The following is a 57671-nucleotide window of genomic DNA, read 5'->3' on the forward strand; positions in this document are numbered from 1 at the left end:
GCGAGGACGACGTGTTCTCGCCCGTCGCGCACTGCCGCTGGCTCGGCGAGCGGATCCCCGGCTCCGTCATGGCCGTGGAGCCCGGCGCGGCGCACTTCGGCGCGCTGTCGGTGCTTCCCGACGTGCTGCGCTGGCTCGTCACGTCGGCTGCGGTTCGAGATCCCTGTTGATGCGCCGCCATTCGCGCAGCGACTCGATGTTGGGGTGGTCGCCGCCCAGCACGTCCCTCATCAGGCCGATGACCTCGCGCTGCTGACCCGTCGAGTGCAGGGTGATGGCGAGGTTGGCCCGGCAGGCGAGCGTGTCGGGGTGCAGCGGGCCGAGGACGCTCTTGAGCAGAGCGGCGGTGTCGCGTTCGAGCGTCTCCGCGGCGGCGAGGTCGCCGAGGTCGCCCAGGCAGTTGGCGTGGTTGACGGCGCACGACAGGGCGAAGGGGTGATCGGCGGCCAGCCGTACCCTGAAGGCCTCCATGGTCTCCTCGCCCAGCTCGTAGGCCTCCCGCACGTCGCCCGTGCCGCGCAGGTAGGTGATGAGGTTGTTGGCCACGACGAGCGTGTAGGGGTGGGTGGCGCCCAGGCTTGCACGGAAGTCGGCGAGGATCCCCGTGGCGATCCGCCGCGCCTGCGGCTTGTCGTCCAGCGCCGAGAGGCAGCAGGCGTACTCCAGCTCGGCCGCCCTCGTCTCCGGCGAAGCCGGATAGTGCAGGACGTAACGGTCGTAGGTCTCCTTGGCCAGCTCCAGCGCCTCGGTCTGCTCCCCCGCCTTGCGCAGCGAGACGGCCAGGCTCTTGGCGGTGCGCAACGTGTCGAGGAAGTCGTCGCCCAGTACGTCCTTGTACTTCTCCAGCGTGTCGCGCAGCAGTTCGACCGACAGCTGGAACTGGCCGGCCTCCCTGTGGTCGCGCGCCAGGTTGGCCTGGGAGAAGAGCGTGTACGGATGCGCGGCGCCGAGCACCGCCTTTCGCCGCTCCAGCGTCTCCTGGTCGATCCGCCTGGCCGAGAAGCAGTCGCCGACCAGCCGGTAGGAGACGGCCAGGTTGTTGGCGGCGGCGAGCGTGCGCGGGTGCTCCTCGCCGAACAGCTCCTTGAACTGGGCGTAGGTGTTCTGGTCGAGCGTGAGCGCCTGCCTGAACTCGCCCAGGCCGCGCAGGTCGGCGGCGAGGCTGCCCGAGGTCATGAGCGTGTGCGGGTGCCGCTCGCCGAGCGTGGTCCGCTGCATGGCCACGACCTGCTCGTCCTCTTCCTTCGCCGCCTTGTAGCGGCCCTGCGACCTGAGCACGTTGGCCAGGTGGAAGCGCAGGTACAGCGTCTGCCAGTGGTCCCGCCCGTGCGCGTCGAGCCAGGCCCGCTCCAACTGGCGGCCGCGCTCCAGCGCGCGGTCGAAGTTGCCGCGCTTCCAGGAGTATCGGACGGAGTCGATGAGGAGCTGGCGGGTGTCCTCGTCGCCGCACTCGGCCGCCCGCGAGGCGGTCAGATGCGGCCAGATCAGGCTGTAGCGGGGCCAGTTCTCCGGGTCGTCCACGTCGCCCTGGCGCGGGCGCGCGCCGACGAGCACGGTGTGCACGTCGTGACAGGCGCGGGTCTGTGCCTCGTCGTCCATCTGGCTGCGGATGACGGCCTGCACCAGACGGTGCACCTGGATGGTGTTGTCGCTCTGGTCCACCCTCGCGAGCGCGAACCTGCTGATCTCCCTGATCACGCTGCCGAGCATGAGCTTCTCGCGCAGGCTGTCGTCGTGCTCGCGTAGCAGCCGCACCATCTCGTCGCTGTAGATCATGGTCATCGAGATCGGGTCGGCCGAGAAGAACGCGCACAGCTGCAGCAGCCGCACCGCGGCAGGCGAGCGGCGCATGAGCTGCTCGAGCGAGACGTTCCAGGTGGCGGCGACCGGCTTGGGCCCTCTGAAGGTGGGCAGCGCCCTGGTCAGCTCGCTTTCGAGCAGCTCGACGTAGTCGCCCGCGGGCATGCCGGTCTCGCGCAGCCACGCGCCCGCCTGGTCGACGGCCAGCGGCAGGAAGCCCAGCGCCGTGGCCACCTTCTCCGCGTCACTCTCCGGCAGGCCCTGTACCTGGCCGCGCAGGTGCTCCACGCTCTCGTCCCTGCTGAACACATCCACCTCCAGGGGCGCGGCCACGCTCGACCACGCGGGGTTGCGCGAGGTGATCAGCACGTGCCCCGCGGCCCCGACGGGCAGATGATCGGCCAGCTCGGCCAGCTCGGTGGCGTTGTCGAAGATCAACAGCCACCTCTGGTACGGCTCGCCGCGCCGCAGGCTCTCCAGCACCGCCTTGACCGTGGCCTCCTCCGGCTTGATCCCGAGCCTGGGGGCGAGCTCGTCGAGGAAGTTGTCGGAGATGCCCGCGGGTTCCTCCGCCGACACCCACCACACGAGGTCGTAGTCGGCCATGAAGCGGTAGGCGTACTCCAGCGCGACCTGGGTCTTGCCGACGCCGCCGAGGCCGTACAGGGCCATGGGCAGGACGACCGCCTGTCCCGTGCCGACGAGCTGGTTGCGCAGCTCCTCCAGCACGGCCGCGCGCCCGGTGAAGGCGGCGTTGCGCGGCGGCAGGTTCCACACCCTCGGCGGCGTGCCGGGGTAGCGGGGGCCGATCGGGGCGGGCTCGGCGGGGTGCTCGGGCGCCTGCCCCGTCCTGCCGAAGACCTGCAGCAGCACCTGCGCCGCCTCGCTCTCGACGAGCCGGTCGATGCGGACGCCCTCCTCGGTGGGCAGGTCGCCGACCCTGATCGCCACATAGGACGGCTGCTCGTCGAGGAAGTGCCTGGTCCTGGGCGAGCGCTGGTAGGCGGGCGAGACGAGGGCGGCGACCCTGGCCGCGCCGGACAGCGTCTGCTCCCATTCGGGCAGGTCGGCGCTGACGACCACGACCTTCATGCCGCTCCTGCGCAGCAGCGCGGCCACCCAGTCGGCCCACATCCTGTCCTCGGGGACATAGCTGAGCGCCAGCGTCCCCTCCTCCTCGAGGTCGGGCGGCCTGCGCTCGAACAGCGACAGGACGTGGGCGCGCACCTCGTCGGTGACCGGCGGCAGCCCGCTGACGTCGCCGTCGGTGAGCGCGGAGGTCAGCCGCTCGTACGCCGCCAGGATCGAGGAGGGCGAGGTGGCCACCTCGCCGAAGGTGGCCAGCGTCTCCTCGTAGGCGTAGAAGGGCACGTAAGGGATCTCGATGGTGGCCCAGTACTCCTCGGCGTTCGCGCCCTTGGGGAACCCGGCGAAGCGTCTGCGCGCCAGCGCCCGCCCCGCGTCGAGCTTCTTCTTCTCGCCCGACTCGATGCGCATCGGGACCGGCAGGATCCTGATGCCCCTGTCGCGGTAGCGCTGGTCGATGTGTCTGGCCACGGCCGCCGCGCCGTCGATGCTCTGGTCGCTGAGCGTGAAGCAGTCGACGAGCGTGTCGGGAAAGTGCACGGTGCAGATGTCGGCGATGTCGCTGAGCCCGGTGCGGCTGTCGATCAGCACGTAGTCGTAGTGGCGGCGCATGTCGGCCCGCAGCGCGTCGAGGAAGACGCCGCCGCCGAGCCGTTCGTAGAAGTTGTCCCAGTCGAAGGTGGACAGCAGCGAGGAGTAGTCGCGGTTCTGACGTCCCGCCGAGATGAAGTCGATGGTGCCGCTGCCGGGGAAGTGGTCGTACTCCAGCGAGACCGCCCTCGGCAGCACCTGGGTGTACTCCAGGTGCCAGTCGGGCGCGCGCTCGACCGGCTGAAGGGCGGCGAAGGCGTAGTCGGTGATCAGCTCGATGACGCCGGGCGTCGCGCTGATCACCCCGGCGTCGAGAAAGGGGTGGAAGAACCTGTGCAGGCCAGGCGATTCGAGGTCCCAGTCGAGCGCCAGCACCTTCCTGCCGTTGGCGGCCAGGATCCAGGCCACGTTGGCCAGCGCCATCGTGCGTCCCGTGCCGCCCTTGTAGGAGTAGAACGTGATGATCCTGCCCTCGCTCATGACCACTCCTCGGGGCCGCTCAACCTCGGCTTCTCGCTCGAAGGGCCAGGCGGTGGATATCCGGGGGCCTCGCGCAGCCGCCGCCACTCCGCCTGCCTGATCAGCTCGGCCAGCGCGTCCAGATCGGAGATCGGCCTGGCCTCGACCGTCTCGCGCAGCGTGCCCTCCAGCCGCCCGCGCTCCGACGCGCTCTGGACGTCGCCGTCGTGCCACGGCACGAGCACAGGAACCGTCAGTTCCGCCACCGCCTCGCGTACCCCCTTGTCGGCCAGCGCCCACGGGTCGAGCAGCACGACGCCCTGCTCGCCGTCGTGGCCCGCGTGCTCGTCCAGCGTGCCGACGACGGGCCGCAGGCCCTGCCGCCTGACGACCTCGGCCGCCGCCTCGGCGAGCGTGCCGGGTCCCGCGAAGGGGTTCCAGTCGAGCGGCGACCTGCCGTAGAAGCCGGGGTCCCGGTCACCGGGCAGCGCGCCGAGGCTCGGCGCGACCACCGTCACGTGGTACGGCCTGCCGGTCTCGACAGTCGCGAACGCGTTCGGCTGGTCGCGGTAGTCGGGGATGGACTGGTAGGGGACCTCCACGGTCCTGCCGACCTCGATGATCCTGCGCGCCAGCCACCAGACGCCCTCCTTGTACGCCTCGCGGAAGCGGCGCAGTTTCATGACGCCGTAGATGCCGCTTCTGGCGTACTCCTTGCCGAAGGCCACATGCTCGTAGTTGAGAATGCCCGCGCATTCGGGCACCACCGTGTCGTACAGGGGCGCCCACAACACCGGCAGGATCGCCTCGGATCCCGGACCGCAGCGCCGGCTGAACGCGCCCCACTCCTTGCCGCAGTGCTCGCTGTCGAAGTAGGTCATCGAGTAGACGGGCACGAACACCCTGCAGGTGGACAGCGCCTGGGAGACGTGAGCGGGCCAGATGCCGCCGACGGGCACCTGCCTGTCCATGAAGCCGGGTTGCTCGACGTTGGCCACCGCGCGCACGTCGTCGGACACGTGCTTGAAGAATCGAGCGACCCAGAGGTCGCTCACGTCGTTGCGCCGGTAGCTCAGAAAGAAGTACGGGGATTCGGGCAACCCGCCTCCTTTCTATTTCACGGCAAGCCAATTCACTGCGAAATCCACCGCCGACGCAAGAGGCAGCAGACGACATTCTGCCCGTCCAATGCCGCCTTTCCGAGAGAATTCCGTTTTGTCGAGTTCGGCGCCGAGCTCCGCCAGGTGAGCGTCCCGGAGGTCGACGTCCTGGTACTCCCACCAGCCTTCCTCCACCACGCATCGGTAGGTCCTGATCGGCGGGTCGGGGAGGCGGTACTCGGCCAGGTGCAGCGCCGTGCAGGAGGTGTAGCCGACGCCCATGAGCAGGATCCACGCGTTGGCCTCGTAGAGCCTGGCCAGCGGGGAGTGCTCCCCGAGATGGCAGTCGCGGGCGTGGTCGTCCATGAGCTTGGCCGCCATAGGGCCCAGCGCGGCGAACGAGGTCTGCGGGTGCGCGCTGCGCACGGCGCCCTCGGTGGTCCTGATGTGCTCGGCGAGCCGTCCCATGCCGGTGGAAGGGGTGGTGAGGGGGTCGAAGGCGGGCATCGCCGCGCGGAAGGCGGCGACCTGCCCTGGGGACATGCCCGCGATCCGCTCCAGGTGCTCGCGGGAGGTGTCGGAGTTGTCGGCCGTCTGCGTGGGCACCACGAGCGTGCCCTCCTGGCCGACCACCTCGCGCAGCGCACCAGCCGCCGTCGCCGCCGTGACGTCGCCGATCCTGCTCAGCGCGCTGTGGACGAGCAAGACCTGGCCCGAGGCCACACCCAGCCGCCTGAGCTGCGCGGACAGCTCCCGCCTCGTCATCCGAACCTGCCGCGGTGCGCCGCCCGTTCCGCCTGCGCGCCGCGCTCGGCCTCCTCGGGCACCGGTTCGTCCAGCCACGGCGCGACGGCAGCCCGCATGCCCGCCACGAACGCCGCGCCCAGCGGGGTGAGCGTGCCCGCGCCGAGCAGCGTCTCCACGGCCATGGCGGTGTCCGCGCGCCGGCGGGCGAAGGCGAAGGGATCGCGCCCCCGCCAGAAGTCGGTGACGGCCAGGTGCGCGTAGGCGCCCTGCAGCAGGCCCTCCAGCGGCCGCGGGTCCTCGCGCCACGGCGCGTAGAAGAGCCTGGCTTCGCGCTCGTCGAACAGGTCGAACAGGTCGAGCACCCCGCCCAGCTTCACGTGCTGGAACTCGTGCATGAGCAGCAACGCGAGCGTCTCCGCGTCGGGCGGCGGCGTCGTGGCGACCGCGCCGAACGCCTGCCTCGCCGCCGAGCTGGCGGTGCCCGCGGCGGGGTCGAGCGGGGTCAGCGTCGTCAGGCCCGCCCTGATCGCGGGCAGGTAGGCGGGATGATCGCGCTCGATCACCTGGACGGCCCCGGCGAACCGCTCCTGCCACACCGCCGCCCGCTCGCCGGTCAGCCGCGGGGCGGGCCTCCACTGATGGCAGTCCCTGTAGGGGTCGAGGTCCTCCAACGCCACGTCGATGCCCTCAGCCGTGAGCCGCCGCAGCGGCGCCCACGTCGCTCCTTCGGCCTCGGCCCTGCCGCCGTCGACGCGCACCAGGGTGCCGCTCATGCCGGTGAGCGCGCCGAGGCCGGGAAGGTACGCGGCGCCCGCGCGCACCTCGACCTCGATCTCGGCCGTGACGCCCGCGGTGACAGCGGCCGCCGCGGCGATGTTGCCGAGGTAGGCGGGGCCCGCCGTACCGGCGAGCCTTCTCACCGCCCACGCCCGCACGTACGGGTGGTCGAGCACGGCGGCCAGCGCGGCAGGGTGCTCCTCGTCGATCCCGGTCAACAGCCGCCACGCGGGCCCCGGCACGGCGGCCTTCGTCAGCGCCAGCCTGCGTAGGCTCGCCTGGCCCGCGGCCAGCGCCGCCACCGCCTCCGCGCTCCCGTGGCCCGCGGCCAGCTCGCCGAGCTGCGCCGACGTCAGCTCGTGCGTACGGCGCAGCCGCCCCCGCACATGCGTGATCAGCTTGAGCAGGTCGGCGCAGTAGACGCTCGGGTTGGCGAAGCTCCCCTCCTTGTAGCGGTGCGGGTAGAGCCCGCCGCCGCAGCTTTCGACGACGGGGCACCTCTGACAGGTCTGCGCGAGCCCGTCGATCCCGCGCTGCCGCGCCACGATCCCCGGATGCAGCGCCACCTCGTCGAGGGTGTGGCCGAACACGTCGAGCCCCGTCTCAGGCGCGCCGTCGTAGGCCGCCTTCAGCGAGTCGACCTGCTCGTACGCGCCGTCGGTCTCGATGACCACCAGATCGCTCGGTTCGAGGCCGAGCGCCTCGGTCATGCTGGGCCCTCCCCGCGACGTCGACTCGATCGAGTCGAACAGCCGCACGGCCATCGGCCTGCCGTCCGCCACCCACCTGTCGAAGACGGCGATGAGCCAGTCGCCCGCCCCGCTCCCGGGCGGGTCGTCCCATGTGGCGTGCCTGAGCAGGAAGTCGACCCGGGGCGGCGCCTGCTCGGCCAGCGCCTCGTAGACGGCGATCGGGTCGTTGGCCACGTCGACCGTGCACAGCAGCCCCGCGTAGAGGTGCGGGCGCCGCCGCAGCATGGCCAGCCTGCCGAGCACCCTGTCGTGGCTGCCCCTGCCGTCGGCGTAGCGCCTGTGGCGGTCGTGGGCGGCTCGATCGCCGTCGAGCGAGACCCCCACCTTGACGCCCTTCTCCTCGAACAGGTCGAGGTAGTCGTCGTCGAGCAGCAGCCCATTGGTGTGGACCCGGAGGTCGAGACGGCATGTTCCGGCCAGCGCCGCCTCGATCGCCTCGGCGACGGCCTGCAGCCTGTCATGTCCCGCCAGGAGGGGCTCGCCGCCGTGGAGCACGACCGTGACCTGGTCAAGGGCGTGGCTCTTGACGTGCTCGGCGATGCGCAGCGCGCTCCACGCGACCGTCTCCCGCGACATCACCTTGGGCCGCCGTCGCCAGCTCTGGTCGGCGTGCTCGTATACGTAGCAGTGGTCGCAGGCCAGGTCGCACCTGCTGTGGACCTTCAGGACGAACTGGCGGAACGGCACCATCGCCGCCCTCCCGTCAGATGGAGGAGTTGAACGCCGCCACGGAGACTCTGGGGGTATCGGGGACGACGCGGCGCAGCATGCCCGCCAGCTCGGAGTCGCACAGGTCTTTCTCACACAGACTGCTCAGCGGGACGTCACGCACATCCACGACGCCCGAGATCACCGCTGTGGCCTCTTTGTCCATGTCTGATCCATTTCGAAAAACCCTGCAGGGATTCAAGGGGAGTCTAATCCTGGCGGCGCCTGTCGCTTCTGACCGCCAGGAGCAAAACTCCGCTCGAAGTTTTCTCTCAGTTGTGGATACGTCGGGAACGCGTCCACCGCCTCACCCGTCTTTCGCCGACGCGGTGCGCAGCTCGGTGAGACAGCGCTTGACGACGTGCCCGCCGTACCTGCTGGAGCCCTGAGGGGGAGAGCACCGACATGCCGGTAGCATGTCATGCCATGATCGCGCGTTTCTGGTGGCCCGTCTCCTAGGCGGTCCGCGCGCGATGCCCGATGACCGCCCTCGCGAGGCGGTCGTCGATGGTCGGCCTCCTCGTCCGTACGACCGGAGGCCCATATGACGACCTGGCCCGCTCTTCTCGGCACGCTGCTCGACGGTGGTTCACTGCGCGCCGAGGCCTCGTCGTCCGCGGGCGCCGACGTGCTGACGCGGCGCACAACGCCGGGGTGGCGCGGAAGGTGCTCGAAGGGGCTCGGGGTCCGGTTCGCGACATCGTCTGCCTGAACGCCGCCGCGGCGCTCGTGGCGGCGGGGCGCGAGGGGGTGCGGGGCCTGGGTGCGGCGTACGAGCGGGCGTGCGCGGCGATCGACTCGGGCGGTGCCGCGAGCCTCCTGGACTGCTGGGCCGCGGCCACCCGGAGCTGATTCCATGCATATTCCCAGCAGAAAGTCAAGGAACAGCAAGTGGATCATTACCTATGGGGTCCTGGAACGAGCGAAAAAGATGATGTCGCAGGTCACCGGGAGCCCCAGAAATATGGATTTAAGGCCGAAATGCGGTAGATCATCACCAGCTGCAAGAGGATGTCAAGCGAGTTGCAGGCGAGATCGTGGACCTTGGTTACATGAACAGCGCCCCCTTCGCCCCCAGCGTCAGTGTCGTGGTCCCCGCACTGAACGAAGCCGACAATCTGCCACACGTCTTCGCGACCCTGCCCACCTGGATCGACGAAGTGATCCTGGTTGACGGCAACTCCACCGACGAAACGGTGGCCGTAGCCCAGCGACTGCGCCCGGACCTGCGTGTGGTCACGCAGACCAGGCGCGGCAAGGGCAACGCGCTCACCGAGGGGTTCGCCGCCGCCAAGGGCGACATCATCGTCATGATCGACGCTGACGGCTCGACCGACGGCCGCGAGATAGGCCTGTTCGTCAAGGCGCTGATCGACGGCGCCGACTTCGCCAAGGGCTCCCGCTACATCGAGGGCGGCGGCTCGGACGACATCAGCCCGATCCGCTCGCTCGGCAACCGGGTGCTGACCTTCATCACCAACAGCATGTACGGCACCAGCTACACCGACCTGTGCTACGGCTACAACGCCTTCTGGGCCCGGCACCTGGACGCCATGGCGCTCGACTGCGACGGCTTCGAGATCGAGACGCAGATGAACGTCAGGGCCGCCAAGGCGGGGCTGGACATCCGCGAGGTGCCCAGCCACGAGCGGTCCAGGATTCACGGGGCGAGCAACCTGCACGCCGTCCGCGACGGATGGCGGGTGCTCAAGACCATCTGGCGCGAGCGGGGAAAAGGCGCCGCGGTTCTGAACGGTGACATGCTTGACCCATGCATTACGCAGTGATCGGAGCAGGGGCGGTCGGCGGGACCATCGGCGGTCGCCTCTTCCAGAGCGGGCACGACGTCACCTTGATCGCCCGGGGACGGCACTACGAGGCACTACGAGAGCAGGGCCTGCGCCTGGTCACCCCCGACTGCGACGAGCGGCTGAGCGTTCCCGTCGCCGAAGGGCCCGTGGACGCCGACGTCCTGGTGGTGGCCACCAAGTCACAGGACACGATCGCCGCACTGGAGTCGTGGCCCGGCGAGGCGCCCGTGGTGTGCGCCCAGAACGGCGTGGCGAACGAGCGGATGGTGCTGCGACGGTTCGAGCAGGTCTACGGCATGTGCGTCTACCTGCCCGCGCTGCACATGGAGCCCGGAGTGGTCGCCGCCTTCGGGTCGCCGCTCTCCGGTCAGCTCCACATCGGACGTTATCCACAGGGTGTGGACGAACTGTCCAGAACGATGGCCGACGATCTGTCCAAGAGCGCGTTCGGCGCGCTGGCCGTATCCGATGTCATGCGGTGGAAGTACGGCAAGCTGCTCGGCAACCTCGGCAACGCGGTGGAGGCGCTGTGCGGGCGCGACCCCGGCATCACCGAGCTCTTCGAGCAGGCCAGAGCGGAAGGCGTCGCGGTCCTCGCGGCCGCCGGCATCGAACACCAGCAGGGTGAGCCCATCGCGCTCATGCCCATCGAGGGAGTGGAGCGCGGGGGCGGCTCCTCCTGGCAGAGCCTCGCGAGGGGCACCGGCTCGATCGAGGCCGACTACCTCAACGGCGAGATCGTCCTGCTCGGTCGCCTGCACGGCGTGGCGACACCGGTCAACGAGGTGCTCCAGCGCGAGGCGGGAAGGGCCGCCCGCGAGCGGCGCGCACCCGGCTCCATGACGGTGGGCGAGCTCAGCTCGTTGATCGCCGAGCGTTCCTCAGCCGTATCCCGCTGAACTCCATCGTGCTGGCCGTGACCTGGTTCCAGAACGGCCAGAGGTTGTCCAGCACGCGCAGCTGGATGCCCGCCTCCTCATGCAGCTCGATCAGGTCGGGGACCGGCTCGGGCGGGCCGAGCGGCTCCACCGGCGCATCGGCGACCACCGCGTGCGGCGGCTCCCCGATCGGCACGAAGGCGGCGGCCGGCAGCCGGTAGGCGTACAACCGCACCTCCATCATCGCCTTGAGCCAGCCGTACTCGATGGCGTGCACGCGCTCGCCGCACGCCGCGCCCACGATGCGCTCGACGTCCCGCGCCAGCGTCCTCGGCCCCTTCCAGGCCATGGCGCGAGGACAGTGGCGCGGGAACCAGTAGTCAGGGCAGCGGTCCGCGCGCACCGCCCACACGTACGGCGTGCTCTGGCGCGACGTCTTCGCGACGTGGGGGACGAACCTCTTGATGGTCGGATCTTCGGAGAAGTGAAGCACCTGGCCCGTGTCTGGTCGCATGACTCCATCATTCAGGGGCAGAGGGGGGCCGTCCCTGAAGAGAGGTGAGCTCAATTGATCGTGTTGGGTCTGATCCTGGTCCTGATCGCAGCCGCGGCCATCTACCTGGTCGCGATGGAACCCGATACCACCTACACCATTTTCGGCTACACCTTCGAGCCGTCCCACCTGGAGATCTTCCTCGTGGGCGCGGCGACCGCCGGAGTCCTGCTCCTCGGCCTCTCGATGATCGGCTCGGGTTCGCGCCGATCGGTCCTGCACCGCCGCAAGCTGCGGGAGGCGCGGGTCCAGGCGAACGACCGGGTCGCCAGGCTGGAGGACGAGAAGCGGGCGCTGGAAAGGAAGCTGCACGACAACGACGGCAGGCCGCACGACGACGGCGTCGCCGCCACCCACGACACCCGTACGGTCCCCCGCCAGGCGCCGCACCCCGATGATCACCTGGTCGCGGGCCGCCGTGCGGACGAGCTCTGAACCAGCCTGCCCTCGCGCCACAACGCGAGGCCGGTGACCAGGGCGCCGAGCCCCTCCCACAACCCCACACCGAAGAACTCGGCGGGCGCGGCGCCCGTCACCACCAGGGTGGTGAACACCACGAACGTCACCAGCCTGAACGGGACGGTCCACCGGAAGAACGGCGTCCAGTCGGAGGCCGCGGCCAGCATGTAGTAGACGCCCATGTTGACCGCGGCCATCGACGAGGCGGCCATGTAGACCTTCGTGTAGTCACCGGGACCACGCGCCTCGACCACCTGGAACCCCAAGAGTCCGAGCAGGTCGTCCGGCCTGATCAACCCGAAAAGTCCCAGGGTGAAGGCCAGGAGACCGAAGACGGCGATCGTCCATCCAGCCACTGATCGGGGCAAGCGCACGGGAAACCTCCCAAAAGGGGTGTGATCTGCGAGACGATCTCACCATGAAAAGGCGCTTCACCCGCCCCGGTCGTCCCATCGCGCTCAAGCTGCTCGTCCTGCTGTCGGTCCCGCTGATCTCGCTGGTCGGGCTATGGGCGTTCGCGGCCGCGCTGACCGGTGGCGACGGGCTGCGCCTCCTGGAGATCAACAGCCTGGTCAAGAACCTGGCGGACCCGTCGGAGCAGATGAACATCCAGCTCCAGCGCGAACGGCTGGCCTCGGCCGGGTTCCTCTCCTCCGCCGCGCCGTACAGGGAGCTCATCAACCAGCGCAGCAGGACCGACACCGCCGTGGCCGCCTTCCGCCGGCGCGCGAGCCTGCAGGAGAACGTGTCACCGGAGATGGCCACCCAGCTCAAGGCGCTGAACGGCGTGCTGGAACGGATGCCCGAGCTCCGGAGAGGCGTCGACGCGCGCTCGATCGACACGATCCAGGTGATCACCACCTACAGCGACATCGTGGACGCCTCCTTCCGCATGTACGACCAGATGATCCTGGTGCCCGACATGGTCCTCTACCGGCTGGCCAGGTCCGTCACCATGCTCGGCGAGGCCAAGGAGCTCCTGTCCAGGGAGCGGGCGATGATCGTGCACGTGCTCGACGTCCGCAAGGTGGGCCCGGCGGACCGGGCGCTGTTCACCGAGATGTCGGCCACGCGCCGCCTCCTCTACTCCCAGGCCCTCACCCACCTCGACCCGGACGTCGCCGGCGCCTACCGGCAGCTGACCGGCTCCGCCGTCTACCGTGACTTCGTCGCGATCGAGGACGCCATCCGCGGCCAGGCCACCGCCAACGGACTGCCCGCCACGGCCAGCACCTGGCTGTCCCGCGGCGACGACCTGGCAGCGGCCGTCGAGCGCAACCAGTACGAGGCCGTGCAGGGACTGGTCGACCGGGTCAACCCGACCGCCACGAACATCCTGATCAAGATCGGCATCGCCGGCGGCGTCGGCCTGCTCGCCGTCGTCGCCTCCATCGTGCTCTCCCTGCGCTTCCGCGGCAGGCTGGTGCGCGAGCTCGCGGGCCTGCGCGACGCCGCGACCGACTTCGCCGAGGTACGCCTGGCGGGCGTCGTCGAGCACCTGCGCAAGGGCGGAGCCAAGCCCGAGGTCGAGCCGCTCGACACCGGAGCGCAGACCACCGAGGTGCGCGACATCGTCCACGCGTTCAACTCCGTCCAGTCCACGGCCGTCGAGGCGGCCGTCGACCAGGCGAAGCTGCGCGACGGCGTGCGCAAGGTCTTCGTCAGCCTGGCCAGGCGCAACCAGTCGCTGCTGCACCGCCAACTGCTCCAGCTGGACGGCATGGAACGGCGGGCCGAGGACCCCGCCATCCTCGACGACCTGTTCAAGCTCGACCACCTCACCACCCGCATGCGCAGGCACGCCGAGAGCCTGATCATCCTGTCGGACCAGACGCCGGGGCGCGGCTGGCGCAACCCGGTGCCCGTCATGGACGTGCTCAGAGCGGCCGTGGCCGAGGTCGAGGAGTACGCCAGGGTCGAGGTGGCGCAGCCGCCCCGCGTGGCGGTGACGGGCTCGGTCGTGACCGACGTCGTGCACCTGCTGGCCGAACTGGTCGAGAACGCCACCCTGTTCTCGCCGCCGCAGACCAGGGTGGACGTGCGGGCGCACAGCGTGCCGGAGGGGCTGCAGATCGACGTCGAGGACCGGGGGCTCGGGCTGCCGGAGGCCGAGCTGAGCCAGCTCAACGCCAGGCTCGCCGAGCCGCCCGAGTTCGACCTGGCCGAGAGCGACAGGCTCGGACTGTTCGTGGTGGCCAGGCTCGCGGCCAGGCGCGGGATCAAGGCGCGGCTGCAGCCCTCGCCGTACGGAGGGACCACGGCGGCGGTGACGCTGCCCGCGGCCCTCCTGACCGATCAGCCGGCGCTGACGGGAGGAAGGTAGCGGCTCCAGCCGCTGGCCCTGGCGGCGGCCGCGGCGGGCACCCGATCGCCCGCCCACGGCGGGAGCAGTTCCCTGGCCTCCTCCTCGGTGAAGAAGCCGTAGTCGTCGAGCTCCTCCGCCTGCAGGGAGATGGGGGTGTCGGCGGGGATCGTGCCGCAGTCGAAGAGGAAGTTGACCAGCGGGTGGGGGCGGGTGTCGAGCGGCCCCACCCACTGGACGACCAGCAGGTCGCCGACGGGCAACGTGATGCCGAGCTCCTCGACGATCTCGCGGGCGCAGGCCTGCGCCGGATGCTCGCCCTCGTCGACGTGGCCGCCCGCGAAACCCCAGTGGTCGCGGTAGTTGGGTTTGACCAGCAGCGCCCTGCCCTGCGGGTCGGTGATGTAGGCGCCCGCGCCCGCGAGCACCTTGTTCAACGACGCCCAGAACTCCGTGTCCACGCTCACGCGCTCAACCTACAGCGCCACCGCGCAGGGAACGCCCAACCCGGGCCCCGCCACGTGCGCCTTGGAGACCCTCACCCGGCACCCGATCCCGGCAGGACGGCGACCCGGTGATGGGAAGATCCTACAAAAAGATAGGATTTGTCCCCATGACAAGACGCGCGTTGATCTTTTGGCTCACGGGCGTCCTGGCCTACTTCGTCGCGGTCTTCCACCGCCAGTCCCTCGGTGTCGCCAGCCTGGAGGCCGCCGCCCGCCTCGACCTCGGCGCGTCGGGCCTCGCGACCCTCGCGATGCTCCAGCTCCTCGTCTACGCCGTCATGCAGATCCCCGTCGGCGTGCTGGTCGACAGGCTCGGCTCCAAGCGCATGCTGCTCATCGGGGCGCTCGTCATGTCGTGCGGCCAGGTCGTCTTCGCCTTCGCCGACGACCTGCTGCTCGGCCTGGCCGCGAGGACGCTGGTGGGCGCGGGCGACGCGATGACGTTCATCAGCGTGATCAGGCTGGTCAACCTCTCCTTCCCGGCCCGCCGCAACCCGGTGATGGTCCAGCTCACCGGACTCATCGGCCAGTTCGGCGCGATCGCGTCCACCGTGCCGATCATCGGCTCCCTCCACACGTACGGCTGGACGCCGACCTTCCTCGGCGCCGCGGGACTCGGCGTGCTGGCCACGATCCTCGTCGCCGCCGTCCTGCGCGACGGGCGCCCCTCGACCGGCCGGCCGGAGCCGGGGCTGAAGGCCGCGTGGATGCAGCCGGGCACGAGGCTCGGCATGTGGACCCATGCCGCCACCCAGTGCTCGGCGGCGGCGTTCCTGCTGCTGTGGGGCTACCCGTACCTGGTGCAAGGCCAGGGCCTCGCCCCCGCGACCGCGGGCGTGCTGCTGTCGACGCTGACCGCCGTCGGCATGCTGTGCGGCCCTGTCCTCGGCTACCTGGCGGGCCGCTTCCCGCTGCGCAGATCGTGGATGGTGCTGACCGTCACGGGCTCCACCGCGACCGCGTGGACGGCGGTGCTGCTGTGGCCGGGCGGGAGGGCGCCGCTGTGGCTGCTGGTGGTGCTGGTCGTCGTGCTCGCCACGAACGGCCCCGGATCGATGATCGGCTTCGACTACGCCAGGACGTTCAACCCCGCGGCCCGCATCGGCGCGGCCACCGGCATCGTGAACGGCGGCGGCTTCCTCGCCTCGATGTCGGTGATCGCGCTGATCGGCGTCACGATGGACCTGACCGGCGACTACCACTGGGCGATGGCCGTGCAGTACCCGGTCTGGCTGCTCGGCGTGGTGCAGGTGCTGAGGTACCGGGCCAAGGCCCGCAGGCTGCTAGCCCAGCTCGACGAAGGGCTCGGGGAAGTGGGAGGTGCCGAGCAGGCGGCCCTCCGCGCGCAGCCTGCCGACTAGGTCGAGCCGCGTCTTGGCCGCCAGGTCGGCGTCGCCGTCGTAGACGTAGCGGATCGTCGGGTCGGCCAGCTGCACGGGATGGTGCAGGACGTCGCCGATCATGGTGAAGCCACCGACCTCGACGGCCTGGTGTCCCGGCGTGTGGCCCGGCGTCAGCCGTACGACGACGCCGGGGGCGACCTCCGCGTCGCCGTCGACCACGTCCAGCAGCTCCCTGACGGGGTCGAGGACGGGCGTCGCCTCGATCTCGGCCCGCTGGACGACGTGGCGCGCGTTGGCGAACACCGGCAGGCCGTCGGCGATCGTGCCGCCGAAGTGGTCGCTGTGCAGGTGGGTGATGACGAGCGTGTCGACGTCGGCGGGCGCGAGCCCCGTGGCGGCCAGCTCGCTCAGAAGCGCGCCGGGGGCGGGGGCCCAGGTGGAGGTGGGCCCGATGCCGGTGTCGACCAGGGTCACGTGACCCCGGCGGTCCCGCAGGAGAAAGCAGTGGAAGTGGAGGATCCACTCGCCCTCGTCCACCTCCGCGCCGAGGAAGGTCTCGAGGAACGGCAGGCGGAGCGAGGGGCCCATCGGGCCGATGGCATCACACAACGGGGTGATCTCGACATCGGACACGATCCTTGACTTATGCGGCATCCGTCAAAGCTAGCTGGGGAACGTACTCGTTCTCCAGGTCGGCGGCGAACACGGCCCGGCGGCAGCGCGCGCAGCGGTACATGATGGGACCCTCGTCGAGGGTGGTGTGGCACGTCGGGCACTGGGTTTTCTGCATGACATCCCCCTTGGAGTACGCAACTCCATGAGAGCCTCCGCCGATTGCAGACGCCCTGCAGGCCGCTTGACAGATTGTGCTCCCGGAGATGGAAGCCGCGTGGGGGAAGCGGAATACAAATCTTGCGTAACGCGTTCTCCGTGATATCTTGCGATTCAGCGTTGAGCGTCTCAAGCTCCGCTGACTCCCACGAAGGGCCCGTGCTGAGGGCCCGTACCTCGTTTTCTTACTCACCGCCTGTTCCCCAGGCGTGCCCTCGAGAAGGGTTCATCATGTCTGTCCAGACCATCCCCCACCCCCGCACGAACGCACCCACCCGGCAGGTCACCGGCCTGCTGGAGGTGCGCGACAAGAACGCGTTCCTTCGCCCCTCCGGCTACCAGCACAGCCCCGATGACGTACGGCTGCCGCTGGACCGGATCAAACAGCTCGGCCTGCGCAGCGGCGACCATGTGACCGCCACCGTCGCGGGCTCCAAGCTGCTCTCCGTCGAGCAGGTGAACGGCCGCGCCCAATGGCGTGACCGGCCCCACTTCGCCGACCTGACCCCCATCCACCCACGCGAGCGCCTGTCCATCGAGACCGAGTCGCTGACCACCAGGGTCGTCGACCTGTTCGCGCCCATCGGCAAGGGACAGCGCGGCCTGATCGTCGCCCCGCCCAAGGCGGGCAAGACCATGGTCCTGCAGGCGCTGGCCGCGGCCATCTCACGCAACCACCCCGACGTGCACCTCATGGTCGTCCTGGTCGGCGAACGCCCCGAAGAGGTCACCGAGATGCGCCACACCATCGCGGGCGAGGTGGCCTACTCCACCTTCGACCGGCCCGACAAGGAGCACGCCGCGGTCGCCGAGCTGGCACTCGAACGCGCCAAGCGCCTCGTCGAGCAGGGACACGACGTCGTCCTGCTGCTCGACTCGCTCACCAGGCTCGGCCGCGCCTACAACAACCTCGCGCCCGCCGGCGGGCGCATCCTGTCGGGCGGCATCGACGCGGGGGCCATCTACCCGCCCAAGCGCTTCTTCGGCGCCGCCCGCAACGTCCAGGACGGCGGTTCGCTCACCATCCTCGCCACCGCGCTCGTCGAGACGGGCTCGCGCATGGACGACTCGTTCTTCGAGGAGTTCAAGGGGACGGGCAACATGGAGCTGCGCCTCAGCCGCTCCCTTGCCGAGCGCCGCCTGTTCCCCGCCGTCGATCTCGAGGCGTCCAGCACCCGTCGCGAGGAGATCCTCCTCCACCCGGACGAGCGGCAGGTGGTGTGGCGGCTGCGCCGCATGCTCGGCGGGCTGGACAAGCAGCAGGGCATGGAACTGCTGGTCGGCAGGCTCCGCGAGACCCCGTCGAACGCGGCCTTCCTCACCCTCGCCGAAAGCGCGTGACCGTTCACCGCGCCTTCACGTAGGTCACGGCGTCCTTCGAGCCTCCGGGAAAGACCATGATCAGCCACTCCTCCGAAGCCTGCGCCTCCTCCCGCTCGTAGTCCACGGGCAACTCCCGCTGATGGACCCGCACGCGATAGTCACCCGCCCCGCCCACGGCGAGATCCGGGAGCTTGTGTTCCCCGTCCGAGATCTCCAGCGATCCCGTCGTGCTCCGGTAGCCGATCTCGGCCACCGCCTTCCACCCCTCGGTCTCGACGGGTGGCCGCCTCCGGTACGACTCCCCTGTCACGCAGAGCAGGCCCATTTCGGTGAGCGTGGAGATGGCGAGATTGCCAGGCTTCGCGACCACCACGTCATCGAGGCTCAGCGACTCGCTCGCCAGTTCCTCGCCCTCGTCTTCGAAGGTCTCCAGCACGAACTCGGCCGACATGGGCACCCTGGCCTGCCGTACCGGCTTGGCCCTCGGCTGGTGGCGGGGCAGAGCGGCGCACTCGGCTTTGCGGCGTGCCTGCCAGGCCTCGATGTCGCGCTTCTGCCTTTCGGCCCGTTGGTCGTCGGCGCGCAACATCTCGGGACAGATGTGGCGAGTGGCGAACAGGACCACCGATCCGTCGTCCCCCACCATCTCTTCCTGGACCTCGGACGCCTCGGCGTCGCCGCCATGGCGTCTCGCCACCGCGCACAGGTGCCGTCCGTAGGCGAGCGCCTGAGCGTCGGGCATCGTCGTCCCGTCCAGACCCGCGATGTCGGGAGCGCGCGCCTCGCACAGGAACGCCCATTCCCGCGCCGAGTAACCGCTGGGCCCCGCTTTCTCGCACGCCCCCTCGTCCGGCACCGTCACTTTGCCCACCACCGCCGCGTCCGCCAGCGGCGTCAGCGCGACGACCAGCAGCAGGGGCACCGCGAGGAGGGCGCGTGGCAGGCGGGGCCTGCGCGGGTGTACGGCGAGCAGCATGCATACGGCGGCGGGAATCTGGAGCGCCTGCTGGCCCATCGTCCACCAGGCGCTCTGCCCGCCGCCCCACCGATCGAGGTAGCTCGGCGTGAGCTCCGGGTCCAGGGTGAACAGGGCGGGCCGCCACGCGGTGAGCACCAGCACGAACCCCGCGAGCACTCTGACCGTCCACCTGCCCAGTCGTTCTCTGTGCCACCGCACGCCCGCCGCCCACGCCAGCCGGCCCAAGAGCACGCAAGGGAGCAGGCCACACCCGAAGACGGGCACGTAGTCGACGGCATGCAGGAACCCGCCCGAAGGGTCTGCGTCCGTGCACATCACGAAACCGACGCCGCCCCAGCCGAAGGAGCCGGGGATGATCAGGAGGTGGACGGCGAGCGCGGCGGAAGCGGTGATTACAGCGCAGGTCCACAGCCTGATCGGTGATCGTCGGGGCACCGGGAGAGTGTAGGGGTCCGTTGGTCGCCCCGGCCACGCGCGCTCGGGGAGGCGTATCCCTGGACAGGCGCCGGCCACGTGCGGAGGGTGGCGCGGCCCCGATGCTTGCCGTACCGGATGAGGGGCGCGCGCTCGGGCAGCGCCATGATGGGGGGATGCTGGCTGACATCCTCGACCACCTCCGCTGCCCGGTCTGCCACGACGGGCTGCGGCTCGACGCGCAGGGCGTGCGGTGCGGGCGGGGGCACGCGTTCGACGTGGCCAGGCAGGGTTACGTGAGCCTGCTGACCGGGTCGCAGGCGCCGGGGACGGCCGACAGCCCCGCGATGGTGGCCGCCAGGGCGGACTTCCTGGCCGCGGGACACTACGCGCCGCTGGCCCGCGCGCTCGCCGAGACGATCGGCGCCGCGATCCCCCCGGCCGTGGAAAGCCCCGTGGTGGCGGACGCGGGGGCGGGCACGGGCTACTACGTCGGGGCGGTGCTCGACGCCGCGCCTGGCGCGACCGGCATCGCGTTCGACATCTCCAAGCACGCGGTGAAGCGGGCGGCGAGGGCGCACGAGCGCGTGGGAGCGTTCGTGGCGGACGTGTGGAAACCGCTGCCGGTCAAGGACGCCGTCGCCGACGTGGTGATGAACGTGTTCGCGCCGCGCAACGGAGTCGAGTTCGCCAGAATCATGCGACCGGGCGGCCACCTCATCGTGGTTACCCCGGCGGGCGACCATCTCAGCCCGCTGGTGCGAGAGTTGGGCCTGCTTTCGGTGGATGAGGCGAAGGAGCACCGGGTCGCCGAGAGTCTGAGAGGCTTCACGGAGACGGACAGGCGGGAGGTGAGGTTCGAGATGGCGCTGACGCGTGAAGATGTGGCCTTGGTGGTAGGCATGGGTCCGAGCGCGTGGCACAAGGACCAGGACCACCTCACCCACCAAATCCGGAAATTTCCGGAATGGACCCCAGCAATTGCCAGTTTTCGCCTGTCTATCTTCCAAGCAGCCGCTCAATCAAGGGCCATTCCTTGACGGGCCTCCGGGGCCCATGTTACTGATGGGGCATTTAGTCCGAAATTCCCTCACATTCCTCAGGTATTTCATCGACCCAGACGCAATACTGGACGGCAACTGAGGAGGGGGAGGCGGCGGATGAAGGCGGAGGAACGCTGGCAGGCCAGGTTCCGGGCGCCCAGCATGACGCTGCCCGTGTGGGCGCGCCAGGCCCCGAACCGCGCTCTCTACCGCTCGAACGCCTCGGGCGTATGGGAGATCTACGCCTGGGACCGCACGACCGGCCTCACCCGCCAGGTCACCAACCAGCCCCAGGGCACCGGCCACGCCGCCCTCGACCCCGCCGGCAACTGGATCTACTGGTTCGCCGGCACCGAGGCCGACGCCGTCGGCGTCTGGATGCGCCAGCGCTTCGTCGGCGGGGCCGACGAGGAGGTCGCCCCCGATCTGCCGCCCAGCGAGCCGGGCGGCATCGCGCTGTCCGCCACCGGCCTCGCGGCCGTCAGCCTGGCCCGCGCGGGCACGTTCACCACCCATCTCGTACGGCCCGGCGAATCCACCCACGTGCTCTACGAGCACTCCGAGGCCGCATGGGTCACCGACATGTCGCTCGACGGCGAGTTCATCGCCCTCAACCACAGCGAACACGGCGATTTCCGGCACCCCGCGCTCCGCGTGCTCACGCAGTGCGGCGACGTGGTCGGCGAGCTGCACGACGGCCCCGGCAAGGGGGTCATCGGCCTGCGCTTCGGCCCCGTCCCCGGCGACCGCCGCCTGCTGACCCTGCACGAACGCCGCCAGCGCCACGAGCCGCTGGTCTGGGACCCGAAGACCGGCGAGCAGCGCGAGATCTGGCTCAAGGACTCCGGCGAGCTGACCGCCGAGTGGTACGACGACGGCAGGGCCCTGCTGATCATCAGGGAAGACCGCGCCCGCACCTACCTCCACCGCTACGACCTCGCGGGCGGCGGCCTGACCCTGATCGACACGCCCCACGGCGTGATCGAGGAGGCCAGGCCGAGGCCGGGCGGCCACGTGGAGTACGCGTGGTCGAGCGCCTCACGCCCGCCGGTGATCAGGTCGAGCAGCGGCCACGTCGTGATGAACGCGATCGGCCCCGCCGCCCCGACCAGCGTCCCCGTGGAGGACATCGACGTCCCCGGCCCCGGCGGGCGCATCCACGCGCTGGTCTCCAGGCCCGAGACGGGCTCGGCGCCGTTCCCCACCGTCTTCCTCCTTCACAGCGGCCCGCACCTGCACGACTCCGACACCTTCTCCCCAGAGGTCGCCGCCTGGGTCGACGCGGGCTTCGCGGTCGTCCGCGTCAACTACCGCGGCTCGACGGGGTACGGCTCGGCCTGGCGCGACGCGCTGCACGGCGAGGTCGGCCACATCGAGCTGGCCGACGTGGCGGCCGTCAGGGAATGGGTGATCGGCCAGGGCATCGCCGACCAGGACAGGACCGTGCTGGCGGGCACCTCGTGGGGCGGCTTCCTCACGCTCCTCGGCCTCGGCGTCCAGCCCAAGCTGTGGGCGGCCGGCATCGCGGCGGCCCCCATCGCCTGCCACGTCACCGCCTACGAGGACCACGTCGAGGGCCTGCGCGCCTACCAGCGTTCGCTGCTCGGCGGCTCCCCCGACGAGCAGCCGGAACGCTACCGCGACAGCTCGCCGATCACCTACGTCGAGCAGGTCGAGCGGCCGCTGCTGATCCTCGCGGGGGTCGACGACTCGCGTTCGCCGCTGCGGCAGCTGGAGTCATACGTGAGCCGCCTGGCCGAGCTGGGACACGAGCACGAGGTCCATTACTACGACGCGGGCAGGGGCGCTCTGGTCGTCGCCGAACGAATCGATCAGATGGCGATAGTGCTGAATTTCATGCGTAAACATGGGATCACATCTGACATAGCGTAATAGGTTGGCCGGCCTTCCGGCTTGAATGTCGCCCTCGCCCACTGCCAGCATCGCGCCACTCCCCCAGCCGAAGGGCGCGAATCTGTGAGCACCACCACCGAAGCCTCTGGCGTCAGCCGCCTGAAAAAGGACGCCGTCGGTCTCGTCGGCGTCATCTTCATGGCCGTGGCCACCGCGGCCCCCATCACCGCCATGACCGGCAACGTCCCCATCGTCGTCGGGTTCGGCAACGGCCTGGGCGTCCCCGCGGGCTACCTGTTCGCCACCGCCGTACTCACGATCTTCTCGGTGGGCTACACGGCGATGTCGAAGCACATCACCGCGGCCGGCGCCTTCTACGGCTACATCTCCCACGGCCTCGGCCAGATCGTCGGCATGGTCTCGGGGCTGCTCGCCACCATGGCGTACGTCGTCTTCGAGGCCTCGATCATCGGCTTCTTCGCCTACTCGGCCAACGACACGTTCAAGTCCCTGGCGGGGGTGGACATCCACTGGCTGTGGTTCGCCTTCCTCGGCCTGGCGCTGAACCTGATCCTCACCTACTTCGACATCAACCTGACGGCCAAGGTCCTGGGCGTCTTCCTGATCACCGAGATCTTCATGCTCGGCCTGGTCGCGGTCGTCACGCTCCTCAACGGTGGCGGCCCCGACGGCCTCATGGCCTACACGCTCAATCCCGCCAACGCCTTCACGACCAGCGGACTCCAGGCGGGCGCGGTCGGCCTCGGCCTGTTCATGTGCTTCTGGTCGTGGGTCGGCTTCGAGTCGACCGCGATGTACGGCGAGGAGTCGCGCGAACCCAAGAAGATCATCCCGATCGCGACGCTGGTCTCGGTGGTCGGCATCGGCCTGTTCTACACGTTCGTCTCCTGGATGACGGTCGCGGCCAACGGCGTGAAGGCGCCCGAGATCGCCGCCAAGGAGTTCGCCGGGATCTTCTTCAACCCCACCGAGCAGCTGCTCGGCTCGTGGGCGGTCGGCCTGTTCAAGATCCTCATCCTGACCGGGTCGTTCGCCTGCTCGATGGCCTTCCACAACTGCGCCGCGCGCTACCTCTACGCGCTGGGCAGGGAGAACCTCATCCCCGGCACGGGCCGCACCCTCGGCGCCACTCACCCGAAGCACGGCTCGCCGCACATCGCCGGGTTCGTGCAGAGCGCCGTCTCCGTGGTGCTGGTCCTGGCCTTCTTCTTCGCGGGAATGGACCCGTACATCCACATCTACACGCTGCTGGCCGTGCTGGGCACGCTGGCGATCCTCATCGTGCAGACGCTGTGCTCGTTCTCGGTGATCGGCTACTTCCACGTCAAGAAGAAGCACCCCGAGACGGCCAGTGTGTGGCGCACGCTGATCGCCCCGCTGGTCGGCGGGCTCGCCATGGCGTACGTGGTGCTGCTGCTGTTCCAGAACCAGGAGGCGGCGGCGGGCGACGCGTCCAAGAGCGCGTTCTTCACCGCGATCCCGTGGATCGTGCTGGGCCTGGCCGTCCTCGGGGCCGCGACCGCCCTCTACCTGAAGGCCCGCAGCCCCGAGAAGTACGAGCTCATCGGCAGGATCGTGCTGGAGGACACGGTCGAGCGCGACTAACGGGCGCGCAAGACGAGGATCGCCAGGTCGTCGGCGCTCGGCTCGGGCGCGAAGTCGGCCGCTCCCCTGCGGATGCGTTCGGCGACGGCCCTGGCCGACAGGCCCGCGCACTCGGCCAGCAGCTTGGCCAGGCCGCCGTCGTCGTCGAGCAGCCGCCCGCCGCTGCGCCGCTCGGTGACGCCGTCGGTCACCGCCAGCAGCACGTCGCCGTGGTCGAGGTGGATGGTGTCCGCCTCGAACACCACCTCGGGGAAGACGCCGAGCAGAGACTGCGGGGTGGTGACCGACTCGACGACGCCGCTCGGTTTGAGCCGCAGCGCCTCGGGGTGCCCGGCGGAGACCAGCCGCACTTCGAGGCCGCTCTCGACGGGGGTGATGTCGCCGTGGAGCAGCGTGAGGAACCTGGCGCGCTCGCCCTCCTCGAGAATGGCCTGGTTGAGTCGGCCGAGGACGGCGGCCACGCCGTACCCCTCCCTGGCCAGCAGGCGCAGGGTGTGGCGGGCCAGGCCGGTGACCGCGGCGGCCTCGGGACCCGTGCCGCAGACGTCGCCGATCGCGAACCGCCACGACTCGTCGCCCGCCTTGAACAGGTCGTAGAAGTCGCCGCCGACCTCGTTGGCCTCGCCCGCGGGCTCGTAGACGACGCCGTAGTCGAGCCCAGGCACCTCCGGCTCGTTCGGCGGGAGCAGGCTGCGCTGCAGCGCCCTGTTGGCGGCGGCCTGCTGGGCGTACAGGCGGGCGTTGTCCATGGCCAGCGCGGCACGCCGCGCGATGTCCTCGGAGAACTGGATGCTCTCGTCGGTGAACCGGTCGGGGCGGCCCAGGCACATCACGCCCAGCGAGCGCCCGCGCGCGATCAGCGGTACGGCCAGCACCTGCGAGTCGGCCAGCTGGAGGCTCGCCGAGGTGTTGTCGGGTACGTGGAGATCGGTCAGCTGCTCGCGGAGGCCGTCGATGCGCGCCTCGTCGGCGTGCCACAGGTAGGCCAGGCGGCGCGGCCCCGACCCCGTGTCGGAGGTGTAGACGGCGCACCATGCCGACAGCCTGGGCACGACGATCTGCGCGATGATCGCCGGCACCATGTCGGGATCGAGCGTGCCCGCCAGAAGGTCGCTGGCGTCGGCGAGGAAGCCGAGCCAGCGAGGGCCCCTGGAGTTCTCCTCCATCCATTCGGCTGCCACTCTGTCCGCTGAGCCAGGTAGCGTGAGCCTTGCCCAATGGACACGGGAATCGCCCGCAAAGGTGATCCCCCATTCCTCGACATCCACGGAGGGACCCTTCGGGTCCCCGTTGGGAGCGCTCCGCTGCCTGAACTCCACCCGCACGGCGTTGCCGTAGTGCTTCCAGACGATCTCGAAAGGGGCCTCGGCGACCTGCGCGGCCAGCTCTTCCGCCAGCTGTTCCGCCGCAGGCAGCACCGAGGAGGCGGCCCAGGCGGTCATCACCTCACGGGTGAACCTTCTCGCAGAGGGGACAGCGGTCTCGCCTGGCGCGAATGTGGCCGCCAGCACCGCGCGGGAAGAAGCAGTCATCGTTCCGTGCCTACCACACTTCCCATTGACTTGGGGTAAATCCAAGGACAGGACTACGAGCTACTCATCGTGACAGACTTGCATCACTCACGGCGGTACCCCGGGAGTGGAGGAGACCCTATGACGACGGCCAAGACCGCGCCTGCTGCGGAAGAGAGGACGTACACAGAGTCCGACCTCGTCCCTGTCCTCGAGACGCTTTTCGCATGGCGCGACGGCGACTTCCGGCGCCGGGTCCCTTTTGCGCCCCCCGGGATACTGAGTGAGATCCGGCTGCTGCTCAACGAGGTGGCCGACCGCAGAGAGCACCTCAGCAACGAGCTGTCGCGGGTGCGCAAGGAAGTGGTCAAGGAGGGGCGCTTCGGCGAGCGCCTGACGCCCGGCCCCGGTGTGGGGTCGTGGGCGGAGAGCGTGGAGTCCGTCAACGCCCTCATTGACGCGCTGGTCAGCCCCGTGACGGGCGCGGCCGACGTCATCGACGCCGTGGCGAAGGGCGACCTGACCCGCAGGATCGACCTCGACCGCTCGGCCAGGGGCGAGGTCAGGCGGCTTGGCAAGGCCATCAACGGCATGGTCGAGCAGCTCTCGCTGTTCAACAGCGAGGTGACCAGGGTGGCCCGCGAGGCGGGCACCGAAGGCAGGCTGGGCGGCGCCGCCAACGTCAAGGGCATGTCCGGCAGCTGGCGCGACCTGACCGAGGCCGTCAACACCATGTCCTCGCGTGTCTCCGCCCAGGTGCGCGACATCGCCGAGGTGACGACCGCCGTCGCGAAGGGCGACCTGAGCCGCAAGGTGACCGTCGACGCGGTCGGCGAGATGTTCGAGCTGAAGAACACCGTCAACACGATGGTCGACCAGCTGTCCGCCTTCGCCGAGGAGGTCACCCGTGTCGCCCGCGAGGTCGGCACCGAGGGCCAGCTGGGCGGTCAGGCCCAGGTCAGCGGTGTGTCGGGAGTCTGGAAGGACCTCACCGACAACGTCAACTTCATGGCCAACAACCTGACCAACCAGGTCCGCCAGATCGCCGCCGTCTCCACCGCCGTCGCCCAGGGCAACCTGACCAAGAAGATCACCGTCGACGCCCAAGGCGAGATCCTCCAGCTCAAGGACACCCTCAACACGATGGTGGACCAGCTGTCCTCCTTCGCCGACGAGGTCACCCGCGTCGCGCGCGAGGTCGGCACCGAAGGCAAGCTCGGCGGTCGCGCCGAGGTGAAGGGCGTGTCGGGAGTCTGGAAGGACCTCACCGACAACGTCAACTCGATGGCCAACAACCTGACCTACCAGGTGCGCAACATCGCCCAGGTCACCACCGCCGTCGCCAACGGCGACCTCACCCGCAAGATCGACGTCGACGCGCAGGGCGAGATCCTCGAGCTCAAGTCGACGATGAACACGATGGTGGACCAGCTGTCGTCCTTCGCCTCCGAGGTGACCCGCGTCGCCCGTGAGGTCGGCACCGAGGGCCAGCTGGGCGGTCAGGCCCAGGTGCGCGGTGTGTCGGGAGTCTGGAAGGACCTCACCGACAACGTCAACTTCATGGCCAACAACCTGACCAACCAGGTCCGCCAGATCGCCGCCGTCTCCACCGCCGTCGCCCAGGGCAACCTGACCAAGAAGATCACCGTCGACGCCCAAGGCGAGATCCTCCAGCTCAAGGACACCCTCAACACGATGGTGGACCAGCTGTCCTCCTTCGCCGACGAGGTCACCCGCGTCGCGCGCGAGGTCGGCACCGAAGGCCAGCTGGGCGGTCAGGCCAGGGTGCAGGGCGTGTCGGGTGTGTGGAAGGACCTCACCGACAACGTCAACTTCATGGCCAACAACCTGACCTATCAGGTGCGCAACATCGCCGAGGTCACCACGGCCGTCGCCAACGGCGACCTCACCCGCAAGATCGACGTGGACGCCCAGGGCGAGATCCTGGCGCTGAAGACCACCATCAACAAGATGGTCGACCAGCTGTCCTCCTTCGCCGACGAGGTCACCCGAGTCGCCCGCGAGGTCGGCACCGAAGGCCAGCTCGGCGGCCAGGCGCGCGTCGAAGGCCTCGAAGGCACCTGGAAGCGACTGACCGAGAGCGTCAACGAGCTGGCAGGCAACCTCACCACACAGGTCCGCGCCATCGCCACCGTGACGAGCGCCGTCGCCCAGGGCGACCTGACCCGCTCGATCGCCGTGGAGGCGCAGGGCGAGCTGGCCGAGCTCAAGGACAACGTCAACTTCATGGTGGCCAACCTCCGCGAGACCACCCAGGCCAACCAGGAACAGGACTGGCTCAAGTCCAACCTGGCCCGCATCTCGCGCCTCATGCAGGGCCACCGCGACCTCATGGAGGTCGCCAAGCTGATCATGAGCGAGCTGACGCCGCTCGTCTCCGCCCGCTACGGCGCCTTCTACGGCGTCGACACCAGCGGCGAGGAGCACGACCTCATCCTCATCGGCGGGTACGGCGTGCGGCCCGACCGCTCGCCGCGCCAGCGCTTCGCCTCGGGTGAGGGCATCGTCGGCCAGGCCGCGATCGAGGGCAGGCCGATAGTCCTCGACGACGTGCCCGCCGGCTTCATCACCATCGACAGCGGGCTCAGCCAGTCCACGCCCGCCCAGATCGTGGTGCTGCCGATCCTGTTCGAGAGCCGCCCGCTCGGCGTGCTGGAGCTGGCCTCCTTCACCAAGTTCGGCGAGGTCCACCTCGACTTCCTGACCCAGCTCGTCGAGACCATCGGTGTGACGATGAACACCATCATCGCCAACTCCCGCACCGAGGACCTGCTGAAGGAGTCGCAGCGCCTGACCCGCGAGCTGCAGGAACGCTCGGACGAGCTCCAGCGCCAGCAGGAGGAGCTGCGCCGTTCCAACTCCGAGCTGGAGGAGAAGGCGGGGCTGCTGGCCAAGCAGAACCGCGCCATCGAGATCCAGAACTTCCAGATCGAGCAGGCCCGCCGCACGCTGGAGGAGCGCGCCGAGCAGCTCGCCGTCTCCTCGCGCTACAAGTCCGAGTTCCTCGCGAACATGTCGCACGAGCTGCGCACCCCGCTTAACAGCCTGCTCGTGCTGGCCAAACTGCTGACCGAGAACGCCGAGGGCAACCTCACCTCCCAGCAGGTCGAGTTCGCCCGCACGATCCACGGCGCGGGCTCGGCGCTGCTGCAGCTGATCAACGACATGCTCGACCTGTCCAAGGTCGAGGCAGGGCGCATGGACATCCATCCCGCCCAGCTGTCGCTGCCCAAGCTGGTCGACTACGTCGAGGCCGCCTTCGCCCCGCTCGCCCAGGACAAGGGCCTCGCGTTCATCATCGAGGTCGATCCACGGGTTCCGCAGGAGTTGCGCACCGACGAGCAACGCCTGCAGCAGGTGCTGCGCAACCTGCTGTCCAACGCGGTCAAGTTCACCCCCAAGGGCGAGGTACGGCTGCGCGTCGTCCCCGCCCCCCACGAGGTCGACTACGACGACGACACGCTGCGCTCGGCCAACGACCTGATCGCCTTCCAGGTGGTCGACACCGGCATCGGCATCGCGCCCGACAAGCTGGAGATCATCTTCGAGGCGTTCCGGCAGGCCGACGGCACCACCAGCCGCAAGTACGGCGGCACGGGCCTCGGCCTGTCGATCTGCCGCGAGATCGCCAGGCTCCTCGGCGGCGAGATCCACGTCGACAGCGAGCTGGGCTCGGGCAGCACGTTCACCCTCTACATGCCGACCGACTACGCGGGCCCGCTGGTCGCCCGTGACGGAGGGGCCGCCCGCAGGCAGGTGCTGACCATGCAGGTCGAGCAGCAGAGCTCGGTGGTCGTGCCCGAGCCGCCCATGCCGTTCGACATGCCGCTGCCCGAGGTGGTCCAGCCGTCCAACGGGCACCAGTGGCAGGGCGACGACCCGCTCGACGGCGCCAAGATCCTCATCGTCGACGACGACATCCGCAACGTGTTCGCGTTGACCAGCGTGCTGGAGCGACACGGCTCCACGGTCGTCTACGCGGAGAACGGGCGCGAAGGCATCGAGCAACTCGAACGCAACGAGGACGTGGCGCTCGTCCTCATGGACATCATGATGCCGGAGATGGACGGTTGGGCCACGACGTCGGCCATCCGCCGGATGCCGCAGTTCGCCGACCTGCCGATCATCGCGCTGACCGCCAAGGTCATGCGGGGCGACCGGGAGAAGAGCATCGCCTCAGGCGCCTCGGACTACGTGCCGAAGCCGGTCGATGTCGATCAGCTGCTCGAACGGCTGCGTGGCTGGCTCAGTCGCGGGCGGGTTTCCGACTCGGCGGAAGAGGCGTAACAGATGGCAGACCGAGCAAAGATCCTCCTGGTCGACGACCGCGAGGAGAACCTCATCGCCCTGGAGGCGATCCTCAGCTCGCTCGACCTGACGCCGGTGCGCGCCAAGTCGGGCGAGGAGGCGCTCAAGGCGTTGCTGGGCACCGAATTCGCGCTGATCCTGCTCGACGTGCGGATGCCAGGCATGGATGGGTTCGAGACGGCCGCGCACATCAAGCGGCGCGAGCGTACCCGCAACATCCCGATCATCTTCCTGACCGTCGTCGACAGCGCCCCCGACTACGCCTTCCGCGGCTACGCGGCGGGCGCCGTCGACTACCTCACCAAGCCGTTCGACCCGTGGGTGCTCAGGGCGAAGGTGTCGGTGTTCGTCGAGCTCTACAACATGCACAAGCGGCTGACCGAGCAGGCGGCGCTGCTGCGCGAACGGCTGGCGGGCGAGCTGCCGCCGGGCAACAGCGCGGCCCAGCCCACCGTGCTGCCTGAGCTGTCGCGGCGGCTGACGGCCGTGGAGGACGAGCTCGACAGGGTGCGCGAGCTGGCCCGCAAGTCGGCCGACGCCTCGCTCTCCGCCCCCCTGTCGGACCTGTCCGACCGCGTGTCCCACCTCCGAGCGAGCTTCGACGCCCTGGGCTGAACGGCGCTTCGACGCCCTGGGCTGAACGGCAAGGGCCTCCGCCACGGGCACGCTTCGCGTGTCGGGGTCTTCGGGCTCCCCTCCTGGGGGAGCCCAGCCTTCCCACCCCCCTTGGTGGTGGCCTGCCGGCCCCCACCCCCCGGACACGTCGCCACTCCACCACGTGGATTGGCGTGATGCGCCTGGACTAGTGCGGTGACCACGAACGTTCACCGGTGTCGGCGTACGGCTTCGACCGCAGAGCCACGTACACGTAAACGTGCAGAGACGATCAACTGCTGCGCTGGTTCGGCAGGGTGGCGCCTCGGTATTGGCTTGGGGTGGTCCCAAGCCGGCGTTTGAACGCGACGCTGAGCGCGAAGGTGCCGGAGTATCCGACCTTGTGCGCGATGGAGCCGACGGTGGCCTCGGTGTTGCGGAGGAGGTCGGCCGCCAGGGCGATACGCCAATTGGCCAGGTAGGTGATGGGTGGCTCGCCGACCTCGGTGGTGAACCGGCGTGCCAGGGCGGCGCGGGAGACGCCGACCTTGGCGGCGAGCTTTTCCACTGTCCATGGGTGGGCCGGGTTGCCGTGTATGAGGCGGAGGGCTGTGCCCACGATGGAGTCGTCCTTGACGCGGTACCAGACCGGGGCGTGCGTCTGCGCACGGTCGAACCAGGCGCGCAACGTGGTGACGAGCAGCAGGTCGAGCAGCCGGTCCAGCACGGCCTGCTGGCCCGGCCTGTTCCGTACGACTTCCGCCGCCACCAGCGTGAGCAGGGGGGAACACCCTTCGTCGTCGGTGACGACGACCATGTCGGGCAGGGCGTTGAGCAGGCTGTCACTGATGCCGGCCCGGCCCTGATAGGCGCCGCTGAGCAGGACGGCCGAGCCGCTTTCCGTGATGCCGCAGGAACGGGGATCCATGGCCGGTTCGCGATCCTCGATCGCCCGCGCGGTTTCCGCGCAGTAGGAGGCGCTGGTGATCACGTGCTGAGGTGGAGTGGCGGGGTCGTCGGCAACGGTGTACGAGGCGGGCCCGCGGACGACCGCGACGTCGCCGGGGCCGATCGCCACCGCCTCACCGTCGGGCGGGATGATCCAGGCCTGTCCCTCCAGCATGGTGAGGAGGGTCAGTGGGGCGCCGCTGGCGAAACGCAGAGACCACGGCGAAGTCATGACCGACCGATGGATGAGGGCCGCTCGTGCCTGCACTCCCTCCAGCAGATCCGTCAGCGTGTCCATGAGCCACAAGGTTAGACGCTCGAACATCGAACTGAGCGTCACGGCCATCGCACCGCTCACTCCACCAGGGGTTGAGTAGTCCCATGACGCAACAACCGATTCTGATCACCGGCGGTACCGGCAAGGTCGGCACGCGGATCGTGTCCCACCTTCGGCGCATGGACGTGGCCGTCCGCGCGGGGTCTCGCTCCGGCACCCCTCGCTTCGACTGGCCGGACCAGCACACCTGGGACGCCGCCCTGCACGGCTCACGGACCGTCTTTATCGTGCCGCACGACGGCGAACTGCTGACACGACCGTTCGTCCAGCGGGCGAAGGACCTCGGCGTCGAGCGCATCGTGCTGCTGTCGGGGCGCGGAGTGGACGTGCCCGGCTACGCGGGCGACAACAGCGCGGCGGGCAAGACCCACATCGACGGCGAGGACGCGGTGCGCTCCTGCGGCCTGGCCTGGACGATTCTCCGGCCCGGATGGTTCGCGCAGAACTTCAGCGAAGGCTTCTTCCGCGACGCGGTGCTGGCCGGCGAGGTACGCCTGCCTGCCGGTGACGGCGCGGTGAGCTTCGTCGACGCAGAAGACATCGCCGCGGTGGCGGTCGCCGCGCTGACCGAGGACGGGCATGAAGGACAGACGTACGAACTGTCCGGGCCCCGCGCGCTGTCCATCGCCGAGGCCGTCGCGTTGATCTCAGAGGCCACCGGCCGCATGGTGCGCTACGTGCCGTTGACCGTCGAGGAGTTCATCGTCCAGTTGGAAGACGAGGGCTGGCCGAAGATCGATGCCCAAGCCTATGCCGACGCGATCGCCCCTATCCGGCGCGGCATGGACGAGCACCTGTCTGACGGAGTACAGCGTGCCCTCGGCCGTCCACCTCGCGACTTCGCCGGTTTCGTGACAGACGCGGCCGCCGCCGGAGCATGGCTGGACTGATGACTGCGTAGCCCCCCGTCGTTGTCATCCCGTGCTGGCCTGCTCGGCTTTCGAGCGAGCCCGTGCCAGCCGTTCGACCATCGCTCATGGTGTCGGGCGGCTCCGTGGCCTGCTGACCGGTCCGTCAGGCCCGTCCCGCGTGGTTCGTCGCGCGGGGTGCGGCTTGGGCGGTCGCGATGGTCAGTAGTGGGTGCGGTGGGTGCCGGGGGTGTGGCCGAAGGCTCGGCGGAAGACGTCGATGAAGGCGCTGCTGGACGCCCAGCCGCATTGGTGTGCGACGGCTGTGACCGGGCTGCCCTCGGCGAGCAGGCGCAGGGCGTGGTGCAGGCGGAGTTGGGTGCGCCATTGCGGGAAGCTCATGCCGAGTTCGGCTCGGCAGAGCCGGGTCAGGGTGCGGTCGCTGACGCCGGCTGCGGCGCCGAGTTGCGCCAGGGTTCGGTTGTCGGCCGGGTCGTCGCGAAGGATGGCGCACACCGCGACCAGACGCGGGTCTTTGGCGGCGGGCACGTGGACGGGCTGCTGGGCGGAGTGGCGGAGCTGGTCGAGCAGGACGGCCCGTAGACGGCGGCGTTCGGCGGTGCGGTCGGCGGGCTGCACGGTGTAGGCGATGATCAGCTCGCGCAGCAGCGGGCCGACGCTGATGACCGCGGGCTGGTCCAGGGACAGCGGGTTGTCCTTCACCGGCAGTCCCACCAGGTGGAGGTCGGTGTCGCCGTAGGCGCGATGCTCGTGGACGGTTCCGGCCGGGATCCAGATCGCCCTGGTGGCAGGGGCGATCCAGCTGCCCGCGTCGGTCGTGACTGCCAGCACCCCGCGGCCGGCGTAGACGATCTGGTTCTCGTCGTGCCAGTGAGCGTCGATCCCGGCGCCCGCAGGCAGCGGGAGGATGCCTGTTGTCGCAGACGGAGAATGGCGGATTGTCGACATTTCTCGTCATTTTATCGAGCAGCGCCGATCAGCGAGGGGCTGCGGCAGACCATGGGATCGCATGTCGGTCAGGGGCGCGCCGGACTCTCTTCCGGGCGGCTGCGCGAAGACTCCAGAGACGTCGCGTGTGTGCTGTCGTCGAGCGTGAGCCTGTCGGGGTCAGCGGCGGGCGCGCTCCAACGCGTCCCAGAAACCGCGTCGCAGGGCGTGCCGTACCTCGTCGTGCAGGAGGAAGTCGATCGGCAGCGACGAGCCCTGCAGCAGCCGCGCCTCCAGGTCGGACGGCATGCGTGGTTTGCGGGCCAGCACCGCTTCCAGCCACAGGGCGGGCGCGTCGCGGGCGACCGACTCGCCGAAGTCGTGACCTTCCTTATGGGCTGCCTTCACCGCGTCGGCCAGCGTGGTCGCTCCGCCGGTGACGGGGGTGGCGGCGACGGGCGCGGGCTGCGGGCCCGTGTAGGGGCCGAGTTGGGTGGGCTGGTAGGTGCCGCCGCTGGCGGCCGAGGGGAACTGGCCGGTGCTCTGCATCGGCCCCGTCGGGCTGTGCGAGACGGTCGGGGCGGCGGGCGCGGGCTGTGGGGGCACGGGTGGCGGCTGCTGGGGCGCGGGCTCCGGCTGGTAGCTCGGGTAGGCGGCCAGCGCGGGCGGCGGCGTCTGTGCCCGGCTGGGAGCAGGCGGCGCGGGTGTGACGGGCGGCAGCGGCTGGCTCTGCGTGGGCGCGTTGGCCAGGTGGGCGGCGTGGCTGCCGGACTGGACGGGCGGCGCGGACGGCTGGGCCGGCGGTGGTGCGGTCAAGGGTGACGGAGCCAGGGATGACTGCTGGGTCAGGGACGACTGCTGGGTCAGGGACGACTGCTGGGTCAGGGGTGACGGGGCCGGGCTCGGCGGCAGCGCGTGGGCGGCTTGGCCGTTGCTGACGGGCTGGGCGCCGTTGGAGGCCTCGGTGGAGCCTGAGACGAGGTTGACGTAGGGTCGCAGGTGGCCGCCGCCTATCTCGATGAGGTCGTCGCTCTCCTGGCGCAGCGACCGCGACACCGCCCAGCTGCCGTCGGCGGTGATGTGGACGACGGTGACGCGGATGCCGAGGTCCTGGGCGTCGCAGACCACCTGGGCGAGATCCTCGTCGCCGCTGATCACGACCGCGTCGCAGATCGCGCTGTTGCGGGCGAGCGTCATGAGGTCGCGGTGCACCTGCGCGTCGACGCCTTCGCGGCGACCCGGCCTGATGCGCGACAGGCGGAGCTTCAGTCCGGGGATGTCGGCGAGCACGTCGTGTTCGGGCGTGCGCCTGCCCTCGACGGTCGCTTCGTACCAGTAGCAGCGCAGCAGCGGGAGACCGGTGCGCTCGCGCGACAGGTTGGTCATCAGCTGGAGCAGACCCGGATAGTCCCATGAGACGGCTTCGCGATGGCGGGTCCCATGCACGGCCATCGCGCCGTCGGCCAGCAGGTAGCCAGCGTCGACGAACAGCGCGCAGCGATCCACTGACACCGCCCCTTTCATGTGGTCCGACTCCTACCGGCTCCGCACCGCCAGAGCCGGACTCGGCGGCCCTCTCTCAGGGTAATGAAGCATCTGATCGTTCGAGGGTGAATCCCGGCGAATCGGCGGGACGCCAGCAGATTCACGCCGACCGTACCAGTTTGTCCTGTTCTGGGTCACGAGCGCGCCGGTACGCTCACGGCCGCCACGCCGAACAGCACGACATCACGTTCGGTGGAGATCTTCAGCGACGGCTGGTCCGCCAGCGTGGCCTTGAACGAGTCGACGTCGACGCCGAACGTCATCCCCGTCGCGCCGTTGGAGGAGCTGTCGAAGACGTTGCCCTCATCGCGGTCACCGCCCACGGAGGTGCCGGCGGACACCCGGTCTCCTCGCAGGTCGGCGTCGCCCTCCCAGGTCACCAGCTCGATGTCGGCGGGGCTCGCCGCGGGGATCAGCCCGCCCAGCGGCAGGTCCAGGTGCGACTCGTCGCCGCCGACGACCGTGGCCGCGTCCAGGACCAACGCCTGGCTGTACGGCCTGCGCGGATCGGTCGCGATCACCACCAGGCTCCATCCGGCGTGCTCGGAGACGCCTTCCCGCATCGGCGCGTCGGCCGCCCACCACGTTCCCTTGCGCGCGGAGTCGCTGACCAGCTCGGTCACGTCGGCGAAGGCCTGGTAGCCGGGCCCCGAGGGCAGCTGCCGCCGCACGACCTGGTCGGGAAGGACGTTCCGGTAGCGCTTGGCCCCCGCCGCCCTGAACTTGATCGGGCCCGGCCGCTTCACACTGCCCGACCAGTAGAGCCCCGCCCAGACGACGCGCCCGCCGTCCGGCATCCGCAGACGGGCGCTGCTGGAGGATCTCGTCGACGGCACGTCGTCGGCGTCGAGGGCCACCATCGGCCACAGGTCGTTGTCACGTCTGCCCTGCTCCCTGCCCTGCCGCGTCTCGCCGCAGCCCGCGTGCTCGGCCGGGCAGGTCAGCAGGGTGTTGCCGACCGCCCTGACGACGACCTTGCCGTCGGTGGCGAACCTGGCGGGCGCCCCCTCGGCCTTCACCCCCGCGCTCGCGCTCGCGTTGACGCTCACCCCGGCAGAGGAGACCCGTACGGCGGGGCCCGACCCCTCGGGCGCGTGGGCGGCCACCTCGACGCGCAGGAAGACGGCCGTCGTCCTGCCCGCGGCCAGCGGACCCCTGACGCACCTGGCGCCGCCGCCCTCCGGGGCGCACGACCAGCCGTCGACCGTGCCGACGGGCTCGACCGTGCCGACGCCGTTGCCTCTGGCGTGGGTCGGGACCAGCGTGACGCCCTCCGGCAGGTCAACCAGTGCGACGAGCTCCTCGCTGGCCGCCTTCCCCTTGTTGCGCAGCCGTACCGCGACGATGCCGGGCTCGGCCTTGACCAGCGCGCCGAGCGGCTGGATCGAGGCGCGGAGCTTGGCCTTGCCCGACTGCTCGGCGGGGGTGGGCGCTTCCACGGGCGGCGGGACCAGCCGGGGCTTGTGTCTCGGCCTGGACTGCGCGGGCTCGGGGTCGGGCCGCACGGGCGAGGGCTGCGGGACGATCGTCGGGAGGGCCCGTGGCGGGAGCGGCTGGTCGTCGGAGGCCAGCACCACGACGGCGGCCGCCGCGACCGCCACGGTGACGCCGCCCGCCAGCGCCGCCTGGCGGCGCTTGGGCGCCCGCCTGATCCAGCCGAGCGCGTGGAGCAGACCGCCGCCCGTGACGCCCTCCTTGGCCAGGCCCGCGACATAGGCGGCGTAGAAGGGGCCGACGAACAGGGGGCCGACGATGACGCGCAGGCCCTGGTCGACGTCGGCCAGTTCGAGGAAGACCGCGCGGCATTCGCCGCAGTCGTCGATGTGCTCGTCGACGAGCCTGTTGTCGCGCCTGGTCAGCCCGCCACGCACGTAAGCGCCCATCTTGCCGAGCACCGGCCTGCACGCCTGGTGCGGCGCCCCCGCCAGGTGCATCTGCAGGTAGGCCTGGCGCAGCCCCTCCCTGGCCCGGTAGGCCAGCGCGGCCACGCCGTTGGCCGACAGGCCGAGCATCGGGGCCACGTCGGCGGGCTTGGTGTTCTCCACCTGGGTGTGCCACAGCACGAGCCGCCAGCGCTCGGGCAGCGACAGGTACGCTCTGGCGAGCAGTGACCTCTCCAGGCCGGTGAGCGCGGGATCGACGAAGGGCACTCCGGGGTCGAACAGCTCGATCTTTCTCGTGGTCACCTGGCGGCTCTCCACGCGGTCCCTGTCGTAGATCGTGCGGCGGACGACCGTCAGCAGGTATGGCCTGAAGGCCGCCTCCGGCCCTTCGCCGCGCCCTACCAATTCGATGATCTTGGTGAAGGACTCGGCGACCACGTCCTCGACGACGTCCTCGCCGTCGACCATCTGCCGGGCGAGAGAGCGGGCCGCGCCGACATGACGCTTCCACAGGTCTCCGAATGCGGCGGCGTTGCCCGTGCGAGCCGATTCGAGGAGATCCGCATCACTTTGCGGCGGTTCGACACTCATAGTGACCTCACGATTACCTGGAGTTGCCGCAGGAATCATTCCGCATTCCGCGTCATGACTAACCCCGAAGGCCGTCTTTGACTGAGAGGGGTTTTGGAGAGGCGGATCGGCGCTTCCGGACCTCGGCGCGGCCTGCGCAGGCGGCGTCGCCCGCCGGCGACTTTAAGCTTGTGGGCATGACTGACCGCGAGAACCTGCTGGCCGAGATCCTGAAGAAGGCCGTCGTGCACGGCAAGGTCGTGCTCTCCTCGGGAATGGAGGCCGACTTCTACCTCGACCTGCGGCGGATCACGCTCGACGGCGTGGCCGCGCCGCTCGTCGGCAAGGTCATGCTCGACCTCACCGCCGACCTCGACTACGACGCGGTGGGCGGCCTCACGCTGGGCGCCGACCCGGTCGCGGCGGCCATGCTGCACGCGGCCGCGGCGCGGGGCCGTACGCTCGACGCCTTCGTGGTGCGCAAGGCGCAGAAGGCGCACGGCATGCAGCGCAGGATCGAAGGCCCCGACATCGAGGGCCGCAGGGTCCTCGTCGTCGAGGACACCTCCACCACCGGCGGCTCCCCGCTGACCGCCGTGGCGGCGGCGCGCGAGGCCGGCGCACACGTGGTCGCCGTCGCCACCATCGTCGAGCGCGGCGCGGCGGGCAAGATGGCCGAGGAGGGCATCGAGTACCTCAGCGCGTTCACCCTGCCGGACTTGGGGTTGAACGCGTGACGGAGAACGTCTCGCGCTGACCCGCCTTGCCCGCAGGGCGGGACGTGCCGTTCACGGTGACCTCGACCGTGCCCGCGTCCTCGACCGCGACGTCGAGCTCGGCGTCGAAGAAGGAGATCTCCTCGCCGCCGGTCAGGTCACGGTCGTTGAGCACATCACCGCCCGGCACCCGTACCAGCACCAGCGGGCAGCTCTCCGCCCTGCACACGATGGAGAGCGTCGGCACCTTCCGCGTCGCCGTGACCGAGCTCTTCGGTGTCGCCGACGGCCCCGGCGTGGGGGCTGCGGCGGACAGCGTGGCCATGAGCGAGCGGGCCCCGACGAAGACAAGGGCCACCAGCAGGACGACCCCCAGGCCGATCAGCGCCAGGCGGGCCATCCCCATCGGATCGGATCTATGCCGTCCCACAAGGGGGAGGGTAGCCAACGGGGTGGCCGCCCTCCGAGAGGCATTACGGAATGCGGTGGTGTTTGCCCTGCGGCTCGGGAGCCCTCTGGCCGCCGCCCCTGCGGCTCTTCACGACCTCGATGATGATGGGGATCACCGAGATCAGCACGATGAGGAAGACACCCGGCAGGATGTACTTGTCGATCTTGGCGGGGTCGACCTGGTTGCCCAGGAAGTGGCCGATGAGCAGCATGCTCTCGACCCACAGGACGCCGCCGAGAGCGTTCCACAAGAAGAACCTGCGTGCGGGCATCTCCAGCACGCCGGCCACCGGGTTCATGAACGTGCGAACGATCGGCACGAACCGCGCGATCACCACGGCCTTGGCGGGACCGAACTTCTCGAAGTAGTACTCGGCCTTCTCCACGTATTCGCGCTTGAACAGCCGCGAATCAGGCCTGTCGAACAGCTTGCGCCCGACCTTCGCGCCGATCAGATGCCCCAGCTGCGCCCCCGCCACCGCGCACAACGGCGTGCCGATGACCAGCACGGGAAACGACAGCGGCTCGATGCCGATGCCCTTGGCCGCCGCCGCGGAACTGAAAATGCCCGCGGCGACCAGCAGCGAATCGCCCGGCAGGAAGAAGCCGATCAGGAGACCCGTCTCGGCGAAGATGATGGCGAGCACGCCGATCGTCGCGAACGCGCCGAGCATGGTGAGCCACCACTGCGGGTCCACGAGGTCCAGGATCGATTCCACGGGCTGAGCCTACCGTGGCAGGCGGTCATTATCGGGCACGCGTTGTCACTACCCCAGCGGGTAGGGAGCCGGAATACTGGCACCGCGAAGCCGAAGAACATCCCAGGGAGATGAACCATGCCTATCGCGACTCCAGAGGTCTACGCCGAGATGCTCGACCGGGCCAAAGCGGGCGGGTTCGCCTACCCGGCGATCAACGTGACCTCATCGCAGACCTTGAACGCCGCCCTCCGCGGATTCGCCGAGGCCGAGAGTGACGGAATCGTCCAGGTGTCCACCGGTGGCGCCGACTTCCTCTCCGGCACCACGGTGAAGGACATGGTCGCCGGGTCGGTGGCGCTTGCCGAATACGCGAGGGTGGTGGCCAAGAACTACCCCGTGAACGTGGCGCTGCACACCGACCACTGCCCCAAGGACAAGCTCGACGGCTTCATGCGGCCGCTGATCGAGCTGTCCCTTGAGCGCGGCGGCGACCCCATCTTCAACTCCCACATGTGGGACGGCTCCGCCGTACCGCTGGACGAGAACCTCTCGATCGCGCGCGAGCTCCTGGAGAAGTGCCGCCGCGCGAACATCATCATGGAGATGGAGATCGGCGTCGTCGGCGGCGAGGAGGACGGCGTCGTCGGCGAGATCAACGAGAAGCTGTACACGACCGCCGAGGACGCGCTGGCCACCGCCGAAGCAGTCGGCATCGGCGACCAGGGCCGCTACATGCTCGCCGCGACCTTCGGCAACGTGCACGGCGTCTACAAGCCAGGACACGTCAAGCTGCGCCCGCCGGTGCTCAAGGAGATCCAGGACGCGGTCGGCGCCAAGTACGGCAAGGAGAAGCCGTTCGACCTGGTCTTCCACGGCGGCTCCGGATCGCACCTCGAGGAGATCCACGAGGCGATCTCCTACGGCGTGGTGAAGATGAACATCGACACCGACACTCAGTACGCGTTCACCCGGCCGATCGCGGACCACATGTTCCGCAACTACGATGGGGTGCTGAAGGTCGACGGGGACGTCGGGAACAAGAAGGTCTACGACCCCCGCTCGTACGGCAAGTCGGCCGAGGCGGGCATGGCGGCCCGCATCGTCCAGGCCTGCCAGGACCTCAAGTCGGCGGGAACCAAGCTCTGACCACCTGGGCCTCCGCCTTCGCGGGGGAGCCCGGCTCCCGGCTCCCCCGCACCAAACGGCCGCCGCTGCTGAAACGCCTGGCGGCTGCCTGATGCGCTGATCCCCGGTGCGGGCGCATGATGCCTCTGTCGGCCAATCACGCGATGAGGGCGTGGAAGCGCATGCTTGAACAGTGGAAGATCCTGCTGGACGGCGACCACACCGAAACGGCCTGGGAGGAGATCACCAGACTTGCCGAAGGGCTCCCTGCCGAGCGGCTCGACGTCCTGAGAGACGATCTACGCGGCTGGACAGGGAAGCGCGCGATGCCGGAACGCTGGTGGCGGGAGTCGCGTCGCGGCGATCACCACCCTTGGCACGCGCTCGCCGACCACTACGTCCTGTGGCGTCCGGGGATCCGCCTCGACGATGACGACGCCGCCGCGGCGGAGGACGAGCCCCACCTCGAGCACGGGGTGGTGACGGCGGCGGTGAGCTCCGACCTGCGATGGCTCGTTGTGGCCGGGGAGCGGAAGGGCGACCACGTCGGCGGTGACGCCGGGCTGTGGGACGTCGACGCCGGATCGTGGCGGCCGCTGTTGATCCCGGGCGTGGATGACCGGTTCTCGGCGGGAACGGCCTACGACGTGGAGTTCAGCCCCGACGGGTCCTTGGTCGCGATCGGCATGGACACCGGCGGCGACCGTGTGCGCCTGGGAGTGTGGCGTACCGGCGATTCGGAGCTCCTGTGGTCGGCGGGGCCCGACGACGAGGCCGATCCGTGGCGGTTCGATCCGCGGGACGGGTCGGAGGTCGTCGTGGCGTTCAGCGGAGACGGTCGCCGGCTGGTCGGTGTGGACACGGTCGCCGCCGACGCGGGAAAGGGACGCGTCGTGGTCGTCGAGGCTGCGACCGGTGACGTTCTGTTCAGCGCGGGGGCTCATCTCCACGGACCGCCGGTTCTGGACCATGCGGGAGAACGGCTTGCCTATCTCGGCCAGGAAGGGAAACTGGTGATCCGAGCGGTTCCGTCCGGAGAGGTCCTGGTCAATCGTCCCGTCGGCGAATCCGCTGCGGGCCCGGCCTTCGCGCCGGACGGCGGCACCCTGGCGGTCGGTGGCGAGGGAGCGGTCGCACTGTTCCGTTTCGGGACGGCGGAGCTGGAGCGCTTCGAGGTCTCCGGCGAGCGCGCGGCGGTGAAGTGGACGCCGCAGGGCCTGCGCGTCATCCACCGCGAAGGCCGCAGGGTCACCGTGACCGCCGGCGTCGACGGCGAGGTGCTGTGGTCGGGCCGGCCCGACGGCCTCCCCTCCTTCACCCGGGCAGGCACCGCGTTGATCACCACCCGGACCGGCCTCAACGGGGGCGAGACGGCCATCTGGTTCCTGCGCGCACCCGAGACGGGGATCTGACACCCGCCCTGCGGGTGGGAACGGCACGCGCCTGACCCGCCGTGGCCGCCTTCCTCTGTGCGCGCGAACCAGGCCCACGGCCTGGCGGTCGCGGTGGGGTGAATTCTTGGGGTGGGTGGGTGAACATCGTCGTCCTGCTCTCGTCCGCCCATCTTCAACTTGTCTAGTTTAGTGCGCATGCCTATAGCCACATATCGCGCATTTCAGCCTGGGCGGATACTCGCCACGTTAATCGCTTCGCTGATCGTTGCGCTGGGAATCGCCGCTGGTCCGGCCTCCGCCCACCTCAGTCGGCAGCATGCCGAGCTTGTCGTCCACTCCACTACGAGCACAACAAGCGCGCGCTTGGTTGTGCACAAGGACGTGGTCACGCCGGAGCAGGCCGGAGCCTGGGCGAAGGGGTTGCTCGCGGGTGGATGTCCGGTCACCGCGCAGGGGGTCTCCGGTGACACGGGCGGCATCCCCGACGGTGTGGTCATCGAGCTCGCGTGGTCGTGCTCGGTGGACAGCCTGGATCTCGGCGCCGTGCTGAGGGCCGGCGGGCTGTCGGAGATCATCACCGAGTTCGACGGCACCACCGTGAACGTGACGGCCGAGCTGCCCGTCGTCGATGCGGCCGGCGCACACGCCGCCGCCTCCTCGTCGATCGCCTTGATCGCCCTCGGCCTCCTCCTTGCCGTGATCCTCGCGCTGATCCTGGGTGGCGTGCTGCTGGCCGTGCGGCGACGCCGTACGGGCTCGCAGGTGCGGCGAGCGCCCAGGCGCGCCGTGGGCGCGGCCGTCGCGGCGGCGCTGGCCGTGGTCGTGCTCGCCCCGGGGGCCGCCCTGGCCGACCCGGAGCCGACCACGACGACCGCGACCCCGACCGCCGACACCACGACCACAGACGGCACGACCACAGACGGCACGACCACAGACGGCACGACCGCGACCCCGACCGCGACCCCGACCGCGGACGCGGCGACCGCGACCTCGACGCCGACCGCCACCGCGACGCCGAGCGCGAGTGCCGCTGACAGCGGGACGCTCGCGCTGACGACGGTCAACCCCAAGGCCGGACAGCCGGTCACGTTCAGCTACACCTCCGACAAGCCGGGCGCGCTCAACTGGGTCGGTCTCTACGCGGCCACCGACAAGCCCGGCCAGGTCGCCTCGCGTACCTGGGTGCGGGCGCCGCTCGCGTCGGGGACCGTCACCCTGTCCACCTCCGCGCTCGGGGAAGGCGCGTGGAGCGCGCACTTCATGGCCAACGACGGCTACGAGCCGCTCTCCGCTCCCGTCACGTTCACGCTGACCGGGGCGGCCGCCGAACCCGTGACCGTCGAGGGCACGGTCTTCGCCGACCGGGACGCCGACGGCGTCAGGGACGAGGGCGAGAAAAGCCTGCCGGGCGTGTCCGTCACCGACGGCGCGGTCTGGGCCACCACCGGTTCCGACGGCGGCTACACGCTGACCGTCGACAAGTCGCGCAGGGAGACGGACCTGGTCAACGTCGTCTCACCGGACGGCTACACGCCGGTGCTGCGCGACGACTACGTGCCCACCTACTTCCGCGAGGTGAAGGACGGGCAGCGTCTCGACTTCGCGCTGGTGCCGGACACCAATGCGGCCAACCCGCAGGAGAAGTGGCTGATGGTCTCCGACGTCGAGGTGGGCAACCGAACCGACGCCGAGGCCAAGAGCGCGCTGCCGCAGTGGCAGGGGCACGTCGAGGCGATGTCCGAGGTGCATCGCGCCACGATGACGATCACCACGGGCGACCTGACCGTGACCGACTACGCGGAGGAGCCCCGGCGCCAGGGCGGCTACGACCTGCTGCGCGAAGGCCTGCGCAAGGGCGCGCTCGGCATGCCGTTCTATCCCGTCATCGGCAACCACGACGTGGGCGGCACCGCGACCTCCACCGGTTACGGCGGCAGCCTGGAGTACTGGCGCAGGAACCTCGGTCCCGAGTGGTACAGCTTCGACCGCAACGGCCGGCACGTCGTGGTCCTCGAGGACAACTACGACGCCAGTGGCCTCGCCCCGCAGCTGACCTGGCTGCGCGAGGACCTGCGCAGGCACGCGAAGGGCAAGCAGGTGCTGGTGTTCGCGCACCGCTCGCTGTTCACGCGCTGGGGTCCGGGCGCGGGGATGCAGCCGATCGTGGACGAGCTGGCCAAGTACGACGTGCGGATGTTCGCGGCAGGCCACAACCAGCAGGCCGAGTACAGGCGCGGCGCTTTCGCCAGGTCCGTCGAGGTCAACAACATGGGCACGTACGGCATCGACGCCGCCAGGCCCGACTACAAGGTGCTCGACTTCAGCGGCATCACCGGCAAGGACACGGGTTACATCACGGGCACGCGCCGCCAGTTCGAGGTCGACGACGACGTCGCGCTGGTCAGCCCCGCCCAGGACAGCGTGCACAGCGTCTGGTCGGGCGTGCCCGTGGAGTTGTACGCGGAGGACGACGGCCGCACCCCCGCGACGGCCTCGCTGACGCTGCGCCGGCACGGCCTGACCGTCTGGCGGGAGAAGGCGATGCCGTTCGGCCGCGCCACCTCGCCCAAGGGGACCGTCAACTGCTACACGCCGCCAGGAGGCACGGCGGAGGCCTGCCCGCAGGCGCACGTGTCGTGGACCAGGGTGAGCGACCGGATCAAGGGCCTGCTGCCCGGCACGTACACCGCGGAACTGGTGGTCAAGGACACGGCGGGCAAGACCTGGCCGACGGTCAGGACCACCTTCAAGGTGAACGCCGACCTGCGGCCGCTCAAGCCGTCCCCCGGCCAGGACTGGACCAGGCAGGGCGGTGACGAGGAGGGCCGCTCGTCGGCCAAGGACGATCCCGGCGCCATGCTCGACCTGGCGTGGGCGGCCAACACCGGTGAGCAGTTCCACCTCAACGGCGCAGCCGTCTGGGACGGCAAGGTGATCGTGGCCTCGCAGGCCTTCGACTCGCCGTACAGCATGATGCTCGCCTACGACGCGAGGACCGGCGCGGAGAGCTGGCGGACCTACCTGGACGGCGACGCCGAGTCCTTCCCGACCGTGCACGACGGCAAGGTGTACCTCACCACGGGCGTCGGGCGCGTCTACGCCCTCGACGCGAGGACCGGCAAGGTGGTCTGGGAGACGATCGACGCCGAGCAGGTCACCGGGTCGACCGTACGCCGCTACGGTCGCGCCGGTGGTCCCGTCAGCGTGTTCGACCTGCCCGACGGCCGCAGCGTGGCGGTCTACCAGGAATGGGACGGCGTGCGCTGCCGCGACGCCAGGACCGGCACCCGCCTGCCCGGTGGGTTCAGCGCGCCGGGCGCGTGGGGCGAGTTCCACAGCACCGCCGTGCGGCGGGCCGGCTCGACCACCGCCTACCTGCACTCGGGGTCCAGCCAGTCGCTGATCGCGATGGACCTGGCCACCTGCACGCGGCAGTCCTCGGTGGACACGGGCGGCGACCTCTTCACCCAGTCCTCCCCTGTGTTCACGGACACGCGGATGGTGACCGCGACCACCTCCGGCGTGCGCGGTCACGACCTGCAGGCGGGCGGCAAGGTGCTGTGGCAGGCCAAGCTCGGTACGGCCAGCGCCTGCGAGCCTGGGCCGCCTCCCGCGACGAGCCCCGCGACCAGGGGTGAGATGGCCTACGTGGCCAGCATCGACGGCGTGGTCAGGGCCTACGACACGGCCTCGGCGACGCCGGGGACGCCCGTCTGGGAGACGTCCATGGGCTACCTGCCAGGGGAGAGCCCGATGGATGACAAGTGGCGCGTCGCGGCCGGGTGCGCGGGCGCGGGACCCGGATCTCCGGCGATGCACGCGCTGGCGACGGAGACCACGGTGTACGCCACGACCTGGGATGGGCGCGTCGTGGCGCTGGACCGGGCGAGCGGCCGGAAGCTGGCCGAGTACAACCTGGGCGGCGGTGTGGCGTCGGCGCTGTCGGTGACCGGGAACGTGCTCTACGCGCTGACGGACGACGGCTCCATCCACGCGCTGGTCACCAGGAAGTCGCGCGGCGGCCACGGCGGTCCCGGTCGGTGATCGTGCTTCTGACACGGGTCCTGGTTCGCCTGCTCGCGGTGGCGAGTGTGGCGGCGGCGGTCCTGCTGGGAGCGGCGGGCCAGGGGTGGGCACACCCCTTCGGCCCGCCGCTCGTGGCGAAGCTCACGGCGGACGGCCACGCGGTCGAGGTGACCTGGTCGGCGGCCGAGGACGACCTCGCGGCCCTCGTCCGGGCCGCCTCAGGGAATGCCACGCTCGCGCGGCCCTCCACCGGGCCCGTGTCGCCTTTCACCGGGCCTCAGCCGTCGCCCACCGGAGGGCCCGCGCCGAGTGACCTGCTCGCGCGGTTGAACGGCCCGGCCGCCGGCGCCGTCCGCGATTACCTCGGCGCGCACATCGGGGTGGCGCAGGGCAGTACGTCATGCCCGCTGGAGGTCGTCAGGACCGAGGCCCTCGCCACATCCGGCGCGGTCCTGCGGTTCAGGTGCCCGGCCAAGGCCGGGGAGGTGACGCTGACGATCACCATGCTGACCGATGTGAACCCGAACTACCGGACCGTGTCCACCACCCCCGGAGGCGGCGGCGCCTTGCACACGGCCACGGCTCCGGCCCACGCCCTCACCCTCGGGGACGGGCAGGGAGTCTCGGGCACGCCCGCCTCAGCGGGTCCGGTCTCGGTCTGGACGGCGGAGCTGTCGTCGCTGATGGAGTCGGACGTGCTGCTCCCTCTCGCTCTGCTGGTCGCGCTGGTGGCGGGCGCGGCGCACGCCTGCGCGCCCGGTCACGGCAAGACGCTGACGGCCGGGTACCTGCTCGGCGGCAACGGCCGGGCCAGGGACGCGGTCTGGCTCGGGATGGTCGTGGCGGTCATGCACACGGTGTCGGTAGGGGTGCTGGCCGTCGGCTGGTGGATCGCGATGGACACGGCGCCGGACCTGGGAGTGGTGACCCGGTGGATGCAACTGGCCGCCGCGCTCATCGTGCTGGCGGTGGGCATCGGCCTCGTCCACCGGCATCTCCGCAACCGCCGTGCCCATGGGCACGGGCACGGCCATGGGCATGGGCATGGGCACGGGCACGGCCATGGGCATGGGCATGGGCATGGTGGCTCGTTGCTCACCTGGCGAGGGATCGTGACGATCGGCGTGTCCGGAGGACTGCTTCCTTCACCCTCGGCCTTCCTCCTGCTGCTCACCGGCCTCCTCACCGGTAGAGCGACCTACGCCCTCGCCATGGTGGCGGCGTTCGGCGTGGGGATGGCGGTCACCCTGGCGGGGGTCGGCCTTGCCGTACTGCGTGGGCGGGATGTTCTCGCCGACATGACGTCGCGGCCGTGGCTGCGGACGTGGATCCTGCGTCTTCCGCTGCTCGCGGCCTCGCTGGTGGTCGCCGGTGGGGTCGCGGCCTCGGTTCTGGCCGCTGTGGCGCTGACGGACGCCTGACAAACCGGCCCTGCCGGTGGTCTCGCGGCCGCCGCGCCGGACGCCGGACCGAGCCCCGGCACGAACGATGCGTGTCAGGGGGTCGGTCCTATGGCGTCGGCGCTCGGCAGCCGCTGGATCCGGGCCGGTCAGGCGGGTCAGGTGGCCGGCGGAGGTGCCGTTCTGACCGTCTGCGCGGGACTCATGTGGCTCGGAGGACGGGATGCGGCCGTTCTGGCGGCCTGCGCGGGACTCACGTGGCTCGGAGGGCGGGGGCGGCCCACTGGTGGGCGGTTCCCTGGTGGACGGCAGCGTAGACGTGGTCGCGCAGGCTGTTCGCCTCCTCGTCGGACAGGGTCCTGGCGGGGTCGCGGAGCACGATGCGCAGCAGGACGTTCTTCTGGCCCGGCCGGGCGCCCAGGCGTTCGATCGCAGCGGGTGGCAGGTCTTCGATCGAAGTCTCGGACATGACGCGGATCTCCTCGATCGCGTCGGCGTGGGAGCCGAGTGCGTCGCGGACCGCTCCACCGAGTGTCTCCGCGTCGGCGTCGGCGGGCACCGCCACCGACAGGTCGCGGGAGATCGGCGGGTGTTTGGACACCGGCCGGTAGGGGGCCAGGTCGAGCATCTGGCCGGCGATGCGCGTATCTGCGGCCGTCAGCAGGCGGATGTCGGGGATCCGCTTGCGGAGCATCAGCAGCCGGTCCAGCCCGAGGCCCATGGCCAGGCCGCTGACCGTGGGGTCCAGTCCTGCCCCTGCCAGGACCTGTCGAGAGGCCAGGCCGCATTCGGCGATCTCGATCCACTCGTCGCCGACCTGGACGTCGACCTGGCGGCCGTTCGAGGTGTAGGGGTGGTCTGCCGGGATGGTCCGGTACGGCACGCCTGGAAGGATCGCGCCCACGACGGTGGCGATCATCTCCTCGAGGTCGCCGGTGTCCATCGGCCGTCTTGTAACGATGCGCCACAGGTCGAGCTGGTGCGGGGTGCCGGTGTGGATCCGGTCGACGACGTCCCGCCGGTAGACCAGTCCTGGACAGGCGAGCAGGACGTCGCGCCAGCCGTACCCTCCGCCGACGCCGCCCTGGCCTGCCAGCGCGCGGAGGGTGGGCGGGATCACGGCGCTGGTGTGACTGCGCAGCATGCAGGTCTCGCTGGTATAGCGGGTGTAGCGGGCGTCTCGGGTGACGGCGTCCGGCGGGTAGCCGAGCCGTTCGTAGTTGTCCTCGACGGGCACCAAGGGATGAGCCCGGACCATCCGGACGTCGTTGCGCCAGGAGGCCCCAAGAGCCCGAACGAGGGTGTCGACGACGAGTTGGATGGCGTGCGGCCCCTGGGCGGGGTCGCTCAGATCTCGGACGGTCAACGCCCGAGCGAGCTCGTCGGCGTCGAGCGCACGAGAGGAGCCGTCGGACACGCGGGAAGAGAGGTCAGGCACGTGGGATGAGACAGAAGACATGGGGGAATCCGATCGGTTCGCAGCGGACGGGAGGTCTCCCCCGGCCGGCCCGCCGCTGAGCACCGATGCGGCCGCCGTCTTCCTGTCAGGTCAGAGCACGCCGATGCGCCCCAGCGGCTGGCGTCGCCAGCCGGGGGCGGATAAATCGCCGCACTCTCGACATGCTTAGGACCATAACATCCGCGTACCCCGCGCGGACGCGGCTCACCGGCGCCACCGTCGCGCGGCGAAACCGCGGTTCAGTCCAGGAGGCCCGCCGCCTTGAGGTCATCGAAGATCAGCTGATCCACCGGGGAGATCCTGTCGCGGTCGGCGTACGTCAGCCACACGACCTCCTCGATCTCGCTGCTAGGGGCGAGCGTGCCCCGGTACTCGCCGCTGTAGCAGCTCATGCGGATCAGTACCCCGTCAGGATGACTGTCCGCCTGGGCCTCGTAGACACCGAGGTGGGCGATGGTGTCGGCCTGGATCGCGACGGTGAGCTCCTCCTCGATCTCCCGCAGCAGCGTCTCGGTGTCGGTCTCCCCCTCCTCCCGCTTGCCGCCGGGAATGTAGTAGGTGTCCTTACCACGGGAGCGCGTGCTCAGGATCTTGCCGCCTTCCAGCCGCACCCACGCCACCTTGTCGATGACCGCCGACATCGTGATACCTCCCGCGCCCAGGAGCCGTCTGACCCCACCGCACCATACCGACCATTGATCGATTTACGGGCGGGACGAGTGAAGGCACGGGATCAGCCGGACAGGTGCGTAACGGGCCGCAGGAGCGCCTCGACCGTTTCACGGTGCGGCCCCTGCCGTTCGTGCCCGCACCACTCCAGCGCGGTGCGCTGGTGGACAGAGTCCCGCAGGTCGGGGTCGGCGCCGCGCCGCAGCAGGTGCTCCACGGCGGCGGCTCGGCCGTTGACGGCGGCCAGGCGGAGCGCCTGACGCCGGTAGACGGCGTCCTCGGCGTCGACCGGGGTTCCCGCGTCCAGGAGCTGGTCGATGACGTCCAGCCGCTGATGGTCGGCGGCCATCACCAGCGCACGGACCCGGTCGTCGAGCGGGGTGCCGGGGCCCAGCCAGCCGGTGAGATCGCCGACCGCCGCCGCCTCACTGATGTCGTCAATCCGCGCGCCCGCCGCGCTGAGGACGTCGACCACCTCGGTCATGCCGAACACCGCGGCATGCGACAGCGCGGTGCCGCCGGGAACGCCGCCCGAGGTGGGGGCCGCGGTCGCGTCCAGGTCCGCTCCCGCCTCGATGAGCACGGCGGCCACCTCGGCGTCGCCGTAGCTGGCGGCGGTGATGAGCGGGGTCTCCCTGTCGCCCGGCTCGCCGTTCACCGGCGCGCCCGCCTGGATCAGCGCTCGGGCGACGGCGCCGGTGCCGGGCAGCGGCCCGCTCAGGCCGAGCCGACCCGCGTCGAAGCGCAGCATCGCGATGTAGCCGAGAGGGGAGGCTCCCGTGGGGTGGTCGCTCCAGTGGCGCATGCTCGTCCTGGCCAGCTCGGGCTGGTCGGCGAGCAGCGCGGCCAGGCGGGTCAGGTCCCTGTCGTTGAGGACGTCGCGTCGCTGAACCTCGGTCTTCAGCTTCGCCCAGCTGGCGAAGCCGTACTCGCGGGCGAGCGCCAACTGGGCGGCGGCCAGGGTCTGGCGCTGCGAGACCACGCTCACGCGCTCCCGCGCGGCGGGGTCGCCCGCTTTGGCCGCACGCAGCAGTTCCTTGGCCTGGCGACGCAGCTGGCTGAGATCAGGGCGCGCTGGAAGGTCGGACATGACGTCTCCCTCGTGAGCCTGCGGTCCGCGTTCCAGGCCGAAAGGAGATCGTCACCAAGGCGATCGGCTTGCGTCGAGGTGGACTCTGTCCTGCCCGCGGACCCGGGGGCACCCTCACGCGCCTACGACCACCATAGTCGTACGGCACCGGCGCCTCGAGCAGGGATCCGACGATCGCGGCGGCGGGCCCGAGCGCCTGGCGGCCCGCCGTACCGACGGCATGGGGGTTGACCTGGAGCGCGCTCCACCTTCCAGACTCCCGTGCAGGGGCCCGGAAAGAGCAGCGGGCCGGACTGGAGGGACGCCATGAAGTACCGCACCATCGGCACCGACCCGAAGACCCGCCGCCAGGTGAGCGCCCTCGCGTTCGGCGCGATGCTCCTCGGCTCGGTCACCGACGAGAAGACCTCCTTCGCCATCCTGGACCGTTACGTCGAGGCGGGCGGGACGTTCATCGACACCTCCGACAACTACGCGTTCTGGGTCGACGGCGGACAGGGCGGGCAGAGCGAGGAGTTGCTCGGCCGGTGGCGGCGCAGCCGCGGCGTCGGCGACGAGATCGTCATCGCCACCAAGCTCGGAGCGCGGCCGCTGGCCCCCGGCACCAGCTACGTCGACAACGCGGAGGGGCTGTCGGCGAAGGTGCTCAGGGAGTCCGCCGAGCGCAGCAGGGAACGGCTCGGCGTGGACAGGCTCGACCTCCTCTACGCGCACATCGAGGACCGCACCGTGCCGCTGCGCGAGACCGTCGAGGGCTTCGCCGAACTCGTGGCGGAGGGGACGGTCGGGCTGCTCGGGGTGAGCAACCACGCGATCTGGCGGGTGGAGCGGGCCCGCGCCATCGCCTCGGCGGCGGGGCTGCCCGGCTACGAGGTCCTGCAGTACCAGCACAGCCACCTGCGCCCGCGCTTCGACGTGCCCGAATCGATCTTCGAGGACGGCAGCCTCGGCCACGCGGGTGCGGAGCTGCTGAGCTACCTGCGCGCCGAGCCGGACCTGACCCTGGTCGCCTACTCGCCGCTGCTCGGCGGCGCGTACGCCAGGGCGGACAAGCCGCTGCCGCACGACTACGACCACCCAGGGACTCCCGCCAGGCTGGCGGTGCTGCGCGAGGTCGCGAACGAGACCGGTGCGACCGTGAACCAGGTGGTGCTGGCCTGGCAGATCGGCGGCAGGTTCCCGGTGATCCCGCTGGTGGGAGCGTCCTCGGTGGCGCAACTCGAGGAGAGCCTCGCCGCCGTCGACCTGGAACTCACCGAGGACCAGCGAGTACGGCTGGACGCGGCCCACTAGCCCGTCGGGCTGTGGTGCGGGATCCGGACGACCTCGAACGGCGTCTCGGAACGCTTCTTCACCCTCGACGACGTCCACCAAGCCTTCCTCAGCAGGTCGAACCAGCTTCACGACCGGGGGTGTGGGGGCCGGAAGGCCACTGCCAAGGGGGTCGGCTCCCCCGAAGGGCCGGCCCGAGCCCCGACGCGCGGAGCGCGCCATGGCGAAGGTCCTTGTACTGCGACGAAGATCTCCTAGCCACTTTCCCCGCTTGACGGGTATGACTTGTCCTATGGATAACCTTCTCGCCGGGCCGCCCCCGACCCTCCTGCCGGACCTGCCCGAGGCCCGGGAGGCGCTGGAATCCAGCGCCAAGGCGTCGGATGTGGCGGCGCGCTTCCCCGCCTACCCGGCGGCATGGGCCGCGCTCGCGGAGGAGTACTTCGCCAAGGGCCACGCCGTGACCTCCTACGCCTTCGCCCGTACCGGCTACCACCGGGGGCTCGACCAGCTGCGTCGTAGCGGATGGAAGGGGCACGGGCCGATCCCGTGGGAGCACGAACCCAACCGTGGCTTCCTGCGCTGCCTCTACTCGCTGTCCAGGGCCGCCCAGGCGATCGGTGAGAAGGACGAGGCCGAGCGGTGCATGCAGTTCCTGAAGGACAGCAGCGCCGAGGCCTATGACGCGCTCGCCAAGAGCTAGCTCTTGGGACGATTGGGCATACTCGGGTAGTCTCTCCACGCAAGAGCCCCTGTCGCACTTGCGTCAGGGGTTTTCGTTTTGCTCGGGAGAGATAACCATGCCGGCTGTCGTTGTCTTGGGCGCCCAGTGGGGCGATGAGGGCAAGGGGAAGGCCACCGACCTGCTGGGCGGGGCCGTCGACTACGTGGTCCGCTATCAGGGCGGTAACAACGCGGGGCACACGATCGTCATCGGCGACGAGAAGTACGCCCTTCACCTCGTACCCACCGGCATCCTGTCGCCCGACGTGGTTCCCGTGATCGGCAACGGCGTGGTGATCGACCCTGGCGTGCTGCTGTCCGAACTGGACGCCCTGGCCGAGCGAGGGATCTCCGCCGAACGCCTGCTGATCTCGGCGAACGCCCACCTGATCATGCCGCACCACAAGGCGCTCGACAAGGTGACCGAGCGCTACCTCGGCAAGGCGAAGATCGGCACGACGGGGCGCGGCATCGGTCCCGCCTACGGCGACAAGATCTACCGCATGGGCATCCGCGTGCAGGACCTGCTCGACCCCGGCATCCTCGCGCAGAAGATCGAGGCGGTGCTCGGCGAGAAGAACCAGGTGCTGACCAAGGTCTACAACCGGCGCGGCATCGACGGGCAGAAGGTGCTGGAGGAGTACCTCGGCTACGCCGAGCGGCTCAAGCCGCACATCGCCGACACCTCGCTGGTGCTGAAGCGGGCGCTGGACGAGGACAAGTTCGTGCTGCTCGAGGGCGGCCAGGGCACGCTGCTCGACATCGACCACGGCACCTACCCGTTCGTCACGTCGTCCTCGCCGACCAGCGGCGGGGCGTGCGCGGGCGCGGGTATCCCGCCGAACCGGCTCACGCGCGTGATCGGCATCCTGAAGGCGTACACGACGCGCGTCGGCTCGGGCCCGTTCCCGACGGAGCTGACCGACGAGATGGGCGACTGGCTGCGCACGACGGGCGGCGAGTACGGCGTGACGACGGGACGCAACCGCCGCTGCGGCTGGTTCGACGCGGTCATCGCGCGCTACGCCACGAGGATCAACGGCGTCACCGACTTCTTCCTCACCAAGCTGGACGTGCTGTCCGGGCTGGAGCGGATCCCGGTGTGCGTGGGCTACGACGTCGAAGGGGTGCGGCATGACGAGATCCCGATGACGCAGACGGAGTTCCACCACGCGACGCCGATCTACGAGGAGTTCCCCGGCTGGCAGGAGGACATCTCGAAGGCCCGCTCCTTCGAGGACCTGCCGCCGAACGCCCAGGCGTACGTGCGGACGCTGGAGGAGCTGAGCGAGTCGCGCATCTCGGCGATCGGCGTCGGCCCGGGCCGCGACCAGACGATCGAGCTCCACTCCTTGGTCTGACCTGCCCGGACGTCGGGTTCTCGGTGCGCGGGGGCCCGGCGTCGACCATCCAGTACGGCAAGCAGGGCCAAGCCCACCGTGGTCACCGGCCGGTGACCACGGTGGGCTTTCCCGTGCGGTAGCCGTACAACACGGGGAGCGAACGACCCGCCGGATGGAAGCGGAGAGACCTGGACAAACAGCTACCGGCGTGGCTGGTGCGTCAACGCGGCGGACGGGCGGTAGGGTCCCGGTGTGCATGCCGAAATTCACGGTCACCGAGGTGCGAGAGGCCTCTGGCCCGAGAACACCCTGCCCGGGTTGAGCCGTGCCATGGAGCTCGGCGTCCATGCGCTGGAGCTCGATGTCGCGCTCACCGCGGACGGCCGCATGGTGCTCACGCACGACCTCACCGTCTCCGCGGTGACGAGCGCGGACACGCGGCCGCTGACCGCGCAGGACCCGATGTTCCCCTACGTGGGCAAGCCGATCAACGCGCTCACGCACGCCCAGCTGCGCATGCTGGACGTGGGGGTCCGGCTGCCGCGACATCCTGACGACCCGTTCGCGCTCAGCCAGAAGCCCATGCCGGAGACGCGCATGCCGACGCTCGGCGCGGTGCTCGGGCTGGTGAACGCCTACGACGCCGATTCGGTGCGGCTGCACGTCGAGCTGAAGTCCGATCCGACGAGGCCGGAGCTGACGGCGGATCCGCTGGAGTTCACCGAGGCCGTGGTGGCCGAGCTCGACAGGCACGGCAGGCTCGGCAACGCGGCCATCCTCAGCTTCGACTGGCGCGTCATCGGGCACGCGGCCAAGCTGGCGCCGGACACCGGGCGGTTCGCGCTGATCGAGCCCGACACGCTGCACTGGCACGACGACCTCGGCGACGACATTCCCGCCGCGGCGCGTGCAGCCGGCGCCACGACGCTGTCGCCCGAGCACGTGATGGTGGACGAGGCCCTGATGGCGCAGGCGGCGGCGGCCGGGCTGACCGTCGCGGTGTGGACGGTGAACGACGCGGCGACGGCCGCGCGGATGCTCGACCTGGGCGTCACGGGCATCGTGACCGACTATCCGGACCGGATGCGGCAGGTGTGGGAGGAACGCGGGCTCGCTCTGCCCCGGCCCGTGGGCCCGCTCAAGCCGGTCGGCGTCTGACCTCGGCCACACGACGGCCGGTCGGCGTCTGGCCTCGGTCACACGACGGCCGGAGGGCGGCCTGACCCCGCGACGGCGGCCTCTGGAGCGGGGCGGTGGACGCGCGGGTCCTCCCGGGTGGTTCTGGGAGCCTCAGCGAGGGATGCGGCCCCTTCTGGGGCGCCCAGGGGCGCCCGACATCTCAGAGCCAGCCGTTACGGCGGAAGCCGCGGTAGAGCAGCGTGCACGCGGTGATCATGACGGCCAGCACCGCCGGGTACCCCCAGGTCTGCTTGGTCTCCGGCATGAAGTCGAAGTTCATGCCGTAGACACCCGCGATCATGGTGGGCACGGTCAGAATGGCCACCCACGACGAGATCTTGCGCATGTCCTCGTTGGCGAGGGTGTTGGAGCGGGCGAGCGCCGCCTGCAGGATCGAGTTCGCGAGCTCGTTGGACGACTCGACCTGCTCGCACACCCTGGCCAGGTGGTCGCTGACGTCACGGAAGTACTCGCGCATCTCGCTCGGGATGATGCGGCGCTGGGGCAGGGAGGCCATGGGGGCCTGGAGCGGGGTGACGGCGCGCTTCATCTCCAGCATCTCCCGCTTGAGCTGGTAGATGCGGTTGATGTCGCGGGAGCTGACGTCGGCGAAGACGGTGGCCTCGACCTCTTCGAGTTCGAGCTGCATGAGGTCGGCGACCTGGAGGTAGCGGTCGACGACGTGGTCGGAGATCGCGTGCAGCACGCCGGTGGGCCCGCGGTTGATCAGCTTGGGCTTGTCCTCGAGCTTCTCGCGCACCTCGGTGAGGGGGCAGTGGCGCCCGTGCCGTACGGTCACCACGAAGTCGGCGCCGAGGAACACCATGATCTCGCCGGTGGCGATGATCTCGCTGGTCGCGGTGAGCTCGTCGTGGTCGAGGTAGGCGGCGGTCTTCAGCACCATGAACAACGAGTCGCCGTAACGCTCGATCTTGGGACGCTGGTGGGCCTTGACCGCGTCCTCCACCGAGAGCGGGTGCAGGCCGAACACCTCGGCCAGCCACTCGACCTCGGGCGCCTCCGGCTCGTGGAGGCCGACCCAGACGAAGGCCTTGGCGCCTTCGTTGTCGAGGTTGTGCTCGCGCACCAGCTTGAGCGACTCGACGATGCCGTCGGCGCAGATCTTCTTGCCGTTGATGTAGGCGCCGTACTCGACGAGGGAGTCGACCGGCGGCACGCATTCACCCATCGTCTTGGTCAGCTGACGGGCGGTGTGCACGGGCACGGGGTGACGGTTGATGCGACGGAAAATGGTGGACGAGCGCATGGCAGTCCCTTCCCGCCCGACCTGGCACGGTCCACGCAGGACGAAAGATCACCTCAATCTGGAGATGCGTGGAGGCACGATCAGGCTGCCGAATTGGAGTGGTCGGGGGTGCGCACGATGATCGTGCGCAGGCGAGTACCGCTGGGATCACCAGGATTCATCCCGGACCACCTCCAATCACTCAAGACGCCGCAAAGCCGACCCAACCTACCACAGGCTGGGGAACCCCCCACACCCTACTCGTTGCCGGGCCTACCGATCACGTAGAACCTCACAAAGATTCCTCCCGATTCCCGCACATCTCCTTCCGGACGTTCGCTGACCTCGTACGGCACGCACGGCAACGCGCCTCCGCCGGCGCGTGGTCCAGCCCGTCGAAGGGACGCTCCTCTCGCGCGGCCGGCGGGCCCGCCGAACGGCGCCCCTGCCGCGGCCCGCACGCGGGTGAGAACGGCGGCGTGCGAGCTGGGAGAATGGGCGGGTGCGCGTTCTTGTGATTGGATCCGGCGGGCGGGAACACGCCCTGTGCCGCTCGCTCAAACTCGACCCCCAGGTCTCCGAACTCCACTGTGCGCCCGGCAACGCCGGCATCGCGGAGATCGCGACCCTGCACGATGTCGTCCCCACCGACCCCCGGCAGGTCGCGGAGCTGGCCGGGAGGCTGGGCGCCGACCTGGTCGTCGTCGGCCCCGAGGCGCCGCTGGTGGCGGGCGTGGCCGACGCGGTGCGGGCCGGCGGAATCCCGTGCTTCGGCCCCGGGCGCCAGGCGGCGATGCTCGAGGGCTCCAAGGCGTTCGCCAAGGACATCATGAACGCGGCCGGCGTTCCCACCGCGAGGTCGCGCACCTGCACGACGCGCGAGGAGGCCAGGCGGGCGCTGGAGGAGTTCGGCGCGCCGTACGTGGTCAAGGACGACGGGCTGGCGGCCGGCAAGGGCGTCGTCGTCACCGGCGACCTGGACACGGCGCTGGAGCACGCGGAGGCGTGCGAGCGGGTGGTGATCGAGGAGTTCCTCGACGGCCCCGAGGTGTCGCTGTTCGCGCTCTGCGACGGTTCGACCGCGGTGGCGCTGCAGCCTGCGCAGGACTTCAAGCGCGCCTACGACGGCGACGAGGGCCCCAACACCGGCGGCATGGGCGCCTACACGCCGCTGCCGTGGGCGCCCGACGGACTGTCGGAGCAGGTGATGCGCGAGGTCGTGCATCCGACGGTGGACGAGCTCGCGCGGCGCGGCCTGCCGTACAACGGGGTGCTGTACGTCGGTCTGGCGCTGACCTCGAAGGGACCGAAGGTCATCGAGTTCAACGCGCGGTTCGGCGACCCGGAGACGCAGGTGGTGCTCGACCGCCTGGAGACGCCGCTGGCGGGCGTGCTGATGGCGTGCGCGACGGGTGCGCTGGCG

46 protein-coding genes (2 of these 46 running past the window's edge) are annotated in these 57671 nt (G+C 70.1%); 24 read left to right on the forward strand and 22 right to left on the reverse strand.

The window, feature by feature from the left end; translation table 11 throughout:
* On the forward strand, nucleotides 1-170 hold the 3' portion of the coding sequence (locus tag AB0B45_RS12580) for an alpha/beta hydrolase (protein WP_358129071.1). It extends 718 nt beyond the left edge of the window; only the last 170 of its 888 coding nucleotides appear in the window; its start codon lies beyond the left edge, outside the window; the stop codon is at nucleotides 168-170.
* On the opposite strand, the gene fxsT is transcribed toward AB0B45_RS12580, so the two are convergent.
* Genes fxsT through fxsA form a run of 5 tightly spaced genes read right to left on the reverse strand, consistent with a single transcriptional unit; the run spans nucleotide 139 to nucleotide 8186 of the window.
* On the reverse strand, nucleotides 139-3957 hold the full coding sequence (gene fxsT / locus AB0B45_RS12585) for an FxSxx-COOH system tetratricopeptide repeat protein (RefSeq protein WP_358129075.1): 3819 nt from the start codon (nucleotides 3955-3957) through the stop codon (nucleotides 139-141). The two genes, AB0B45_RS12580 and fxsT, sit on opposite strands and share 32 nt — an antisense overlap.
* A complete protein-coding gene (locus tag AB0B45_RS12590) occupies nucleotides 3954-5036 on the reverse strand; it encodes a TIR-like protein FxsC (protein ID WP_358129077.1) in 1083 nt (360 codons plus the stop codon). The genes fxsT and AB0B45_RS12590 overlap by 4 nt, the downstream gene beginning before the upstream one ends.
* A 12-nt stretch (nucleotides 5037-5048) precedes the next feature.
* Nucleotides 5049-5801 (reverse strand): AAC(3) family N-acetyltransferase, encoded by a 753-nt coding sequence (locus AB0B45_RS12595; RefSeq protein WP_358129080.1) that lies wholly within the window; start codon nucleotides 5799-5801, stop codon nucleotides 5049-5051.
* Nucleotides 5798-8002 carry an FxsB family cyclophane-forming radical SAM/SPASM peptide maturase gene (locus AB0B45_RS12600; protein ID WP_358129083.1) on the reverse strand — a complete coding sequence of 735 codons (2205 nt, stop codon included), beginning with the start codon at nucleotides 8000-8002 and terminating at the stop codon, nucleotides 5798-5800. Before AB0B45_RS12600 ends, AB0B45_RS12595 begins: the two co-directional genes overlap by 4 nt.
* Nucleotides 8003-8015: 13 nt before the next feature.
* Nucleotides 8016-8186 carry an FxSxx-COOH cyclophane-containing RiPP peptide gene (gene fxsA, locus AB0B45_RS12605; protein WP_358129086.1) on the reverse strand — a complete coding sequence of 57 codons (171 nt, stop codon included), beginning with the start codon at nucleotides 8184-8186 and terminating at the stop codon, nucleotides 8016-8018.
* Between the two features lie 488 nt (nucleotides 8187-8674).
* Between fxsA and AB0B45_RS12610 the strand changes: the two genes are divergently transcribed.
* The 3 genes from AB0B45_RS12610 (at nucleotide 8675) to AB0B45_RS12620 (ending at nucleotide 10730) form a co-directional block, all read left to right on the forward strand.
* A complete protein-coding gene (locus AB0B45_RS12610) occupies nucleotides 8675-8872 on the forward strand; it encodes a hypothetical protein (RefSeq protein ID WP_358129089.1) in 198 nt (65 codons plus the stop codon).
* 200 nt (nucleotides 8873-9072) lie between these two features.
* The gene (locus AB0B45_RS12615; protein ID WP_358129091.1) at nucleotides 9073-9807 is read left to right on the forward strand and encodes a glycosyltransferase family 2 protein; all 735 of its coding nucleotides are present in this window, start codon (nucleotides 9073-9075) and stop codon (nucleotides 9805-9807) included.
* A complete protein-coding gene (locus tag AB0B45_RS12620; RefSeq protein ID WP_358129094.1) occupies nucleotides 9792-10730 on the forward strand; it encodes a ketopantoate reductase family protein in 939 nt (312 codons plus the stop codon). The genes AB0B45_RS12615 and AB0B45_RS12620 overlap by 16 nt, the downstream gene beginning before the upstream one ends.
* Here AB0B45_RS12620 and AB0B45_RS12625 read toward each other — a convergent pair.
* The gene (locus AB0B45_RS12625) at nucleotides 10687-11223 is read right to left on the reverse strand and encodes a DUF6886 family protein (protein WP_358129097.1); all 537 of its coding nucleotides are present in this window, start codon (nucleotides 11221-11223) and stop codon (nucleotides 10687-10689) included. The two genes, AB0B45_RS12620 and AB0B45_RS12625, sit on opposite strands and share 44 nt — an antisense overlap.
* A 54-nt stretch (nucleotides 11224-11277) precedes the next feature.
* On the opposite strand from AB0B45_RS12625, the gene AB0B45_RS12630 reads away from it, so the two are divergent.
* Complete coding sequence (locus AB0B45_RS12630; protein ID WP_358129099.1) at nucleotides 11278-11697, forward strand: hypothetical protein; 420 nt, start codon at nucleotides 11278-11280, stop codon at nucleotides 11695-11697.
* Here AB0B45_RS12630 and AB0B45_RS12635 read toward each other — a convergent pair.
* Nucleotides 11661-12095: a hypothetical protein gene (locus AB0B45_RS12635; protein ID WP_358129102.1), complete on the reverse strand. Its 435-nt coding sequence runs from the start codon at nucleotides 12093-12095 to the stop codon at nucleotides 11661-11663. The genes AB0B45_RS12630 and AB0B45_RS12635 overlap by 37 nt on opposite strands.
* Nucleotides 12096-12139: 44 nt before the next feature.
* On the opposite strand from AB0B45_RS12635, the gene AB0B45_RS12640 reads away from it, so the two are divergent.
* Nucleotides 12140-14044: a nitrate- and nitrite sensing domain-containing protein gene (locus tag AB0B45_RS12640; protein WP_358129105.1), complete on the forward strand. Its 1905-nt coding sequence runs from the start codon at nucleotides 12140-12142 to the stop codon at nucleotides 14042-14044.
* Here the strand turns inward: AB0B45_RS12640 and AB0B45_RS12645 are convergent.
* Nucleotides 14017-14490 (reverse strand): NUDIX hydrolase, encoded by a 474-nt coding sequence (locus AB0B45_RS12645; protein WP_358129108.1) that lies wholly within the window; start codon nucleotides 14488-14490, stop codon nucleotides 14017-14019. The genes AB0B45_RS12640 and AB0B45_RS12645 overlap by 28 nt on opposite strands.
* 146 nt (nucleotides 14491-14636) lie before the next feature.
* Here AB0B45_RS12645 and AB0B45_RS12650 point away from each other — a divergent pair, with 146 nt between their 5' ends.
* Nucleotides 14637-15890 (forward strand): MFS transporter, encoded by a 1254-nt coding sequence (locus AB0B45_RS12650; protein WP_358129111.1) that lies wholly within the window; start codon nucleotides 14637-14639, stop codon nucleotides 15888-15890.
* Here the strand turns inward: AB0B45_RS12650 and AB0B45_RS12655 are convergent.
* Together AB0B45_RS12655 and AB0B45_RS12660 are read right to left on the reverse strand one after the other, a co-directional pair.
* Nucleotides 15813-16526, reverse strand: coding sequence for an MBL fold metallo-hydrolase (locus AB0B45_RS12655; protein ID WP_358129113.1), 714 nt, complete (start codon nucleotides 16524-16526; stop codon nucleotides 15813-15815). The genes AB0B45_RS12650 and AB0B45_RS12655 overlap by 78 nt on opposite strands.
* Nucleotides 16516-16662 carry a hypothetical protein gene (locus AB0B45_RS12660; protein WP_358129116.1) on the reverse strand — a complete coding sequence of 49 codons (147 nt, stop codon included), beginning with the start codon at nucleotides 16660-16662 and terminating at the stop codon, nucleotides 16516-16518. Before AB0B45_RS12660 ends, AB0B45_RS12655 begins: the two co-directional genes overlap by 11 nt.
* Nucleotides 16663-16934: 272 nt before the next feature.
* Here AB0B45_RS12660 and rho point away from each other — a divergent pair, with 272 nt between their 5' ends.
* The gene (gene rho / locus AB0B45_RS12665; RefSeq protein WP_358129118.1) at nucleotides 16935-18044 is read left to right on the forward strand and encodes a transcription termination factor Rho; all 1110 of its coding nucleotides are present in this window, start codon (nucleotides 16935-16937) and stop codon (nucleotides 18042-18044) included.
* A 4-nt stretch (nucleotides 18045-18048) separates the two neighbouring features.
* Here the strand turns inward: rho and AB0B45_RS12670 are convergent, their stop codons facing one another.
* Nucleotides 18049-19440 (reverse strand): hypothetical protein, encoded by a 1392-nt coding sequence (locus AB0B45_RS12670; RefSeq protein ID WP_358129121.1) that lies wholly within the window; start codon nucleotides 19438-19440, stop codon nucleotides 18049-18051.
* A gap of 155 nt (nucleotides 19441-19595) precedes the next feature.
* Here AB0B45_RS12670 and AB0B45_RS12675 point away from each other — a divergent pair, with 155 nt between their 5' ends.
* The 3 genes from AB0B45_RS12675 to AB0B45_RS12685 all read left to right on the forward strand — a co-directional run bounded on the left by AB0B45_RS12675 (nucleotide 19596) and on the right by AB0B45_RS12685 (nucleotide 23942).
* On the forward strand, nucleotides 19596-20459 hold the full coding sequence (locus AB0B45_RS12675; protein WP_358129124.1) for a putative RNA methyltransferase: 864 nt from the start codon (nucleotides 19596-19598) through the stop codon (nucleotides 20457-20459).
* Between the two features lie 120 nt (nucleotides 20460-20579).
* Nucleotides 20580-22355, forward strand: coding sequence for a prolyl oligopeptidase family serine peptidase (locus tag AB0B45_RS12680; RefSeq protein WP_358129127.1), 1776 nt, complete (start codon nucleotides 20580-20582; stop codon nucleotides 22353-22355).
* An 84-nt stretch (nucleotides 22356-22439) separates the two neighbouring features.
* On the forward strand, nucleotides 22440-23942 hold the full coding sequence (locus tag AB0B45_RS12685; RefSeq protein WP_358129130.1) for an APC family permease: 1503 nt from the start codon (nucleotides 22440-22442) through the stop codon (nucleotides 23940-23942).
* Here the strand turns inward: AB0B45_RS12685 and AB0B45_RS12690 are convergent.
* Nucleotides 23939-25474: a GAF domain-containing SpoIIE family protein phosphatase gene (locus AB0B45_RS12690; RefSeq protein WP_358129133.1), complete on the reverse strand. Its 1536-nt coding sequence runs from the start codon at nucleotides 25472-25474 to the stop codon at nucleotides 23939-23941. The genes AB0B45_RS12685 and AB0B45_RS12690 overlap by 4 nt on opposite strands.
* A 120-nt stretch (nucleotides 25475-25594) precedes the next feature.
* Between AB0B45_RS12690 and AB0B45_RS12695 the strand changes: the two genes are divergently transcribed.
* Together AB0B45_RS12695 and AB0B45_RS12700 are read left to right on the forward strand one after the other, a co-directional pair.
* Nucleotides 25595-29761, forward strand: a complete 4167-nt coding sequence (locus tag AB0B45_RS12695) for a HAMP domain-containing protein (protein WP_358129136.1) — start codon at nucleotides 25595-25597, stop codon at nucleotides 29759-29761.
* Between the two features lie 3 nt (nucleotides 29762-29764).
* Nucleotides 29765-30397 carry a response regulator gene (locus tag AB0B45_RS12700; RefSeq protein ID WP_358129139.1) on the forward strand — a complete coding sequence of 211 codons (633 nt, stop codon included), beginning with the start codon at nucleotides 29765-29767 and terminating at the stop codon, nucleotides 30395-30397.
* 271 nt (nucleotides 30398-30668) lie between these two features.
* Here the strand turns inward: AB0B45_RS12700 and AB0B45_RS12705 are convergent, their stop codons facing one another.
* Nucleotides 30669-31622, reverse strand: coding sequence for an AraC family transcriptional regulator (locus AB0B45_RS12705; protein ID WP_358129142.1), 954 nt, complete (start codon nucleotides 31620-31622; stop codon nucleotides 30669-30671).
* Nucleotides 31623-31705: 83 nt separating this feature from the next.
* Here AB0B45_RS12705 and AB0B45_RS12710 point away from each other — a divergent pair, with 83 nt between their 5' ends.
* Entirely contained in the window at nucleotides 31706-32551 is an 846-nt protein-coding gene (locus AB0B45_RS12710; RefSeq protein WP_358129145.1) for an SDR family oxidoreductase, read from the forward strand.
* A 180-nt stretch (nucleotides 32552-32731) separates the two neighbouring features.
* On the opposite strand, the gene AB0B45_RS12715 is transcribed toward AB0B45_RS12710, so the two are convergent.
* From AB0B45_RS12715 to AB0B45_RS12725, 3 genes are all read right to left on the reverse strand, one after another.
* The gene (locus tag AB0B45_RS12715; protein ID WP_358129148.1) at nucleotides 32732-33478 is read right to left on the reverse strand and encodes a helix-turn-helix transcriptional regulator; all 747 of its coding nucleotides are present in this window, start codon (nucleotides 33476-33478) and stop codon (nucleotides 32732-32734) included.
* A gap of 159 nt (nucleotides 33479-33637) precedes the next feature.
* Nucleotides 33638-34963, reverse strand: coding sequence for an NYN domain-containing protein (locus tag AB0B45_RS12720; RefSeq protein WP_358129428.1), 1326 nt, complete (start codon nucleotides 34961-34963; stop codon nucleotides 33638-33640).
* Between the two features lie 173 nt (nucleotides 34964-35136).
* Nucleotides 35137-37476 carry a sigma-70 family RNA polymerase sigma factor gene (locus AB0B45_RS12725; protein ID WP_358129151.1) on the reverse strand — a complete coding sequence of 780 codons (2340 nt, stop codon included), beginning with the start codon at nucleotides 37474-37476 and terminating at the stop codon, nucleotides 35137-35139.
* Nucleotides 37477-37652: 176 nt separating this feature from the next.
* On the opposite strand from AB0B45_RS12725, the gene pyrE reads away from it, so the two are divergent.
* The gene (gene pyrE, locus AB0B45_RS12730; protein ID WP_358129154.1) at nucleotides 37653-38192 is read left to right on the forward strand and encodes an orotate phosphoribosyltransferase; all 540 of its coding nucleotides are present in this window, start codon (nucleotides 37653-37655) and stop codon (nucleotides 38190-38192) included.
* Here the strand turns inward: pyrE and AB0B45_RS12735 are convergent.
* Together AB0B45_RS12735 and AB0B45_RS12740 are read right to left on the reverse strand one after the other, a co-directional pair.
* Nucleotides 38161-38601 (reverse strand): hypothetical protein, encoded by a 441-nt coding sequence (locus AB0B45_RS12735; RefSeq protein WP_358129156.1) that lies wholly within the window; start codon nucleotides 38599-38601, stop codon nucleotides 38161-38163. The two genes, pyrE and AB0B45_RS12735, sit on opposite strands and share 32 nt — an antisense overlap.
* A gap of 43 nt (nucleotides 38602-38644) precedes the next feature.
* Nucleotides 38645-39340 carry a DedA family protein gene (locus tag AB0B45_RS12740; protein ID WP_358129159.1) on the reverse strand — a complete coding sequence of 232 codons (696 nt, stop codon included), beginning with the start codon at nucleotides 39338-39340 and terminating at the stop codon, nucleotides 38645-38647.
* Between the two features lie 117 nt (nucleotides 39341-39457).
* Here AB0B45_RS12740 and fbaA point away from each other — a divergent pair, with 117 nt between their 5' ends.
* From fbaA to AB0B45_RS12760, 4 genes are all read left to right on the forward strand, one after another.
* A complete protein-coding gene (gene fbaA / locus AB0B45_RS12745) occupies nucleotides 39458-40468 on the forward strand; it encodes a class II fructose-bisphosphate aldolase (protein WP_358129161.1) in 1011 nt (336 codons plus the stop codon).
* Nucleotides 40469-40629: 161 nt separating this feature from the next.
* Entirely contained in the window at nucleotides 40630-41859 is a 1230-nt protein-coding gene (locus AB0B45_RS12750) for a hypothetical protein (protein WP_358129163.1), read from the forward strand.
* A gap of 351 nt (nucleotides 41860-42210) precedes the next feature.
* Complete coding sequence (locus AB0B45_RS12755; protein ID WP_358129430.1) at nucleotides 42211-45885, forward strand: PQQ-binding-like beta-propeller repeat protein; 3675 nt, start codon at nucleotides 42211-42213, stop codon at nucleotides 45883-45885.
* 2 nt (nucleotides 45886-45887) lie between these two features.
* Nucleotides 45888-47288, forward strand: coding sequence for a hypothetical protein (locus tag AB0B45_RS12760; RefSeq protein ID WP_358129165.1), 1401 nt, complete (start codon nucleotides 45888-45890; stop codon nucleotides 47286-47288).
* A gap of 232 nt (nucleotides 47289-47520) precedes the next feature.
* Here the strand turns inward: AB0B45_RS12760 and AB0B45_RS12765 are convergent, their stop codons facing one another.
* From AB0B45_RS12765 to AB0B45_RS12775, 3 genes are all read right to left on the reverse strand, one after another.
* Nucleotides 47521-48726 carry a hypothetical protein gene (locus AB0B45_RS12765; RefSeq protein WP_358129168.1) on the reverse strand — a complete coding sequence of 402 codons (1206 nt, stop codon included), beginning with the start codon at nucleotides 48724-48726 and terminating at the stop codon, nucleotides 47521-47523.
* Nucleotides 48727-48965: 239 nt separating this feature from the next.
* Entirely contained in the window at nucleotides 48966-49367 is a 402-nt protein-coding gene (locus AB0B45_RS12770; RefSeq protein ID WP_358129171.1) for an NUDIX domain-containing protein, read from the reverse strand.
* 92 nt (nucleotides 49368-49459) lie between these two features.
* Complete coding sequence (locus tag AB0B45_RS12775) at nucleotides 49460-50485, reverse strand: ankyrin repeat domain-containing protein (protein WP_358129173.1); 1026 nt, start codon at nucleotides 50483-50485, stop codon at nucleotides 49460-49462.
* 306 nt (nucleotides 50486-50791) lie between these two features.
* Between AB0B45_RS12775 and AB0B45_RS12780 the strand changes: the two genes are divergently transcribed.
* The 4 genes from AB0B45_RS12780 to AB0B45_RS12795 all read left to right on the forward strand — a co-directional run bounded on the left by AB0B45_RS12780 (nucleotide 50792) and on the right by AB0B45_RS12795 (nucleotide 54981).
* Complete coding sequence (locus AB0B45_RS12780; RefSeq protein WP_358129176.1) at nucleotides 50792-51778, forward strand: aldo/keto reductase; 987 nt, start codon at nucleotides 50792-50794, stop codon at nucleotides 51776-51778.
* A gap of 271 nt (nucleotides 51779-52049) precedes the next feature.
* Complete coding sequence (locus AB0B45_RS12785; protein ID WP_358129178.1) at nucleotides 52050-52460, forward strand: DUF3151 domain-containing protein; 411 nt, start codon at nucleotides 52050-52052, stop codon at nucleotides 52458-52460.
* Nucleotides 52461-52557: 97 nt separating this feature from the next.
* Nucleotides 52558-53841, forward strand: coding sequence for an adenylosuccinate synthase (locus AB0B45_RS12790; RefSeq protein WP_358129181.1), 1284 nt, complete (start codon nucleotides 52558-52560; stop codon nucleotides 53839-53841).
* Nucleotides 53842-54075: 234 nt separating this feature from the next.
* The gene (locus AB0B45_RS12795; protein WP_358129182.1) at nucleotides 54076-54981 is read left to right on the forward strand and encodes a glycerophosphodiester phosphodiesterase family protein; all 906 of its coding nucleotides are present in this window, start codon (nucleotides 54076-54078) and stop codon (nucleotides 54979-54981) included.
* 181 nt (nucleotides 54982-55162) lie between these two features.
* On the opposite strand, the gene corA is transcribed toward AB0B45_RS12795, so the two are convergent.
* The gene (corA, locus tag AB0B45_RS12800; protein ID WP_358129184.1) at nucleotides 55163-56227 is read right to left on the reverse strand and encodes a magnesium/cobalt transporter CorA; all 1065 of its coding nucleotides are present in this window, start codon (nucleotides 56225-56227) and stop codon (nucleotides 55163-55165) included.
* Between the two features lie 523 nt (nucleotides 56228-56750).
* Here corA and purD point away from each other — a divergent pair.
* On the forward strand, nucleotides 56751-57671 hold the 5' portion of the coding sequence (gene purD, locus AB0B45_RS12805; RefSeq protein WP_358129186.1) for a phosphoribosylamine--glycine ligase. Its footprint extends 300 nt past the window's final position; 921 of the gene's 1221 nt are visible here — the first part of the coding sequence; its start codon is at nucleotides 56751-56753; its stop codon lies off the right edge, out of view.

Source organism: Nonomuraea sp. NPDC049152 (assembly GCF_040648355.1).
Lineage (GTDB): Bacteria > Actinomycetota > Actinomycetes > Streptosporangiales > Streptosporangiaceae > Nonomuraea.

Bases quoted from the DNA above. Each gene is read 5' to 3' on its own strand.
- AB0B45_RS12600 (WP_358129083.1), bottom strand. From the start codon at position 8,002: ATGGTGCCGTTCCGCCAGTTCGTCCTGAAGGTCCACAGCAGGTGCGAC.
- AB0B45_RS12620 (WP_358129094.1), top strand. From the start codon at position 9,792: ATGCATTACGCAGTGATCGGAGCAGGGGCGGTCGGCGGGACCATCGGC.
- fxsT (WP_358129075.1), bottom strand. From the start codon at position 3,957: ATGAGCGAGGGCAGGATCATCACGTTCTACTCCTACAAGGGCGGCACG.
- AB0B45_RS12710 (WP_358129145.1), top strand. From the start codon at position 31,706: ATGACGCAACAACCGATTCTGATCACCGGCGGTACCGGCAAGGTCGGC.
- AB0B45_RS12650 (WP_358129111.1), top strand. From the start codon at position 14,637: ATGACAAGACGCGCGTTGATCTTTTGGCTCACGGGCGTCCTGGCCTAC.
- AB0B45_RS12680 (WP_358129127.1), top strand. From the start codon at position 20,580: ATGAAGGCGGAGGAACGCTGGCAGGCCAGGTTCCGGGCGCCCAGCATG.
- AB0B45_RS12790 (WP_358129181.1), top strand. From the start codon at position 52,558: ATGCCGGCTGTCGTTGTCTTGGGCGCCCAGTGGGGCGATGAGGGCAAG.
- AB0B45_RS12700 (WP_358129139.1), top strand. From the start codon at position 29,765: ATGGCAGACCGAGCAAAGATCCTCCTGGTCGACGACCGCGAGGAGAAC.
- AB0B45_RS12725 (WP_358129151.1), bottom strand. From the start codon at position 37,476: ATGAGTGTCGAACCGCCGCAAAGTGATGCGGATCTCCTCGAATCGGCT.
- AB0B45_RS12655 (WP_358129113.1), bottom strand. From the start codon at position 16,526: ATGCCGCATAAGTCAAGGATCGTGTCCGATGTCGAGATCACCCCGTTG.
- AB0B45_RS12750 (WP_358129163.1), top strand. From the start codon at position 40,630: ATGCTTGAACAGTGGAAGATCCTGCTGGACGGCGACCACACCGAAACG.
- AB0B45_RS12695 (WP_358129136.1), top strand. From the start codon at position 25,595: ATGACGACGGCCAAGACCGCGCCTGCTGCGGAAGAGAGGACGTACACA.
- pyrE (WP_358129154.1), top strand. From the start codon at position 37,653: ATGACTGACCGCGAGAACCTGCTGGCCGAGATCCTGAAGAAGGCCGTC.
- AB0B45_RS12705 (WP_358129142.1), bottom strand. From the start codon at position 31,622: ATGGACACGCTGACGGATCTGCTGGAGGGAGTGCAGGCACGAGCGGCC.
- AB0B45_RS12675 (WP_358129124.1), top strand. From the start codon at position 19,596: ATGCTGGCTGACATCCTCGACCACCTCCGCTGCCCGGTCTGCCACGAC.
- rho (WP_358129118.1), top strand. From the start codon at position 16,935: ATGTCTGTCCAGACCATCCCCCACCCCCGCACGAACGCACCCACCCGG.
- AB0B45_RS12780 (WP_358129176.1), top strand. From the start codon at position 50,792: ATGAAGTACCGCACCATCGGCACCGACCCGAAGACCCGCCGCCAGGTG.
- AB0B45_RS12660 (WP_358129116.1), bottom strand. From the start codon at position 16,662: ATGCAGAAAACCCAGTGCCCGACGTGCCACACCACCCTCGACGAGGGT.
- fbaA (WP_358129161.1), top strand. From the start codon at position 39,458: ATGCCTATCGCGACTCCAGAGGTCTACGCCGAGATGCTCGACCGGGCC.
- AB0B45_RS12615 (WP_358129091.1), top strand. From the start codon at position 9,073: ATGAACAGCGCCCCCTTCGCCCCCAGCGTCAGTGTCGTGGTCCCCGCA.
- AB0B45_RS12625 (WP_358129097.1), bottom strand. From the start codon at position 11,223: ATGCGACCAGACACGGGCCAGGTGCTTCACTTCTCCGAAGATCCGACC.
- AB0B45_RS12775 (WP_358129173.1), bottom strand. From the start codon at position 50,485: ATGTCCGACCTTCCAGCGCGCCCTGATCTCAGCCAGCTGCGTCGCCAG.
- AB0B45_RS12715 (WP_358129148.1), bottom strand. From the start codon at position 33,478: ATGTCGACAATCCGCCATTCTCCGTCTGCGACAACAGGCATCCTCCCG.
- AB0B45_RS12765 (WP_358129168.1), bottom strand. From the start codon at position 48,726: ATGTCTTCTGTCTCATCCCACGTGCCTGACCTCTCTTCCCGCGTGTCC.
- AB0B45_RS12785 (WP_358129178.1), top strand. From the start codon at position 52,050: ATGGATAACCTTCTCGCCGGGCCGCCCCCGACCCTCCTGCCGGACCTG.
- AB0B45_RS12640 (WP_358129105.1), top strand. From the start codon at position 12,140: ATGAAAAGGCGCTTCACCCGCCCCGGTCGTCCCATCGCGCTCAAGCTG.
- AB0B45_RS12770 (WP_358129171.1), bottom strand. From the start codon at position 49,367: ATGTCGGCGGTCATCGACAAGGTGGCGTGGGTGCGGCTGGAAGGCGGC.
- fxsA (WP_358129086.1), bottom strand. From the start codon at position 8,186: ATGGACAAAGAGGCCACAGCGGTGATCTCGGGCGTCGTGGATGTGCGT.
- AB0B45_RS12595 (WP_358129080.1), bottom strand. From the start codon at position 5,801: ATGACGAGGCGGGAGCTGTCCGCGCAGCTCAGGCGGCTGGGTGTGGCC.
- AB0B45_RS12690 (WP_358129133.1), bottom strand. From the start codon at position 25,474: ATGACTGCTTCTTCCCGCGCGGTGCTGGCGGCCACATTCGCGCCAGGC.